Origin of the sequence: Streptomyces sp. QH1-20 (assembly GCF_041283565.1) — a bacterium.
In the GTDB taxonomy this organism is placed as follows: Bacteria; Actinomycetota; Actinomycetes; order Streptomycetales; family Streptomycetaceae; genus Streptomyces; species Streptomyces syringius.
This window is the reverse complement of record NZ_CP166299.1, coordinates 3,500,590-3,557,320: the sequence shown is the minus strand read 5'-3', so window position 1 is coordinate 3,557,320 and position 56,731 is coordinate 3,500,590. Positions and strand designations below refer to the sequence as shown.

The 56,731-nt window shown below is 71.6% G+C and carries 50 protein-coding genes (2 of these 50 running past the window's edge); 36 read left to right on the top strand and 14 right to left on the bottom strand.

From position 1 onward, the window contains the following. Positions 1-651 carry the 5' portion of a type I pantothenate kinase gene (gene coaA / locus AB8O64_RS15860; RefSeq protein WP_130879009.1) on the bottom strand. Its footprint begins 342 nt before the window's first position, so the window shows 651 of its 993 coding nt (coding positions 1-651); it begins with the start codon at positions 649-651; its stop codon lies beyond the left edge, outside the window. Positions 652-936: 285 nt separating this feature from the next. On the opposite strand from coaA, the gene AB8O64_RS15855 reads away from it, so the two are divergent. Genes AB8O64_RS15855 through AB8O64_RS15845 form a run of 3 tightly spaced genes read left to right on the top strand, consistent with a single transcriptional unit; the run spans position 937 to position 3,413 of the window. Next, positions 937-1,176 carry a hypothetical protein gene (locus AB8O64_RS15855; RefSeq protein WP_356449082.1) on the top strand — a complete coding sequence of 80 codons (240 nt, stop codon included), beginning with the start codon at positions 937-939 and terminating at the stop codon, positions 1,174-1,176. A 24-nt stretch (positions 1,177-1,200) separates the two neighbouring features. Beyond that, entirely contained in the window at positions 1,201-3,048 is a 1,848-nt protein-coding gene (glmS, locus tag AB8O64_RS15850) for a glutamine--fructose-6-phosphate transaminase (isomerizing) (RefSeq protein ID WP_356449084.1), read from the top strand. Continuing rightward, positions 3,045-3,413 carry a holo-ACP synthase gene (locus AB8O64_RS15845; RefSeq protein ID WP_370419754.1) on the top strand — a complete coding sequence of 123 codons (369 nt, stop codon included), beginning with the start codon at positions 3,045-3,047 and terminating at the stop codon, positions 3,411-3,413. The genes glmS and AB8O64_RS15845 overlap by 4 nt, the downstream gene beginning before the upstream one ends. A gap of 81 nt (positions 3,414-3,494) precedes the next feature. Here the strand turns inward: AB8O64_RS15845 and AB8O64_RS15840 are convergent, their stop codons facing one another. Then, complete coding sequence (locus AB8O64_RS15840; protein ID WP_370419753.1) at positions 3,495-3,668, bottom strand: hypothetical protein; 174 nt, start codon at positions 3,666-3,668, stop codon at positions 3,495-3,497. Positions 3,669-3,879: 211 nt separating this feature from the next. Here AB8O64_RS15840 and AB8O64_RS15835 point away from each other — a divergent pair, with 211 nt between their 5' ends. The 5 genes from AB8O64_RS15835 (at position 3,880) to AB8O64_RS15815 (ending at position 11,072) form a co-directional block, all read left to right on the top strand. Beyond that, positions 3,880-5,064, top strand: a complete 1,185-nt coding sequence (locus AB8O64_RS15835) for a helix-turn-helix domain-containing protein (protein WP_370419752.1) — start codon at positions 3,880-3,882, stop codon at positions 5,062-5,064. A 141-nt stretch (positions 5,065-5,205) separates the two neighbouring features. Then, positions 5,206-6,459: a helix-turn-helix domain-containing protein gene (locus tag AB8O64_RS15830; protein WP_370419751.1), complete on the top strand. Its 1,254-nt coding sequence runs from the start codon at positions 5,206-5,208 to the stop codon at positions 6,457-6,459. Between the two features lie 140 nt (positions 6,460-6,599). Next, positions 6,600-6,785 carry a hypothetical protein gene (locus tag AB8O64_RS15825; protein ID WP_370419750.1) on the top strand — a complete coding sequence of 62 codons (186 nt, stop codon included), beginning with the start codon at positions 6,600-6,602 and terminating at the stop codon, positions 6,783-6,785. Beyond that, positions 6,782-7,669: an ATP-binding protein gene (locus AB8O64_RS15820; protein ID WP_370419749.1), complete on the top strand. Its 888-nt coding sequence runs from the start codon at positions 6,782-6,784 to the stop codon at positions 7,667-7,669. The genes AB8O64_RS15825 and AB8O64_RS15820 overlap by 4 nt, the downstream gene beginning before the upstream one ends. An 82-nt stretch (positions 7,670-7,751) precedes the next feature. Further along, positions 7,752-11,072, top strand: coding sequence for an NACHT domain-containing protein (locus AB8O64_RS15815; protein WP_370419748.1), 3,321 nt, complete (start codon positions 7,752-7,754; stop codon positions 11,070-11,072). 4 nt (positions 11,073-11,076) lie between these two features. Here AB8O64_RS15815 and AB8O64_RS15810 read toward each other — a convergent pair whose 3' ends face one another. Beyond that, entirely contained in the window at positions 11,077-12,507 is a 1,431-nt protein-coding gene (locus tag AB8O64_RS15810; RefSeq protein ID WP_370419747.1) for an NAD(P)H-hydrate dehydratase, read from the bottom strand. An 87-nt stretch (positions 12,508-12,594) separates the two neighbouring features. Between AB8O64_RS15810 and alr the strand changes: the two genes are divergently transcribed. The 4 genes from alr to AB8O64_RS15790 all read left to right on the top strand — a co-directional run bounded on the left by alr (position 12,595) and on the right by AB8O64_RS15790 (position 16,002). Beyond that, a complete protein-coding gene (gene alr / locus AB8O64_RS15805; RefSeq protein ID WP_370419746.1) occupies positions 12,595-13,779 on the top strand; it encodes an alanine racemase in 1,185 nt (394 codons plus the stop codon). A 17-nt stretch (positions 13,780-13,796) separates the two neighbouring features. Beyond that, a complete protein-coding gene (locus AB8O64_RS15800; protein ID WP_370419745.1) occupies positions 13,797-15,023 on the top strand; it encodes an alpha/beta fold hydrolase in 1,227 nt (408 codons plus the stop codon). Between the two features lie 79 nt (positions 15,024-15,102). Then, the gene (tsaE, locus tag AB8O64_RS15795; RefSeq protein WP_365214500.1) at positions 15,103-15,678 is read left to right on the top strand and encodes a tRNA (adenosine(37)-N6)-threonylcarbamoyltransferase complex ATPase subunit type 1 TsaE; all 576 of its coding nucleotides are present in this window, start codon (positions 15,103-15,105) and stop codon (positions 15,676-15,678) included. Positions 15,679-15,816: 138 nt separating this feature from the next. Then, positions 15,817-16,002 carry a hypothetical protein gene (locus AB8O64_RS15790; protein WP_370419744.1) on the top strand — a complete coding sequence of 62 codons (186 nt, stop codon included), beginning with the start codon at positions 15,817-15,819 and terminating at the stop codon, positions 16,000-16,002. Positions 16,003-16,149: 147 nt separating this feature from the next. Here AB8O64_RS15790 and AB8O64_RS15785 read toward each other — a convergent pair whose 3' ends face one another. After that, positions 16,150-16,740, bottom strand: a complete 591-nt coding sequence (locus tag AB8O64_RS15785; protein WP_370419743.1) for a hypothetical protein — start codon at positions 16,738-16,740, stop codon at positions 16,150-16,152. A 127-nt stretch (positions 16,741-16,867) separates the two neighbouring features. Between AB8O64_RS15785 and tsaB the strand changes: the two genes are divergently transcribed. The 3 genes from tsaB to tsaD are packed head-to-tail and all read left to right on the top strand — an operon-like array spanning position 16,868 to position 19,366. Then, positions 16,868-17,536, top strand: a complete 669-nt coding sequence (gene tsaB / locus AB8O64_RS15780; RefSeq protein WP_130879027.1) for a tRNA (adenosine(37)-N6)-threonylcarbamoyltransferase complex dimerization subunit type 1 TsaB — start codon at positions 16,868-16,870, stop codon at positions 17,534-17,536. Beyond that, the gene (gene rimI / locus AB8O64_RS15775) at positions 17,533-18,219 is read left to right on the top strand and encodes a ribosomal protein S18-alanine N-acetyltransferase (RefSeq protein WP_356449110.1); all 687 of its coding nucleotides are present in this window, start codon (positions 17,533-17,535) and stop codon (positions 18,217-18,219) included. Before tsaB ends, rimI begins: the two co-directional genes overlap by 4 nt. Continuing rightward, positions 18,212-19,366, top strand: a complete 1,155-nt coding sequence (tsaD, locus tag AB8O64_RS15770) for a tRNA (adenosine(37)-N6)-threonylcarbamoyltransferase complex transferase subunit TsaD (protein ID WP_370419742.1) — start codon at positions 18,212-18,214, stop codon at positions 19,364-19,366. The genes rimI and tsaD overlap by 8 nt, the downstream gene beginning before the upstream one ends. A gap of 3 nt (positions 19,367-19,369) precedes the next feature. On the opposite strand, the gene AB8O64_RS15765 is transcribed toward tsaD, so the two are convergent. Continuing rightward, the gene (locus AB8O64_RS15765; protein WP_370419741.1) at positions 19,370-20,575 is read right to left on the bottom strand and encodes a methyltransferase domain-containing protein; all 1,206 of its coding nucleotides are present in this window, start codon (positions 20,573-20,575) and stop codon (positions 19,370-19,372) included. A gap of 93 nt (positions 20,576-20,668) precedes the next feature. On the opposite strand from AB8O64_RS15765, the gene AB8O64_RS15760 reads away from it, so the two are divergent. The 4 genes from AB8O64_RS15760 (at position 20,669) to groL (ending at position 24,575) form a co-directional block, all read left to right on the top strand. Continuing rightward, positions 20,669-21,229, top strand: coding sequence for a flavoprotein (locus AB8O64_RS15760; protein WP_370419740.1), 561 nt, complete (start codon positions 20,669-20,671; stop codon positions 21,227-21,229). Between the two features lie 56 nt (positions 21,230-21,285). Next, positions 21,286-22,173 carry a polysaccharide deacetylase family protein gene (locus AB8O64_RS15755; protein ID WP_370419739.1) on the top strand — a complete coding sequence of 296 codons (888 nt, stop codon included), beginning with the start codon at positions 21,286-21,288 and terminating at the stop codon, positions 22,171-22,173. Positions 22,174-22,514: 341 nt separating this feature from the next. After that, positions 22,515-22,823: a co-chaperone GroES gene (gene groES / locus AB8O64_RS15750; protein ID WP_010986397.1), complete on the top strand. Its 309-nt coding sequence runs from the start codon at positions 22,515-22,517 to the stop codon at positions 22,821-22,823. Between the two features lie 129 nt (positions 22,824-22,952). Further along, positions 22,953-24,575, top strand: a complete 1,623-nt coding sequence (gene groL, locus AB8O64_RS15745; protein ID WP_370419738.1) for a chaperonin GroEL — start codon at positions 22,953-22,955, stop codon at positions 24,573-24,575. A gap of 128 nt (positions 24,576-24,703) precedes the next feature. Here the strand turns inward: groL and AB8O64_RS15740 are convergent, their stop codons facing one another. Then, positions 24,704-25,465 carry an SDR family oxidoreductase gene (locus AB8O64_RS15740; RefSeq protein ID WP_130879033.1) on the bottom strand — a complete coding sequence of 254 codons (762 nt, stop codon included), beginning with the start codon at positions 25,463-25,465 and terminating at the stop codon, positions 24,704-24,706. Beyond that, a complete protein-coding gene (locus AB8O64_RS15735) occupies positions 25,462-26,214 on the bottom strand; it encodes an MOSC domain-containing protein (protein WP_370419737.1) in 753 nt (250 codons plus the stop codon). Before AB8O64_RS15735 ends, AB8O64_RS15740 begins: the two co-directional genes overlap by 4 nt. 82 nt (positions 26,215-26,296) lie before the next feature. Here AB8O64_RS15735 and AB8O64_RS15730 point away from each other — a divergent pair, with 82 nt between their 5' ends. Continuing rightward, complete coding sequence (locus AB8O64_RS15730; RefSeq protein ID WP_356449124.1) at positions 26,297-27,208, top strand: LysR family transcriptional regulator; 912 nt, start codon at positions 26,297-26,299, stop codon at positions 27,206-27,208. Between the two features lie 76 nt (positions 27,209-27,284). Here the strand turns inward: AB8O64_RS15730 and AB8O64_RS15725 are convergent, their stop codons facing one another. Next, positions 27,285-27,599: a WhiB family transcriptional regulator gene (locus AB8O64_RS15725; protein WP_130879036.1), complete on the bottom strand. Its 315-nt coding sequence runs from the start codon at positions 27,597-27,599 to the stop codon at positions 27,285-27,287. Positions 27,600-28,043: 444 nt separating this feature from the next. Here AB8O64_RS15725 and AB8O64_RS15720 point away from each other — a divergent pair, with 444 nt between their 5' ends. The 4 genes from AB8O64_RS15720 to AB8O64_RS15705 all read left to right on the top strand — a co-directional run bounded on the left by AB8O64_RS15720 (position 28,044) and on the right by AB8O64_RS15705 (position 32,537). After that, positions 28,044-28,655 carry a response regulator transcription factor gene (locus tag AB8O64_RS15720; RefSeq protein ID WP_003948568.1) on the top strand — a complete coding sequence of 204 codons (612 nt, stop codon included), beginning with the start codon at positions 28,044-28,046 and terminating at the stop codon, positions 28,653-28,655. A gap of 365 nt (positions 28,656-29,020) precedes the next feature. After that, a complete protein-coding gene (locus tag AB8O64_RS15715; RefSeq protein WP_130879037.1) occupies positions 29,021-29,620 on the top strand; it encodes a sigma-70 family RNA polymerase sigma factor in 600 nt (199 codons plus the stop codon). A gap of 166 nt (positions 29,621-29,786) precedes the next feature. After that, positions 29,787-31,289, top strand: coding sequence for an IMP dehydrogenase (gene guaB, locus AB8O64_RS15710; RefSeq protein WP_130879038.1), 1,503 nt, complete (start codon positions 29,787-29,789; stop codon positions 31,287-31,289). A 120-nt stretch (positions 31,290-31,409) separates the two neighbouring features. After that, positions 31,410-32,537 carry a GuaB3 family IMP dehydrogenase-related protein gene (locus tag AB8O64_RS15705; protein WP_365373573.1) on the top strand — a complete coding sequence of 376 codons (1,128 nt, stop codon included), beginning with the start codon at positions 31,410-31,412 and terminating at the stop codon, positions 32,535-32,537. 105 nt (positions 32,538-32,642) lie between these two features. Here AB8O64_RS15705 and AB8O64_RS15700 read toward each other — a convergent pair whose 3' ends face one another. After that, positions 32,643-33,248 carry a hypothetical protein gene (locus AB8O64_RS15700; protein ID WP_370419736.1) on the bottom strand — a complete coding sequence of 202 codons (606 nt, stop codon included), beginning with the start codon at positions 33,246-33,248 and terminating at the stop codon, positions 32,643-32,645. A 207-nt stretch (positions 33,249-33,455) separates the two neighbouring features. Between AB8O64_RS15700 and AB8O64_RS15695 the strand changes: the two genes are divergently transcribed. Then, positions 33,456-34,610, top strand: coding sequence for a rod shape-determining protein (locus tag AB8O64_RS15695; protein ID WP_130879041.1), 1,155 nt, complete (start codon positions 33,456-33,458; stop codon positions 34,608-34,610). Between the two features lie 145 nt (positions 34,611-34,755). Here the strand turns inward: AB8O64_RS15695 and AB8O64_RS15690 are convergent, their stop codons facing one another. Next, positions 34,756-36,027, bottom strand: a complete 1,272-nt coding sequence (locus AB8O64_RS15690; RefSeq protein ID WP_365205253.1) for a nucleotide sugar dehydrogenase — start codon at positions 36,025-36,027, stop codon at positions 34,756-34,758. 340 nt (positions 36,028-36,367) lie between these two features. Here AB8O64_RS15690 and AB8O64_RS15685 point away from each other — a divergent pair, with 340 nt between their 5' ends. After that, positions 36,368-38,074, top strand: a complete 1,707-nt coding sequence (locus tag AB8O64_RS15685) for a glycerol-3-phosphate dehydrogenase/oxidase (protein ID WP_370419735.1) — start codon at positions 36,368-36,370, stop codon at positions 38,072-38,074. A 101-nt stretch (positions 38,075-38,175) separates the two neighbouring features. Here the strand turns inward: AB8O64_RS15685 and AB8O64_RS15680 are convergent, their stop codons facing one another. Then, positions 38,176-39,351, bottom strand: coding sequence for a serine hydrolase domain-containing protein (locus AB8O64_RS15680; RefSeq protein ID WP_370419734.1), 1,176 nt, complete (start codon positions 39,349-39,351; stop codon positions 38,176-38,178). Positions 39,352-39,465: 114 nt separating this feature from the next. Between AB8O64_RS15680 and AB8O64_RS15675 the strand changes: the two genes are divergently transcribed. Beyond that, entirely contained in the window at positions 39,466-41,472 is a 2,007-nt protein-coding gene (locus AB8O64_RS15675) for a protein kinase (protein WP_370419733.1), read from the top strand. Between the two features lie 164 nt (positions 41,473-41,636). After that, complete coding sequence (locus AB8O64_RS15670) at positions 41,637-44,156, top strand: protein kinase (protein ID WP_370419732.1); 2,520 nt, start codon at positions 41,637-41,639, stop codon at positions 44,154-44,156. A gap of 33 nt (positions 44,157-44,189) precedes the next feature. Here AB8O64_RS15670 and AB8O64_RS15665 read toward each other — a convergent pair whose 3' ends face one another. Next, positions 44,190-45,767, bottom strand: a complete 1,578-nt coding sequence (locus tag AB8O64_RS15665; protein ID WP_370419731.1) for a class I adenylate-forming enzyme family protein — start codon at positions 45,765-45,767, stop codon at positions 44,190-44,192. A 156-nt stretch (positions 45,768-45,923) separates the two neighbouring features. Between AB8O64_RS15665 and AB8O64_RS15660 the strand changes: the two genes are divergently transcribed. From AB8O64_RS15660 to AB8O64_RS15645, 4 genes are all read left to right on the top strand, one after another. Beyond that, a complete protein-coding gene (locus AB8O64_RS15660; RefSeq protein WP_370419730.1) occupies positions 45,924-47,171 on the top strand; it encodes an amidohydrolase family protein in 1,248 nt (415 codons plus the stop codon). A gap of 7 nt (positions 47,172-47,178) precedes the next feature. Then, complete coding sequence (locus AB8O64_RS15655; RefSeq protein ID WP_370419729.1) at positions 47,179-48,348, top strand: acyl-CoA dehydrogenase family protein; 1,170 nt, start codon at positions 47,179-47,181, stop codon at positions 48,346-48,348. Between the two features lie 2 nt (positions 48,349-48,350). Further along, positions 48,351-49,484, top strand: a complete 1,134-nt coding sequence (locus AB8O64_RS15650) for an acyl-CoA dehydrogenase family protein (protein ID WP_370419728.1) — start codon at positions 48,351-48,353, stop codon at positions 49,482-49,484. 413 nt (positions 49,485-49,897) lie between these two features. Then, positions 49,898-50,377, top strand: a complete 480-nt coding sequence (locus AB8O64_RS15645) for an ATP-binding protein (RefSeq protein WP_370419727.1) — start codon at positions 49,898-49,900, stop codon at positions 50,375-50,377. A 339-nt stretch (positions 50,378-50,716) separates the two neighbouring features. On the opposite strand, the gene AB8O64_RS15640 is transcribed toward AB8O64_RS15645, so the two are convergent. Further along, positions 50,717-51,643, bottom strand: coding sequence for a cyclase family protein (locus tag AB8O64_RS15640; RefSeq protein WP_370419726.1), 927 nt, complete (start codon positions 51,641-51,643; stop codon positions 50,717-50,719). A gap of 141 nt (positions 51,644-51,784) precedes the next feature. Between AB8O64_RS15640 and AB8O64_RS15635 the strand changes: the two genes are divergently transcribed. From AB8O64_RS15635 to AB8O64_RS15620, 4 genes are all read left to right on the top strand, one after another. Then, on the top strand, positions 51,785-52,696 hold the full coding sequence (locus AB8O64_RS15635; protein WP_370419725.1) for an SDR family NAD(P)-dependent oxidoreductase: 912 nt from the start codon (positions 51,785-51,787) through the stop codon (positions 52,694-52,696). Between the two features lie 48 nt (positions 52,697-52,744). Further along, on the top strand, positions 52,745-53,908 hold the full coding sequence (locus AB8O64_RS15630; protein WP_370419724.1) for an acyl-CoA dehydrogenase family protein: 1,164 nt from the start codon (positions 52,745-52,747) through the stop codon (positions 53,906-53,908). Next, a complete protein-coding gene (locus tag AB8O64_RS15625; protein ID WP_370419723.1) occupies positions 53,905-55,368 on the top strand; it encodes an aldehyde dehydrogenase in 1,464 nt (487 codons plus the stop codon). Before AB8O64_RS15630 ends, AB8O64_RS15625 begins: the two co-directional genes overlap by 4 nt. 63 nt (positions 55,369-55,431) lie before the next feature. After that, the gene (locus AB8O64_RS15620) at positions 55,432-56,505 is read left to right on the top strand and encodes a Zn-dependent alcohol dehydrogenase (protein WP_370419722.1); all 1,074 of its coding nucleotides are present in this window, start codon (positions 55,432-55,434) and stop codon (positions 56,503-56,505) included. A gap of 48 nt (positions 56,506-56,553) precedes the next feature. Here the strand turns inward: AB8O64_RS15620 and AB8O64_RS15615 are convergent, their stop codons facing one another. After that, positions 56,554-56,731: the 3' end of a GlxA family transcriptional regulator gene (locus AB8O64_RS15615; protein WP_370419721.1), read on the bottom strand. 857 nt of this gene lie beyond the right edge of the window; 178 of the gene's 1,035 nt are visible here — the last part of the coding sequence; its start codon lies off the right edge, out of view — the gene reads right to left on this strand; the stop codon is at positions 56,554-56,556.

Sequence of the window (56,731 nt, the reverse complement as noted above, 5' to 3'; positions counted from 1 at the left end):
GAGGACGTTGAGGCCCTCGATGATCAGGATGTCCGGGCGGTGCACGGTCAGCCGCTCGTCGGGCACGATGTCGTAGATCAGGTGGGAGTAGACCGGGGCGGTCACCTCCGCCTTGCCTGCCTTCACGTCCGCCACGAAGCGGGTCAGGGCGCGCCGGTCGTACGACTCGGGGAAGCCCTTGCGGGACATCAGACCGCGCCGCTGCAGCTCGGCGTTGGGCAGCAGGAAGCCGTCCGTGGTGACCAGCTCGACGCGCGGGTGCTCGGGCCAGCGGGCCAGCAGCGCCTGGAGCAGTCGGGCGGTGGTCGACTTGCCGACCGCGACGCTGCCCGCGACGCCTATGACGAAGGGCGTGCCCGGCTGTGAGCCGTGGCCGCCGCCCACATCGCCCAGGAAGGTGTTCAGGGCGCCGCGCAGCTCGCTGGTCGCTCCGACGTAGAGGTTGAGCAGCCGGGAGAGCGGGAGGTAGACGTCCCGGACCTCGTCCAGGTCGATGACGTCGCCGAGCCCGCGCAGCCGCTCGACCTCCTCGGCGGTCAGCGGCAGCGGGGTGTTCTCGCGCAGGGCGCTCCACTCCGCACGGGTCAGATCCACGTACGGGGAGGAGTCGGCGCGGCGTCGTTGCTGCGGCTGCTCTGTGGTGGTCGGCACGGGCCCATTCTGCGCGGGTGGCGGGCGGGGCTCACTTCGGGGGCTCCTTGGAGCGCGTACTGGCGGTTACATCCGGGCATGCGCCGGGTGTGTATCCGGACGTGTGTCCGGGTGTGGGATTCGGGTGTTCTTCGTGGGGTTTATGGGGGTGTGAGAGCGGGATTGTGGGACACAAGCGGGTGACGTTCGGCCTCGTTCCCTGTACCTACCGGCGGGTCGGAGCTACGTTCCAGCCACTCCGGACGCCCCACTGCCCCCGGAGCCCCCCACCCTCAGAGGGACACCGTGTTCGCTCTCAGAGCCCTGCGCCGCCGGCACGGCCGCCACGGCTGCGCCGACCGGACCGCCGCCTTCGCCGACCAGGTGAAGAGCGAACTGACCGACGAGCTGCCGGACGAGGACCTCGGCCAGGACCTGGAGGACTGCCTGGCCGTCTACGAGCTGGGCAGCAAGCCGCGCTGCGAGGAGGTCGAGTACCTCGAACTCGTCCAGGAAGCCATCGACCGGATCGACCGCGGCCGTTGAGCCCTGGGCCTTACGCTGCACTCCATGTGCGGAATCGTTGGCTATGTGGGAGGGCAGTGCGCCCTCGACGTCGTATTGGCGGGCCTGAAGCGCCTGGAGTACCGCGGCTATGACTCGGCCGGGGTCGCGGTGCTGGCCGACGGCGGTCTGGCCGCCGCGAAGAAGGCGGGCAAGCTCGCCAATCTGGAGAAGGAGCTGGCCGAGCGGCCGCTGCCGTCCGGCCCGACCGGCATCGGCCACACCCGGTGGGCCACCCATGGCGGCCCCACCGACGCCAACGCCCACCCGCACCTGGACAACGCCGGGCGCGTCGCGGTGGTCCACAACGGCATCATCGAGAACTTCGCCGGACTCCGCGCCGAGCTGGCCGAGCGCGGCCACACCCTGGGCTCCGAGACCGACACCGAGGTCGTCGCCCACCTGCTCGCCGAGGCCTTCTCCTCCTGCGGCGACCTCGCCGAGTCCATGCGGCAGGTGTGCCGCCGCCTGGAGGGTGCCTTCACGCTCGTCGCGGTGCACGCGGACGACCCGGACGTGGTCGTCGGCGCCCGCCGCAACTCGCCCCTGGTCGTGGGCGTCGGCGACGGCGAGCACTTCCTCGCCTCCGACGTCGCGGCCTTCATCGCCCACACCCGCGAGGCGATCGAGCTCGGCCAGGACCAGGTCGTGGAGCTGCGCCGGGACGGCGTGACCGTCACGGACTTCGACGGCGCCCCCGCGGACGTCCGGACGTACCACGTGGACTGGGACGCCTCCGCCGCCGAGAAGGGCGGCTACGACTACTTCATGCTCAAGGAGATCGCCGAGCAGCCGAAGGCGGTCGCGGACACGCTGCTGGGCCGGATCGACGCGTCCGGCGCGCTGCTGCTGGACGAGGTCCGCATCCCCGCGTCCGTGCTGCGCGAGGTCGACAAGGTCGTCATCGTGGCGTGCGGCACGGCCTACCACGCGGGCATGATCGCCAAGTACGCCATCGAGCACTGGACGCGCGTCCCGTGCGAGACGGAGCTGGCGAGCGAGTTCCGCTACCGCGACCCGATCCTCGACCAGCGCACGCTGGTGATCGCCATCAGCCAGTCCGGCGAGACGATGGACACCCTGATGGCCCTGCGGCACGCGCGGGAACAGGGCGCGAAGGTCCTGGCGATCTGCAACACGAACGGCTCGACGATCCCCCGCGAGTCCGACGCCGTGCTCTACACCCACGCGGGCCCGGAAGTCGCCGTCGCGTCCACGAAGGCGTTCCTGACCCAGCTGGTGGCCTGCTACCTCGTCGCCCTCTACCTGGGCCAGGTGCGCGGCACCAAGTGGGGCGACGAGATCGTCTCCGTCGTCCACGAGCTGTCGGCCATCGCCACCCAGGTGGAGGAGGTCCTGGAGACCATGGAGCCGGTCCGTGAGCTGGCCCGCTCCCTGGCCGACAAGAACACGGTCCTCTTCCTCGGCCGGCACGTCGGCTACCCGGTCGCCCTGGAAGGCGCCCTGAAGCTCAAGGAGCTCGCCTACATGCACGCCGAGGGCTTCGCGGCGGGCGAGCTGAAGCACGGCCCGATCGCCCTGATCGAGGACGACCTGCCGGTGGTCGTGGTCGTTCCGTCCCCCCGCGGCCGGTCGGTCCTCCACGACAAGATCGTCTCGAACATCCAGGAGATCAGGGCCCGGGGCGCCCGGACGATCGTCATCGCCGAGCGCGGCGACGAGGCGGTACGCCCGTACGCCGACCACCTCATCGAGATCCCGGCCACGCCGGTGCTGCTGCAACCGCTGGTCGCGACGGTCCCTTTGCAGGTCTTCGCCTGCGAGCTGGCCACGGCCCGCGGCAACGAGGTCGACCAGCCGCGCAACCTGGCCAAGTCGGTGACGGTCGAATGATCATCGGCGTCGGTATCGACGTAGCCGAGATCGAACGCTTCGACGCGGCCCTCAGGCGCACGCCGAGCCTCGCCGGGCGCCTGTTCCTGGAGGCCGAGCTGTACCTCCCGACCGGCGAACGCCGCGGCATCGCCTCCCTGGCAGCCCGCTTCGCCGCGAAGGAAGCCCTCGCCAAGGCCCTCGGCGCCCCGGCGGGCCTGCTCTGGACGGACGCGGAAGTCACCACGGCGGACAGCGGCCGCCCGAGCCTGACGGTCACGGGCACGGTGGCCGCGTGCGCGGAGGCACTGGGCGTGCGCTCCTGGCACATCTCGCTGAGCCACGACGCGGGGGTGGCGTCGGCGGTGGTGATCGCGGAGGGGTAGGGGGTGGGGGCGGTTGCGGCCCCCACGGTGGCCCGCTGCCGCGAGGCGTGTAAGCCCGCCTCCGCCTCCTTGCGGGGGCGGCTACCGGCTCAGTTGCTCCAGCCGCGCAGCACTGCGGCAGTCGACGCAGCGGTCGATTCGGGTTTCTTCGGCCTCGACCGCGTCGATGAGGTCAACGTAGCCGTCCAGGACTTCCTGCGCGGCTGCGAGGAAGGAGGCGCGGAGCGCCTCGGGGTCCACTTGCACCTTGGCCAAGCGAGGCAAGCTATCGCCTTGCCGTGGGGCCTGGTGCGGCGACTATCCGAAAGGCGGGGCCGTGTCGGGAGCGGGACCGATGCCTGTTCGCGCCGGCCGCTGATGCCTGTGGCCTGAGGAGGCGAACGGCCCTGCGGGGCAGGGCCGTTCGTCGTTCCCACGCGACGGGACAGGGGTACCGTCCAGGTGCCGAGTCAGAACGGAGCTCCCCATGCCCCCGTACATTGACGAGCACACCGGTACGCGCATCGCGCAAGCACGCAAGGTGCGTCGGCTGACGCAGCGCGAACTCGCTGACCTCTCCCATGTTTCGTACAGCACCATCACCAAGGTTGAGCAGGGCGTACTGCCCGCCAGCCCTTCAGTGATCGGTTCTCTCGCCCGCGCCCTTTCCGTTCCCGTCACGGAATTGACCGGGCAGCCGTACCTTGAGGAATTGCGCAAGGATCAGCTGGACGGATTGATCCAGCCGATCCGTGAGGCGCTGAATGTGTACGACCTCGGCCCGGATCCGGATGTGTTCCCGCGGCCGATCCATGAGCTGGAGGCGCACGCCGAAAAGCTGTGCGCACTGGTTCGGGCCACGAACATCAAGCAGGTCGCAGCCGACCTTCCCGACCTGATCCGCGAGGCCACCACGACGGCCCACACCGCGCGGAGCGACCGAAGCTGGCAGCTGCTCGCCAGCACCTACCGCACCGCGTATGACGTGACCACCAAGCTCAGCTACCCCGACCTGGGGATGGTCGCACTGGACCGGATGGGCTGGGCCGTCGAGCGGGCCTCGGATCCGATTCTGGGCGGGATTCGCCAGTACCTCAGGGCGGTGGCCTATCTACGGGCGGGTGACTGCCGGACCGGGGAGCGGCTGGTCCGCCTGAGCCTGTCTGCCCTGGAGCAGGCGGAGGAGGGCAGGGTCCGCGACGTCGCGACAGGGCAACTGCACTTGGGGTCGGCCGTGCTGGCCGGCCGGGACGGGGACGAGAGCAAGGCAGGCGCACACCTCGACGAGGCGCAGCGCATCGCTGAGCGGACGGGGCATGCGGAAGAGGTCCACTGGCTTTCGTTCGGTCCGACCAATGTGGGTATTCACCGCGTGAGTGTGCTCGCCGAGCTCGGTAGGCATCCGGAGGCCGTGCGCACTGCCCAGGAGACGATGATTCCCGAGGGCTGGCCCCCGTCCCGGCTGGCACATCACTACACCGAGGTGGCGCAGGCCCTGTTGTGGATGGGGAGCACGGACGCGGCATTCAAGAACCTGCAGATGGCGCGCAAGCTGGCGCCCCAGCAGACGCGATACGAGCCGACGGTTCGGGAGACGTACGCAGGGCTGGAGTCGGCCAGGCGCAGGTTGCCGGTCGCCTTCAGCAGCTATGGAGCTTGGCTGGGAATGTGACCACGCGCAGCGTGGTCCATGGCTGCCATCGAGGTGGCTGGCTATCAAGGCGTACGGCCCCCGCTTCCGCGGGGGCCGTACGGCGTTCCCCCGCTACCGGGCGGGAGTACCGTTCTGGTGTCGAGTCAGAACGGAGCCAGTATGGCTGACGAGATTGACAAGTTCATCGGCGCACGGATCGCGGAACGGCGTGCGGACCGGGGACTCACTCAACAAGGGCTTGCAATGCGGGCCCATCTCTCCAAGTCCATCCTCTCGAAAGTCGAATGCGGCCAGCGGCCGGCCTCGCCCGAGCTTGTCGCCGCGTGCGCGCGGGCCCTGGGCGTGATGCCCGCAGACCTCCTGGGGCAGCCCTACATCGACAAGTTGCGCACGGACCAGCTCGACCTGTTGATACAGCCCATCCGTGAGGCTCTGAACCTGCACAACCTCGGGCTTGATCCGGACGCGCGGCCTCGCCCGCTGGACCAACTTGCCGATGAACGGGACCGCATCAGCCTTCTCGTTCACCGAACGGACCTCAAAGCAGCGGCGGTTGATCTCCCCGCAGTGATGGCAGAAGCCATAGCGGTCGCGCACGCGTCAGGCCATCCTGCGGCGTGGGCGCTGCTGGCGGGCCTTGACCGTGTGGCGTTCAACATCGCAGCGAAGTTCGGGTTCCACGATCTCTCCCTTGTCGCTGCGAGCCGCGCTGAATACGCGTGCGAGCGTGCGCAGGATCCAGCGCTCTCGGCCATGGCGAAATGGATGCACGCCATCGCCTGCCTGCGTTCGGGGGAGTTCGACACCGGCAAGCGGTTGCACGGGGTCAGCCTGCGCTATATGGAGGACGCCCCGGCCGGGGCGGAGCGGGATGCCGCGACGGGCCAGATGCATCTCGCCGCCGCGCTCCTTGAGGTGCGTCGAGGCAGCGCCGACGCGGCATCCGGGCATCTTGACGAGGCCGAACGGTACGCACGGCTGACAGGGGACGTCACGCCTCATCGCTGGCTTGGAGACGACCCGCCCGAGGAGCGGCCCACGGACAGAATCGGGTTCCGGGCGCGGGGCGTGCACTGGTATGTGTTCGGACCGACCAATGTGGCGGCGCACCGGATTGCCGCTCTGGCCGACCAGAACGAGCACGCAAAGGCGGTGCGCGTGGGTGACTCCCTGTGCATCCCCACGGGGTGGCCCCCGATGAGGGCCGGCCAGGTGCACATCGACCTGGCCCGGTCGCACCTGTGGACCGGGCGGGACGACGCGGCGTTCCGAAGTCTCCTGGACGCCCAGCGCGTGGCGCCGCAACAGACGCGGTACCACCCGCAGGTGCGGGAGACGGTCGTGCAACTCCGGAAGCGTGAGCGGCAGAGCCGGGGCACCTTGTCCCACTTCGCTGAGTGGGTGGGCATCTAGCAGATCCTGGGGAGCGGGAGTTGCACCGATCGGTGCAACTCCCCTTCGTCGCGCGTCGGCAGGCTTGTTGGGTCAGAAGGACCCCCGCGACCGGTGCGAACGGTCCGGGGGCATGGCCAACGCCACGTAGGAGCGTCGACATGACCGACCTTATCCACCGGATGGCCGCACGGGCGAGAGCCCTGTTCCCCCGCCGTACCACTGCCCGTGACACGCCACCGCCCCCGCTCACCCCTCCGGCGGCTAGCCCCTACGCCCTCTGGGCGACAGCCCACGGCTTCGATATCGTCCGCCGTCCCGCCCACCACGCCGAGGCGACCCGATGACCTACCGGCTCGTCGCCCCCGCCGTGCCGACCTCCGCCCGGCTGGCCAGGGAATTCGTCTCCGCCGCCCTTGTCGCCGTCGACCGGCGTCCGTTGATCGACAACGCCCGGGTCTGCGTCTCGGACGCCGTGACGAACGTCGTGCAGCACGCGCGCGTGCCCGTGCTCGCCGTGGAGGTGACCGTCGGGGCGGAACACGTCGTGGTGGCTGTCCGGGACGACGATCTCCGCAGGCTGCCCTGGCCGCGTCGGCCGCGCGCGGACGAGGAAGGAGGCAGGGGGCTGATGCTCGTACGGCGGCTGTCGCACGCATCCGGCGTCACGTGGGTGTGGGACGGGCTCGACCTGGTCGGCAAGCAGGTGGTTCGAGCTGCGGGAGGGCGTCGCGTTGAGCGCGTGAGGAAGGAGAGGGCCAGTAGGACGGAAAGTGTCCTACTGGCCCTTTACATTCACGCTATTGGTCAACGAAGGGAGCGCACCGTGTTGCGAGGTCTCACCACCCTCAACTTCTGGGCGGACGATCTGGAGGCGGCAAAGCGCTGGTACACCGAGTTGCTGGATACCGAGCCGTACTTCGAACGTCCGGGTTATGCCGAGTTCCGGATCGGCGACTACCAGCACGAGTTGGGCCTGATCGACAGCCGTTACGCACCCGAGGGTGCGACCGACCGCCCGGCCGGTGCGCTCATGTACTGGCACGTCGACGACTTGGAGGCGACGGTCGAGAAGCTGTTGTCCATGGGCGCCAAGGAGTACCAGCCGCCGATCGAACGCGGCGAGGGGTTCGTCACCGCCTCCGTCGTCGATCCCTTCGGGAACATCCTCGGCGTCATGTACAACCGGCACTACCTGGAGGTCCTGGCCGGCCCGGCCGCGACGGTCTGACGCCTTCCACCGCTCCCGGCCCCGCCGGCCCGCACCTGGCGTATCGTCAGGTCGGCGCGTGGGCGGGCGGAGGAGGGCGGCTGTGCACCCGGCAGAGGAACGTATCGCGGCGGTGTTGGGCCGAAGCCAGGGGAGTGGCTATCTGCTGACGCCCAGGCTGGTTCTGACCGCCGCACACGTGGTGGGCGATGCGCCCGCGCCCCAGGTCGTCGTGCCCGGAGGCGTCGGGCCCGTGCGGTGCAAAGTGGTGTGGGCGCGGGACGAGAAGCGACGGTGCGATGCCGCCCTGTTGCTCGCCGAGCGGGACCTCGTGACCGAGGACGTGGCGGGTGGCTTCGAGCCGTTGCTATGGGGGCGGGCCCGGGACCTGAGGGCCCTGCCGGGGGCCCAGGCCGTCGGGTTTCCGCAGGTGCAACGGGACGTGGACGGTGAGCTCGACACCGAGCAGGTCGTGGGGTCGCTCAAGCCGGGCAGCAATCTCCTCAGCGGTCGCCATGTGCTCGACAGTGATCACGGGGCTCCCGAGGCGCTCGCCGACGGGGGCTCGCCGTGGGCGGGCATGTCCGGGGCCGCCGTCTTCGTGGACGGGCTGCTCGCCGGGGTGGTGTGCGCGGACCCCAAGGGCTGGAACCACGGACGTCTGATGGTGACGTCCTCGGCGACGCTCTGGTCGCACTTCGACTTCCTCAGCGAGTGCCTTCGCGCGGGGCACAAGCCGGAGACGCGCCCCCTCACCTCCACCCGGCAACTCGAGATCGAGGCGTTCGAACGGAGGCTCCGCGACTACATCATCGGCAAGGTCGGCGAACTGACCATCGTGGGCCTCACCCTCTCCGACGGCGAGGGCGAGACATGGCCGCTCGACGCCGCCTACCTCAGCCTCGAACTGACCGGCGTGCCGCGCTCCACGAGCGCCGAGGGCTTCGGGGTTCCGGGCGGGGGTGGACGCGGGGACGCCACCGTACGGTCATCGCCGAGACGGGCCGAGGACGCGCTGGCCGGGCAGAAGCGGGTGCTGCTGCGGGGCGCCGCCGGCTCGGGCAAGACCACGCTGCTCCAGTGGCTCGCGACGATCAGCGCACGCGGCGACCTGCCCCCGGGGCTGAGCCATCTGAGCGACTGCGTACCGCTCACCCTGCCCCTGCGATCGCTGATCAGGATGGGCGAGCTGCCGCAGCCCGAGGAGTTCCTGGCCGCCGCCGCCCGTCCGCTGGCCGGGCTTCCCGCCGCCGCGGGGTGGGTGACCCGCAGGCTGACCGAGGGCAGTGTGCTGCTGCTGATCGACGGCGTGGACGAGGTCCCCGAAGCCGACCGCCGGCGCACACTGGCCTGGGTCAAGGACCTGCTGGCCGCCTACCCCGACGCGCGGTACGTCATCACGACCAGACCGTCCGCGGTGCGCGAGGGCTGGCTGTCGGACGCGGGCTTCACCGAGCTGGAGCTGCTCCCGATGAGCCGGGGCGACGTCGCGGCCTTCATCGACCGGTGGCACACGGCCGCCGGAGCGGGGCAGAACGCGCAGTTGCGGGTCTTCCGGGACGCCCTCACCACGGCCGTCGTCGCCAAACCCGATCTGGGGCGGCTGGCCACCAACCCGCTGATGTGCGCACTGATCTGCGCCCTCAACCGCTCCCGCCGCGGATATCTGCCGCACGGCCGGATGGAGCTGTACCGCGCCGCGCTGGAACTGCTGCTCGTACGGCGGGACCGCGAGCGCGAGATCGTCGCGGGCCGGGACGGGATGGAGCTCGAACACACCCATCAGGTGGCGCTGTTGCAGAAGATCGCCTACTGGCTGATCCGCAACGGCCGGTCCGAGATCGAATGGCACAAGGCCGTCGAGATCCTCGAACGGGCGCTCCCCGCCATGCCCTCCGCCGCCGCGCGCGGTAGCGCCGAGGAGATCCTGAGCCATCTCGTCGTGCGCAGCGGCCTGTTGCGGCGGCCCACCAGCGAGACCCTGGAGTTCATCCACCGCACGTTCCAGGACTACCTGGGGGCCCAGGCCGCCGTGGACGACTGGGACTTCGACGTCCTCGTCAACCACGCCCACGACGACCAGTGGGAGGACGTGCTGCGCATGGCCGTCGGCCACGCCCCGCCACGCGCGCGTGCCGAGCTGCTCGACATGCTCCTCAAGCGCGGGGACGGTGAGGAAACCCACCGCTACCGGCTGCACCTGCTGGCCGCGGCCTGTCTGGAACACGCCACCGAGCTGGAGTACGACGTACGGGCACGGGTCGAGAAGGCCGCCGCGGAGCTCGTGCCTCCGCGCGACCCGGAGTCGGCCAAGGTGCTGGCGACGGCGGGACGGGTCGTGCTGGACCTGCTGCCGGGGCCCGAGGGGCTGGACCACGAGGTGGCCCACGCCGTCGTCGTGGCGGCGACCCTGGTGGCGGACGACCGGGCCATCCCCCTGCTGTCCCGGTACGCCACCCACCCCTCCCTGGACGTCCGCTCCCAGCTCGCCTGGGCGTGGGACCGCTTCGACACCGAGCAGTACGCGGACGCGGTGATCGGCAAGCTCTCGTACGAGGCCGAGTCAACGGCCTCGCTCGCGTTCGTCGCGAAGTCCCAGAAGCACTTGGCCGTGCTCAAGAGGCTCGGCGGGCGGCCCGAGGTGCAGTGGCGGGGCCCCTCGGCCCCCGAAGACCTGGCGGATGTGGCCACGCCGGCACTCAGGGACCTCTCGCTGCGCGGATGTCAGGAGATCATCGACCTGCGCTCGCTGCGTGGCTGCCCGCCGCTGCGCTCGCTGCGCATCACCGAGTCCGAGGGCGTTTCCCACCTGGGGGCGTTGAACGGCGAAGCACTTCGGCTCCTCGAACTGTCCTTGTTCAGGTTTCCCCCGGACCTGGAGGCGGTGGCCGGGCTGGAACGGCTGGAGTCACTGGACTTCGAGTGCACCGATCCGGGTGCCCCCGACGGGCCGGACGGCGAGCTGCCGCTGCCGCCCCGGCTCAAATACCTGGAGCTGGGACGTGGCGCGGCCGGCCTGCGCCTGGTGGGGTTGAGCCGGCACCCCCGGCTCGCGGCGGTGGTCCTCAACAACCTCGAACTTCCCCTGTCGGCTTTGCCCCTGGCCACGCTGCCCCGGCTCAGCACGCTGGGCATCAGGAGGACGGACCTGACCACGCTGCGGCACGGGGAGCCGCTGCCCCGTGTGTCCGACCTCGCCCTCGCCGGCGTCATCGGTCTGGCCGGACTGGCGCATCTGCCGGAGGTCTTCCCGGGCACCCGGGCGCTGACCATCAGCACGCATGAGTTCGCCGCCAAGGAAACCCTCGACCTGTCCCTCCTGGAAGGCCTGAGCCTGGAGAGTCTGTACCTCTACCACACCGGTCCGGTCCGCAACGAGGATCAGCTCCCGAGCGGCTGCGCTCTCTACCGCCCCTCACCCTGAACCCTCACCCCGACACCCCCCGCCACACCCCCGGCAACGCCCCCGCCACCCCCATCGCCGTCAGCGGTGCCGCGCCCAGCGACCGGGCCGCCAAGCCGTGCAGATACGCGCCCACCGACGCCGCGTCCCGCCCCGACAGCCCCGCTGCCAGCAGGGACCCCGTCAGCCCCGACAGCACGTCCCCGCTCCCCGCTGTGGCCAGCCACGGTGTCCCCGTCGGGTTCACCCGTACCGCCGTGCCCGAGGCGCAGGCCACCACCGTCGTCGAGCCCTTGAGCAGGGCCGTCACACCGAAGCGTTCCGCCAGGGCCCGTGCCGACGACAGGCGGGACGACTCGACGTCCTCGCGGGAGCAGCCGAGCAGGGCCGCCGCCTCGCCGGCGTGCGGGGTGAGGACGGTCGCGGCGGACCGGGCCCGCAGGGCGTCGACGGAGACCAGGTGCAGGCCGTCCGCGTCGACGAGGACCGGGACGTCCGAGGCCAGGACGTCGTCGACGGCGCGGCGGGCGCGGGCGTCGTCGCCCAGGCCCGGGCCGACCACCCACGCCTGGACCCGGCCGGCCTTCGACGGGGGGCCCGCCGAGACCAGGGTCTCGGGGAAGCGGGCGATGACCGCGTCGGCCGCGGGGCCGACGTAGCGGACCGCGCCCGCGCCGCCGTGGAGGGCGCCCGCGACGGAGAGGACCGCCGCACCCGGGTAGCGGTCCGAGCCGGCCACCACGCCCACCACGCCCCGGCGGTATTTGTCGCTCTCGGCCGACGGGCTGGGCAGCAGCCCGGCGACGTCCGCGTGCTGGAGCGCCTCCACGTCGGGCTCGTCCGGCAGGCGGAGGCCGATGTCGACCAGGCGCAGGGCGCCCGCGTGCTCCCGGGCCGGGTCGATGAGCAGGCCCGGCTTGTACGTGCCGAAGGTGACGGTCGCGTCCGCCCGGACCGCCGTGCCGCGCACCTCGCCGGTGTCCGCGTCGACGCCGCTGGGCAGGTCCACGGCGACCACCAGGGCCCCGGCCGCCGCCGCGACCAGGGATTCGGCCGCCGGGCGCAGGCCGCCCTTGCCGCCGATGCCGACGATTCCGTCGACGACGAGGTCCGCGCGCCGGACCACGCGGTCGCCCTCCTCGGCGGAGGCGACCCGCCCGCCCGCCGCCCGCAGCGCCGCCAGGCCGCCCGGGTGCGCGCGGTCCGGGGCGAGCAGCACCGCGCTGACCCCGGCGCCGCGCCGGGCCAGCCGGGCGCCCGCGTAGAGGGCGTCGCCGCCGTTGTCCCCGCTGCCGACCAGCAGGGTCACCCGGGCCCCGTACACCTTCCCCAGCAGGTCGGCGCAGGCGGCGGCGAGCCCCGCCGCCGCGCGCTGCATCAGGGCGCCCTCGGGCAGTTCGGCCATGAGCGCGCGCTCGGCGGCCCGTACGGTCTCGACGCTGTAGCCAGTCCTCATGCCTTCAGTGTGGCGGCCGCCCCCTCGCCCCGCCCGGAACATGACACCCTCGACACCGCCCCGCCGGGGCCTGAGACACTGACGGGGATGAGTGAGACACCGATGCCGATGCGCGCCCGTGCCGTGATCGACCTGGCCGCCCTGCGGGCCAACGTGACGACGCTGCGGGCACGTGCGCCCCGGGCGCAGCTGATGGCCGTGGTCAAGGCGGACGCCTACGGCCACGGCGCGGTGCGCTGCGCGCGTGCGGCGCGGCAGGCCGGGGCCGAGTGGCTCGGTACGGCCACGCCGCAGGAGGCGCTGGCGCTGCGGGAGGCGGGGGACACCGAGCGGCTGATGTGCTGGCTGTGGACGCCGGGCGGGCCGTGGCGGGAGGCCGTCGAGGCCGACATCGACGTCACGGTCAGCGGCCTGTGGGCGCTGGAGGAAGTGTCGGCGGCCGTGCGCGGGAGCGACCTGCGGGCCCGGGTGCAGCTGAAGATCGACACCGGGCTCGGCCGCAACGGCTGCCAGCCCGACGACTGGCCGGAACTGGTGCTCGCGGCCCGCCGGGCCGAGGACGAGGGCCTGATCCGGATCACCGGCATCTGGTCGCACTTCGCCTGCGCGGACGAGCCCGGCCACCCCTCCATCCAGGCGCAGCTGCGGGTCTTCAAGGACGCCCTCGACTACGCCGAGCGCCAGGGGGTCACCCCCGAGGTGCGGCACATCGCCAATTCCCCGGCGCTGCTCACGCTCCCCGAGACCCACTTCGACCTCGTGCGGACCGGTGTCGCGGTCTACGGCGTCTCCCCGAGCCCCGAGGTCGGCACGCCGGAGGACTTCGGCCTCAAGCCCGTGATGACGCTGTCCGCCTCCCTCGCCTCGGTCAAGCGGGCGCCGGGCGGTCACGGTGTCTCGTACGGGCATCACTACACGACGCCCGGCCCCACTACCCTCGCTCTCGTCCCCGTCGGGTACGCCGACGGCATTCCGCGGGCCGCCTCCGGCACCGGGCCGGTGTTGGTGGGGGGCAAGTGGCGGACGGTCGCGGGCCGGGTGGCCATGGACCAGTTCGTCGTGGACCTGGGCGGCGACAGTGCCCAGGTGGGTGACGAGGCGGTGCTGTTCGGCCCGGGCGACCGGGGCGAGCCGACCGCCGAGGACTGGGCGCGTGCCACGGGCACGATCGCCTATGAGGTCGTCACACGCATCTCCCACCGGGTGCCCCGCGTCTATGTCGGTGAGAACGGGAACGCGCAGGAGATCGCCGAGGACGTGGACCACAGCTAGGACACGGGGGACCGGGAATGAGCGAAGGAGAAACCACGGGCGCGGACGCCGTCGGCCGGTGGCGGGGCGCCGGGGTCGCGGGCGCCGCGATCGGGATCATCGCCACCGGGGCCGCGGTCGGTGTGGCGGTGGAACGCCTGACGGTGGGCCGCGGCATGCGCCGCAAGGCGCGCCTCGCCCTGGACGCCTCGGCCCCGTACGGGACGCTGCGCGGCACCGCGGGCACGGCGATCGCCGAGGACGGCACCGAGCTGTACTACGAGATCGACGAGGTCGACGACAAGGCCGCAGCGGACGCCCAGCCGCCCCGCCGGAGGCTCTTCGGGGGCGCCGCGCGCCCCCAGGCCGAGCCGGTCACCGTCATTTTCAGCCACGGCTACTGCCTGGCGCAGGACTCCTGGCACTTCCAGCGGGCCGCGCTGCGCGGTGCCGTACGGACCGTCTTCTGGGACCAGCGCAGCCACGGCCGCTCCGGCCGCGGCGTCGCCCAGCGTGACAGGAAGGCGCCCGTCAGCATCGACCTGCTGGGCCGGGACCTCAAGGCGGTCATCGACGCCGCCGCCCCCGAGGGGCCCCTGGTGCTGGTGGGGCACTCGATGGGCGGCATGACGATGATGGCGCTGGCCGCGCAGTACCCCGAGCTGGTCGCCGAGCGTGTCGTGGGCGCGGCCTTCATCGGCACGTCCTCGGGGCTGATCGCCGAGCTCACCTACGGCCTTCCCCTCGTCGGCGGGCTGAACGTGGCGAGCCGCGTCCTGCCGGGCGTCTTCAAGCTGATGACCGCGCAGGCCGCGCTGGTCGAGCGGGGGCGGCGGGCCACCGCCGACCTGTTCGCGGGGCTCATCAAGCGTTATTCCTTCGGCTCCCGCGATGTGGACCCGGCACTGGCGCGGTTCGCCGAGCGGCTGATCGAGGCGACACCGGTCGAGATCGTCGCCGAGTTCTACCCGGCCCTCGCCGCGCACGACAAGGTGGAGGCGCTGTGCGCCTTCGACCACATGCCGGTGCTCGTCCTCGCCGGGGAGAGGGACCTGATGACGCCGAGCGAGCACAGCGAGGCCATCGCGGCTGCCCTGCCGGACGCCGAGCTGGTGCTCGTACCGGACGCCGGGCATCTGGTGATGCTGGAGAACCCCGGCGTGGTCGACGAGCATCTGGCCCAGGTGCTGGCTGCGGCGGGGGCGGGCGAGGCGGCGCGGGGGATCGAGCAGCGGCGGACGGCCGGAACGCGTCGGCACGGCTGAGGAAGGGCGGGCGGGGGCGCTCGCCCCCGCGGCGGCACGGCTGAGCCCTTACGGGCCCGAGCCCGTACCATCGGCGGGTATGAGCGCCCCGCACGACACGGCCCACCACGACACGGCCGCCGACGCCACCATCGCCGCCACCTCCACCCGGATCACCGTCAAGTCCGCCGAGGACATGCGCGGGCTCGGCCGCAGACTCGCCACGTTCCTGCGCCCCGGTGACCTGGTGCTGCTCACGGGCGAGCTGGGCGCCGGCAAGACGACGCTGACGCGCGGGCTGGGGGAGGGCCTCGGCGTACGCGGTGCCGTCACCTCGCCCACCTTCGTGATCGCCCGCGTCCACCCGCCGCTCGGCGGCGGCCCGGCCCTGGTCCACGTCGACGCCTACCGGCTGCACGGCGGGCTGGACGAGATGGAGGACCTGGACCTCGACGTCTCGCTGCCCGAGTCCGTGATCGTCGTGGAGTGGGGCGACGGCAAGGTCGAGGAGCTGTCCGACGACCGGCTGCACGTCGTCATCGAGCGGGCCGTGGGGGCCGACGCCCCGGGCCTCGAGGACCTCGACGGCGCCGAGGACGTCGACGACGAGCGCGGCGTCACGGTGACCGGAGTCGGCGCGCGCTGGGCGGGCGTGGATCTGACGCCGCTGGGGTAGAAGAGGGCTGTCTGTACGTTCCGACAAGCCGTCGGCAAGATGTTGCGTCGGCGGCGTCGGGCGTGGTCACATGGAGTCAGAGACTCGGTTAGGTGTACCTAAGTACCTGGCCTTGCCCAGCTGCCCCAGGAGGCTTACATGTCGGCCCAAGAGCCTGCTGCCGCCGTGGCGAAACGCTCCGAGGAGCGGCCCCCGTCGATGCGTGACCTCCTGGCGTCGTGTGCCGCGGCCGACGCGGTCTCCACTCCGCCGAAGGCCCCCGGTGGGGCCGTTGCGGGCGAGGGCGAGGATGCCGCCGGGGCTGCGGAGCGCGACGCGGCCTAGTTCTCGGTGCACCCCCGCTGCGCGGTGGTGTCCTCAAGCGGCCGGACGGGCTTGTTTTGGCTGAGTTGAGCCGAAAACCGGCCGCCCGCCGCTGCAGGCGGCAAAAACAGGTACCCGTATGAGTGAGCCGGGCCCGGGGCAACGGACCTACTGAACGACGACGACCTTCGTGCCTCGGACCGCGAACGCCCACATCGCGTCGCCGTCGGCCCGCGTCTCGCGGATGCCGCCCGTCTTCTTCGCGTTCGCCGCGGGAGTCGGCTTCGAGCCGTCGACCGCCGCGCTGAAGCCGAAGACGATCCCGGGCAGGCTGTGGAAGCGCACCACGTGCTCGACCGGAGTCCCGTCCGAGCCGACGACCTGGGGCGCGCGCGAGGTCACCACGTACGTCGCCGGCTTGAGCTCGGCCGTGCTGGGCGTGACCTCGAAGGTCCGGGTGGCCTTGCCGTCGGCGCCGACCAGCCAGACCCGCTTCTGCCCGAGCGCGTAGACGACCCGCTGCCCGGTGCCCGAACCGGCCGGGACGGGGGCCGCCGCCTTCTCCTGGCCCGTCTTGCCCTTGCCGGAGGTGTCCTTGCCGCCCCCGGCCTTCTCCCCGGTCTTGCCGGTGGAGGCGGAGGCGGTGGCCCGGGCGGGGCGGTCGGGTGCGGCCTGTGCCTGGAAGGCGAGGAAGCCGACCGCGGCCAGTGCCGCCGCCGTGAGTCCGGCCACCACGGCCCCCGCGCTGCTGCGTGCCACGCTGCGCACCCTTTCGTCCTGCGTACGACTTTGCGGCTGACCGTAGCACCGCATACGCCCCCGCCGTGCCCTCGGCGGAGGCGGGCGCGCGCACCGGGCGCCCCCGTGCGCGCCGTAGGCTGTCCATGTGCTGCTGCTCGCTCTTGATACCGCCACCCCCGCCGTGACCGTCGCCCTCCACGACGGGGACACCGTCGTAGCCGAGTCGAGCCAGGTGGACGCGCGCCGCCACGGCGAGCTCCTGCTGCCCGCCGTCGACCGGGTGCTCGCCGAGGCGGGCCGCACGCTGGACGCCGTGACCGGGATCGTCGTGGGCGTGGGCCCCGGCCCGTACACCGGCCTGCGGGTCGGCATCGTCACCGCCGCGACGTTCGCCTCCGCCCTGTCCGTTCCCGTGCACAGCCTGTGCTCGCTCGACGGGATCGCGTACGCCGCGGGCCAGGCGGGCCTGGAGGGCGAGTTCGTCGTCGCGACGGACGCGCGCCGCAAGGAGGTCTACTGGGCCCGCTACGCGGACGCGCGCACGCGCGTGACCGAGCCCGCCGTGGACCGCCCCGCCGACCTCACCGAGCCGCTCGCGGGCCTCACGGCCGTCGGTGCGGGCGCCGTGCTCTACCCCGACGCCTTCTCGGACGTCCGCGCCGACCTGCCCCAGCACCAGTCGGCGGGCGCGCTCGCGTCCCTCGCGGCGGAGAAGCTGCGGACGGGCGGGGAGTTCCTGCCGGACCAGCCCCTGTATCTGCGCCGCCCGGACGCGCAGGTGCCGGCCAACTACAAGGTGGTCACCCCCAAGTGAGCCAGGCCGTGCGGATCCGTGAGATGCGCTGGTGGGACATCGCACCGGTGCTGGAGCTGGAGCGCGCGCTCTTCCCCGACGATGCCTGGTCCAAGGGGCTCTTCTGGTCCGAGCTGGCCCACGCGCGCGGGGCGAACGCCAACCGCCGCTACGTCGTCGCGGAGCTGCCCGGCGGCGCGGACGGCGCCGAGGACGCCCCGGGCGCCGGTGACGCCGGTGTGGCCGGACGCCACGCGAGCGCGGCCGGCGGGCCGGGCACGGGCGCCGGCACCACGCCCACGGGCGGCCGCATTGTCGGCTACGCGGGCCTCGCGGCCATCGACGGCACCGGCGACGTCCAGACCATCGCCGTGGCCTACGACCACTGGAGCACGGGCCTGGGCGCCCGTCTCCTGACCGAGCTGCTCACCACCGCGACCGACTTCGAGTGCCGCGAGGTGCTCCTGGAGGTGCGGGTCGACAACACCCGCGCCCAGCGGCTGTACGAGCGCTTCGGCTTCGAGCCGGTCGGGGTGCGGCGCGGCTACTACCAGCCGGGCAACATCGACGCGCTGGTCATGCGTCTCGCGACCGACGCGCCCGCCACCGACCCTTCCGGCCCTGCCGGATCCGCGGAATCCTCCTCCGCCTCCGACAGCGGCTCCGCCGCACAGAACACCGACCAAGGAATGACCCATGGCTGACGAACCTCTCGTACTCGGCATCGAGACCTCGTGCGACGAGACCGGAGTCGGCATCGTCCGCGGCCACACCCTCCTCGCCGACGCGGTCGCCTCCAGCGTGGACGAGCACGCCCGCTTCGGCGGTGTCGTCCCCGAGGTCGCCAGCCGAGCCCACCTCGAAGCCATGGTCCCGACCATCCAGCGCGCCCTGAAGGAAGCGGGAGTGAGCGCGCGGGACCTCGACGGCATCGCGGTGACCGCCGGCCCCGGCCTCGCGGGCGCCCTGCTCGTCGGCGTCTCGGCGGCCAAGGCGTACGCGTACGCGCTCGGCAAGCCCCTCTACGGCGTCAACCACCTCGCCTCGCACATCTGCGTCGACCAGCTCGAACACGGCGCGCTGCCCGAGCCGACGATGGCACTGCTGGTCAGCGGCGGCCACTCGTCCCTGCTGCTGGCGCCCGACATCACCTCCGACGTCCGCCCGCTCGGCTCGACCATCGACGACGCGGCGGGCGAGGCCTTCGACAAGGTCGCCCGCGTCCTCAACCTCGGCTTCCCCGGCGGCCCGGTCATCGACCGCTACGCCCGGGAGGGCAACCCCGCGGCGATCAAGTTCCCGCGCGGTCTGACGGGCCCGCGCGACCCGATCTACGACTTCTCCTTCTCCGGTCTGAAGACCGCCGTCGCCCGCTGGATAGAGGCCAAGCGCGCGGCGGGCGAGGACGTGCCCGTCGCGGACGTGGCGGCGTCCTTCCAGGAGGCCGTCGTCGACGTCCTCACCCGCAAGGCCGTCCGCGCCTGCAAGGACAACGGCGTCGACCACCTCATGATCGGCGGCGGCGTCGCCGCCAACACCCGGCTGCGCGCCATGGCCCAGCGCCGCTGCGAGGACGCGGGCATCGTGCTGCGCGTACCCAACCCCAAGCTCTGCACGGACAACGGCGCGATGGTCGCGGCGCTCGGCGCGGAGATGGTGGCGCGGGGACGCTCGGCGTCGTCGTGGGACCTCTCGGCCGACTCGTCGCTCCCGGTGACGGAGACGCACGTGCCGGGCACGCACGACGAGGACCACGACCACGGAGACGGCGACGGTCACTCACACGGTCATGGCCACGCGCACGACCACGACCACTTCCATGAGCTGAGCAAGGACAACCTCTACTCCTGACCGTCAGCCGGCCGGGTGCCCCAGCAGCATCGTCGGGGCACCCGCCACCCGGGTGAGCAGAATCGTGCAGGAGTTCGGCCCTGCGAGCTTGAGCTTCCTGCGCAGCTCCTCCGGCTCGACCGCCGACCCGCGCTTCTTCACCGTCACGACGCCCACCGCGCGCTCGCGCAGCAGGGCCTTGAGCTTCTTCAGGTTGAAGGGCAGCACGTCCGTGATCTCGTAGGCCGCCGCGTACGGTGTCGGGCGCAGCTCGTCGCTCGTCACGTACGCGATCGTCTCGTCGATCAGCCCTCCGTCGAGCTCCTGGGCCGTCTCCGCGACCAGGTGCGCGCGGATGACCGCGCCGTCGGGCTCGTAGAGGTAGCGGCCCACGGGCCGTACGGCCGGGTCCGGCAGGCCTTCGCCGACCAGGGACGCGGCCCGGGGCAGCAGCGTCGCCCGCCGCGCACCCGGCCGGGTGCCGAACCACAGCACGGCCTCCTTCACATCACCGCCGTCCGAGATCCACTCCGCCTCCGCGTCGTCGGGGATCGCCTCGTGCGGCACCCCGGGCGCGATCTTGAGCGCGGCGCGCGGGGCCGTACGGGCGGCCCCGATCGCCCAGGACAGCGGCGGCGAATACGCCTCGGGGTCGAAGATCCGGCCCCGCCCGCCGCGCCGCGCCGGGTCGACGAACACCGCGTCGTAGCCGGTGGTGTCGATCTCGGCGACATCCGCGCACCGCACCTCGATGAGGTCGGACAGCCCCAGCGCGGCCGCGTTGGCGCGGGCGACGTCGCAGGTCAGCGGGTCGCGGTCGACGGCCAGCACGAAGACCCCGGCCCGCGCGAGCGCGATGGCGTCACCGCCGATGCCGCAGCACAGATCGGCGAGGCGGCGGACGCCGAGCGCGGCGAAGCGCCCGGCGCGGTACTCGGCCACCGACTTACGGGTGGACTGCTCGACACCGTTGGGGGTGAAGAACATGCGGTACGCGTCCTCGGCCCCGAACTTCGCCACCGCGCGCTGTCGCAGCCGCGCCTGGCCGAGCGCGGCCGACACCAGCTCGGCGGGGTACTCACGGCGCAGCCGGGTCGCGGTGGCGAGCTCCTGGGCGGGGTCGTAGTCGCGCAGGGTGTCGAGGAGCCGCCGCCCTTCGTCGGTGAGGAGCGCGGCGAAGGCGTCGGTGGGCGAGCCGGTGGAGGAGTTCGGTGCGGGCACGTGTCTCATTCTCGCCGACGTCCGGCGCCCCGGCCGTCGGTGCCCGCCCCGCGGGGAGCGCACCACTTGCGGGCCCCGGCCGCACGCCGTGGACTGGCCCGTATGACCGCGAACGGCACCGCGCGCCGCGTCCTGTATCTGATCGCCTGCGCCGCCCCGCCCACCCGCCGGATCACCGACGGCATCCGCGCCGCCCAGACGGCCGGCTGGGACGTCTGCCTGATCCTCACGCCCTCCGCGCACCGCTGGCTGGCCGACGAGGCGGACGCGCTGCGGGATCTGACCGGGCATCCGGTCCGGCACGCGTACAAGCTGCCCGACGAGCCCGACGTGCTGCCCGCCGCCGACGCCGTCCTCGTCGCGCCCGCCACCTTCAACACGCTGAACAAGTGGGCCGCCGGCATCGCCGACACCCTCGCGCTCGGGCTCGTCACGGAGGCGATCGGGCTGCGCCTGCCCATCGCCGCCCTGCCGCACCTCGGCGTCGCCCAGGCCGCGCATCCCGCGTTCGGGCGCAACGTCGCGTTCCTGCGCGAGGCGGGCGTGACCGTCCTCCTCGGCGGTGACGGCTACCACCCGGAGCGGGGCGACGAAGTCGACGCGTTCCCCTGGGCGGCCGCCGTCGCGGCACTGCCGGCACCGGCGCCGGCACCGGAGCTGTAGCGCCCCAAGTCCGGCCCCGGCCAGGGGCATCGAACACATGAACAACAATCGTGCCGGTGAGCACGACTGTTTCCGGCCTCCGAGCCGCCCTCGCCACCGCCCTCCCCGTCTGCGCCGCGACGCTTCTGCTGACCGGCCTGCTCTCGGGCTGCTCGTCCGGATCCACCGCCGGACCCTCGTCCGGAGCGGACAAGGCAGGCAAGGGCAGGCCGGTGGGCGCGGCCGGCCAGGCCGCCTCCCCGACCCCCGCCGCCTCCGACGCGTACCGCCGCTGGGGCCTCGACAAGCCCCTCGCCGCGCCCCCGGCCCCGCCCGCCCGCAAGCTGACGGAGAGCGTGAAGACGGGCGGCGCGCCCCTGCTCGTACGGCGGGTGCCCACCCGGGACAAGGTCGTCTTCGTGACCGTCGACGACGGGGCCGAGAAGGACCCGGAGTTCGTGAAGATGGCCGAGGACCTCAAGCTGCCGCTCACGATGTTCCTCACCGACGACATCGCCCGCGCGGGCCGCGGCTACCCCTACTTCGACCGGCTCCACGCCCTCGGCAACGGCGTCCACAACCACACCCTCGGCCACCCCGATCTGCGCACCCTCACCCCCGACGCCCAGCGCCGCCAGATATGCGGACAGCAGGACGTCCTGGCGAAGCGGTACGGCGCCCGCCCGACGCTCTTCCGCCCGCCCTACGGCAACTACAACGGCGCCACCCTCGCCGCCGCGGGCGGCTGCGGGGTGAAGGCGGTCGTGCTGTGGGAGACCACCATGCAGATCAACGACATGCGCTACGCGCAGGGCGGCAGGCTGCGGCCCGGCGACATCGTCCTCGCGCACTTCCGCGGGCCGAAGGAGCTGAAGGGCACGTCCATGACCCGGATGACGACGAACATGCTGCGCAGCATCCAGAAGCAGGGCTACACCGTGGCCCGCCTGGAGGACTATCTCTGAGGGCCCGGCGGAGGATTACCCCCGGCGACGCGCGGGAAGATCCACCCCTGCGGCCGCCGGGTGCGCCGACAGGCGCCCTGTGCACGTCCTGTGCGAGACGCCGTACGAGGCGCTGTACGAGGGGGTCACCCCAGGGGTGGAACGGGACGCGCAGCGCACGCTGAATTGGCACTCCGCTTGACCGAGTGCTAACCGCGTCATAGTCTCGGCTCCGTTGGCACTCTCCACCGGGGAGTGCCAGACACGGCGACGGGCAGCTCCGGCACCCGCGACGACGGATCCACCTGGTCGCCACCTCAGACAGTTAACCCCGTGAGATCTCCGAAGGGGGAGGTCGGATCGTGACGACCGCCAGCTCCAAGGTTGCCATCAAGCCGCTCGAGGACCGCATTGTGGTCCAGCCGCTCGACGCCGAGCAGACCACGGCCTCTGGCCTGGTCATCCCGGACACCGCGAAGGAGAAGCCCCAGGAGGGCGTCGTCCTGGCCGTGGGCCCGGGCCGCTTCGAGGACGGCAACCGTCTTCCGCTCGACGTCACCGTCGGCGACGTCGTGCTCTACAGCAAGTACGGCGGCACCGAGGTGAAGTACAACGGCGAGGAGTACCTCGTCCTCTCGGCTCGCGACGTTCTCGCGATCGTCGAGAAGTAGCCGGGGTCCGGGGGCAGGTCCCCCGGAAAGTACCGAACCCCAGTTTGCATTGATCTACGCCCCGGCCACCCGAGTCTGAACAACCGGGCGACCGGGGCGTAGTTCTTTCGAGAGGACACAACAGCTCCCATGGCGAAGATTCTGAAGTTCGACGAGGACGCCCGTCGCGCCCTTGAGCGCGGCGTCAACAAGCTTGCCGACACCGTGAAGGTGACGATCGGTCCCAAGGGCCGCAACGTCGTCATCGACAAGAAGTTCGGTGCCCCCACCATCACCAACGACGGTGTCACCATCGCGCGCGAGGTCGAGCTCGACGACCCGTACGAGAACCTGGGCGCCCAGCTCGTGAAGGAGGTGGCGACCAAGACCAACGACATCGCGGGTGACGGCACCACCACCGCCACCGTGCTGGCCCAGGCGCTGGTCCGCGAGGGTCTGCGCAACGTCGCCGCCGGCGCCTCCCCGGCCTCGCTGAAGAAGGGCATCGACGCCGCGGTCAAGGCCGTGTCCGATGAGCTTCTCGCGACCGCCCGTCCGATCGAGGACAAGACCGACATCGCCGCCGTGGCCGCGCTCTCCGCGCAGGACAAGCAGGTCGGCGAGCTCATCGCCGAGGCGATGGACAAGGTCGGCAAGGACGGTGTCATCACCGTCGAGGAGTCCAACACCTTCGGCCTGGAGCTGGACTTCACCGAGGGCATGGCCTTCGACAAGGGCTACCTCTCGCCCTACATGGTCACCGACCAGGAGCGTATGGAGGCCGTCCTCGACGACCCGTACATCCTGATCCACCAGGGCAAGATCTCCTCGATCCAGGACCTGCTCCCGCTGCTCGAGAAGATCATCCAGGGTGGCGCCTCCAAGCCGCTCCTGATCATCGCCGAGGATGTCGAGGGCGAGGCGCTCTCCACCCTCGTCGTCAACAAGATCCGCGGCACGTTCAACGCCGTGGCCGTCAAGGCCCCCGGCTTCGGCGACCGCCGCAAGGCGATGCTCGGCGACATGGCCACCCTCACCGGTGCCACCGTCATCGCCGAGGAGGTCGGCCTCAAGCTCGACCAGGCCGGTCTGGACGTGCTGGGCACCGCCCGCCGCGTGACCATCACCAAGGACGACACCACCATCGTCGACGGTGGCGGCAACTCCGAGGACGTCGTCGGTCGCGTCAACCAGATCAAGGCCGAGATCGAGTCCACGGACTCCGACTGGGACCGCGAGAAGCTCCAGGAGCGCCTCGCCAAGCTCGCCGGCGGCGTCTGCGTCATCCGCGTGGGTGCGGCCACCGAGGTCGAGCTCAAGGAGAAGAAGCACCGTCTGGAGGACGCCATCTCCGCGACCCGCGCCGCGGTCGAGGAGGGCATCGTCTCCGGTGGTGGCTCCGCGCTCGTCCACGCCGTCAAGGTTCTCGAGGGCAACCTCGGCAAGACCGGCGACGAGGCCACCGGTGTCGCCGTGGTCCGCCGCGCCGCCGTCGAGCCGCTGCGCTGGATCGCCGAGAACGCCGGCCTCGAGGGCTACGTCATCACCGCGAAGGTGGCGGAGCTCGACAAGGGCCAGGGCTTCAACGCCTCGACCGGTGAGTACGGCGACCTGGTGAAGGCCGGCGTCATCGACCCGGTCAAGGTCACCCGCTCCGCCCTGGAGAACGCCGCGTCCATCGCGTCGCTGCTGCTCACGACCGAGACCCTGGTCGTCGAGAAGCCGGCCGACGAGGAGCCCGAGGCCGGCCACGGCCACGGTCACTCCCACTAGTCGCGACCACCGCCCGGTGGCGGCCGCTTCGCGCGGTGGCCACTCGGCACGGCCGAGGCCCGGCACCCCTGCGGGGGCGCCGGGCCTCGGCCGTTTTCCCGCGGGCCCCGGAGCCCGGGGCGGGAAACCTATCGGCGGCCCGTCCCCGACGACGCCCGCCCGAGCGCCCCGCGTGGCGCCAGCTTCGCCAGACCGCTGAACGCCTTGTACCGGGGGTCGGGCACGGAGATGGTCTTGCCGCGCGCCAGGTCCTTCAGCGCCGAGGTCACGAGCTTGTCCGCGTCCAGCCACAGCCAGTTCGGGATGTTCTCGGCGGGCATGCCCGCCCGCTCGTGGAACTCCGTCCGGACGAAGCCGGGGCACAGCGCCATCAGCCGCAGCCCGCTGCCCTCCAGATCCTTCGCCGCGCCCTGGGTGAACTGCACGACCCACGCCTTGCTCGCCCCGTACGTGCCGCGCGGCACGAACGCGGCCACCGACGCGACGTTGACCACGCCGCCGCGCCTGCGCTCCCGCATCCCGGGGACGGCCGCCGACGTCAGCCGCAGCACCGCCTCGCAGTGCACCTTGAGCATCCTCAGCTCATCGGCCATCGTGACCTCGAGGAAGACGCCCTTGTTCCCGAACCCGGCGTTGTTGACCAGCAGATCCACCGGCTGGGTACGGTCCGAGAGCCGGGCCTCGACCGCCCCGATGCCCTCGTCGTCCGCCAGGTCCGCGCGGAGCACCTCCGCTTCCACGCCGTGCCGGTCGTGGAGCTCGGTCGCCTGTTCGTTGAGCCGCTTCTCGTCGCGCGCCACGAGCACCAGATTGTGCCCGTCGGCCGCCAGCCGCCGAGCGAAGGCCGCGCCGATGCCGGCCGTCGCTCCCGTGATCAGTGCAGTCGTCATACGGGAACGTTAGTGCTCGCCGCCGTCCCGCGGGGGGCCTCCGGCGCCCCCACTGACCCTTCCGGCTGATTCCGCTGCCGCGCCAGGTGCTTGTGGACGGTCTCCACCGTCTCCGGCGCCAGGGCATCACCGGCCGCCAACACCCGGGGCAACAGGGCCCGTTCGGTGGTGAGCGCACGGAAGAGGAAGGAGATGCTCACCTCGTGGTCCGGCCGGTGCACGATCGTCACCGGATCACCCGCACGGACCTCGCCGGACTCCACGACCCGCAGATACGCGCCGGGCGCGGCCTCCTGGGTGAAGCGCTTCATCCAGCCCGACTCGCCCAGCCAGTCGGCGAAGGTCCGGCAGGGGATGCGCGGCGCGGAGACCTCCAGCACCAGCTCCGCGCCGATCCGCCAACGCTCGCCGATGAGGGCGCCATTGACGTCGACTCCGGAGGTGGTGAGGTTCTCGCCGAAGGAGCCGTGGGGCAGCTCGCGGCCCAACTGCCGCTCCCAGCCGTCCAGGTCCTCGCGGGCGAACGCGTACACCGCCTGGTGGTCCCCGCCGTGATGGCGCAGATTGACCACCTCGTCGCCGGCGAGGCCGCTCCCCGCGACGCCCTTCGGCCCGGGCGGGGCCACGGCGACCGGCCCGGCGACGGGGCGCTTGTCGATGCCGGTGTCCAGGCCGGCCGTGAAACCGGGGGCGTCGCCGGGGGCCGCCGCGGTCGTCCCGCGGCCCACGTTCACAGAGATCACGTACATGAAGGGCAAGGTTAGGTGCGCAGGCCTCAAAGGGGCGAATGCATATTTTTGGCCGTCTCCAAGAAGGCCTTATGCTCGAAGCATGATCGAGGCTCGTCATCTGAGGGTGCTGCGCGCGGTCGCCGCCACCGGTTCGTTCTCGGCCGCGGCGCGCGAGCTGGGCTGCACCCAGCCCGCCGTCAGCCAGCAGATGAAGGCCCTGGAGCAGTCCACGGGCACCCCGCTGCTGATCCGCACGGGCCGCGAGATGCGCCTGACGCAGGCGGGCGAGGCCCTCGTCCGGCACGCCTCGGGAATCCTGGCCGGGCTGACCGCGGCCGAGGAGGAGATCGCGGCGATCGCCGGGCTGCGCGCCGGGCGGGTGCGGCTGGTCTCCTTCCCCAGCGGCAGCTCGACGCTGGTGCCGGGCGCGCTCGCGGCGATGCGGGCCGCCCACCCGGGCACGCGGGTCTCCCTCGTCGAGGCCGAACCGCCGCGCTCGGTGGAGATGCTGCGCGACGGCGACTGCGAGATCGCGCTGGCCTTCCGGTACCCCGAGGTGCGCGGCGCCGACCCGGCGGCGAGCGCGGAGTGGGACGACCTGGTCGTAAGGCCGCTGCTGACCGACCGGCTCATCGGCGTGGTCCCGGAGGGGCACCGGCTCGCCGGGGCCGACCGGGTGGGGATCGAGGAGCTGGCCGGGGAGTCGTGGATCGCGGGCTGCCCGCGGTGCCGCCGGCACCTGGTCGAGGTGTGCGAGAGCGCGGGCTTCACGCCGCGGATCGACTTCGCCACCGATGACTATCCGGCGGTGTTCGGGCTGGTCGGGGCCGGGCTCGGGGTCGCGGTGATGCCGGAGCTGGCCCTGGAGTCGGTACGCCCCAAGGGCGCCCGGATCGTACCGGTCGAGCCCGTCGTGCAGCGCGAGATCGTCGCCCTCACCCTGCCGGACCTGGCCCGGGTTCCGGCCGTCGGGGCGATGCTCGAACAGCTGGCGGCGGCCGCCCGTCGCTGAGCGGATCCGATGAGACGTTTCTTCAGCGGGGACGTCGAGCGGTGGAACGTTTCTTCACACGACGGGGCATGTGGTCTCACGCACTGAGAGCGCCGGTCACGGCGATGCTCCGGTGTCGCGCGCGTCCCATCAGCTCCTCGCGCTCGTCCTCGGTGAGGCCGCCCCACACGCCATAGGGCTCGCGCACGGCCAGCGCGTGCGCCGCGCACTCCGCGCGCACGGGGCAGCGCATGCACACCTCTTTCGCCGATGCCTCGCGGGCGCTGCGGGCGGCGCCGCGTTCGCCCTCGGGGTGGAAGAAGAGCGAGCTGTCGACCCCTCGGCACGCCGCCAGGAGCTGCCAGTCCCACAGGTCGGCGTTGGGACCGGGAAGACGGGAGAAATCTGCCATTGCTTATCCCCTCGAAGCGATCTGTGACGCGATGTGTGCGATGTGTGAGTGGTTCCTGAGTGGTGTGCGGGTCGATCCTCTGAGGAGTTCCCCGTCATCTGCTGTGTAAGCAGATGTAAATATGACTCATTGCGAATCTAGCCATAGACAGCAGCAAATGGGAAGAAAAACGGCGCCGGATGGGCAAATGGGGCATAGCTTGAGTCGTGAGCAGGGCGCCCCCAATGCGCCCTGCTCCGTGTCCGCGCCCTCACGTAGAGTGCCGAACGTGGCCGACCGAGCCCGTAACTCTTTCGGGTGACCGTCGTTGAGAGTGCGGAGGCGGTTGACGGATGAAGCAGTCGGGCAGGTGTCCGACCCAGCGGGAAATCGTCGATCGCACAGGTGACGATCAGTACCAGCCTGGAGGCTCAAGGTGACGCGCATCAGCTGCGGAGGGCGGCCATGACATCCGTCCTCGTCTGCGACGACTCCCCGCTTGCCCGAGAAGCGCTCCGTCGTGCGGTGGCGACCGTGCCCGGCGTCGAGCGTGTGACGACGGCGGCCAACGGCGAGGAAGTCCTCCGCCGCTGGGGCGCCGATCGTTCGGACCTCATTCTGATGGACGTTCGGATGCCGGGGCTCGGCGGTGTGGAGACCGTGCGCCGGCTGCTCTCCGCCGATCCCGGGGCCCGGATCATCATGCTCACGGTGGCCGAGGATCTCGACGGGGTCGCGCTCGCGGTCGCCGCCGGGGCGCGCGGCTATCTGCACAAGGACGCCTCGCGCGCCGAGCTGCGGGCGACCGTGACCCAGGCGCTCGCCGACCCGACCTGGCGCCTCGCCCCCCGGCGGCTGCGCTCGGCGGAGATGGGCGCGGCGCCCACGCTCACCGCGCGGGAGATCCAAGTGCTCGAAGGTATGAGCCACGGTCGGTCCAACGCGGAGATCGGCCGTGAGCTGTTCCTCTCCGAGGACACGGTCAAGACCCACGCGCGGCGTCTGTTCAAGAAATTGGGCGCCTCGGACCGGGCGCACGCGGTGGCGCTCGGCTTCCGCTGGGGCCTGGTCCGCTAGGCGCGGTGTGGCGCGCAGTGTCGTGAGGCCGCGGTGCGCGCCACCCGGGTGGTGCCTGCCGCGGCCTCACCGCGTCGGCGTCCGACGCCGAAACTCCGAGGGATGCCGCATCCTTGGAGTGTGACTCCTCCCCGGCAGGAGCCGAGGCTTCTCACTCGGCCCCGAAAGATCTCATGACGGACAAGCCCTGCCCGGCGCCGTACGGCACGGGCACAAGCTACCGGTGGAGTCGTGAGTGCAGGGGCGGGCATACCCGAAAGGGGGAGGCGCTAGACGTGAGTGCGAGGACACCGACGCGTAACGGTTCGATGCACAACCACGAGGGCGATGCCACGGAAGCTTCCACAGCGAGGCACCATGGACCGATGCGCGACGACGACAAGGCGGGGTCTCCCATGCCCACAGCCCCAGGGGAGATCGGCGCCCTCGTCGCGCGCGCCGTCGAGGGTGACCGGCGGGCCACCCACGATCTGCTGGCCCTGGTGCACCCGCTCGCCCTGCGCTACTGCCGCACCCGGCTGTCGCGGCTGCCGGGCGACGCCAGGCACTTCGTGGACGATCTGGCCCAGGAGGTCTGCCTGGCGGTGCTGTGCGCCCTGCCGCGCTACCGCGACACCGGGCGGCCCTTCGAGGCCTTCGTCGTGGCCATCGCCGCGCACAAGGTCGCCGATCTGCAGCGGGCCGCGATGCGGCACGGCAGTACCGCGGTGCCGTCCGACGAGATGCCGGAGCAGCCCGACGACTCCCTCGGTCCCGAGGAGCGGGCGCTGCTCAGCAGTGACGCGGAGTGGGCGAAGAAGCTCCTCGCCAACCTCCCGGAGAACCAGCGCGAGCTGGTGCTGCTGCGGGTCGCCATCGGGATGACGGCGGAGGAGACCGGGCAGATGCTCGGCATGTCGCCGGGTGCGGTGCGGGTCGCGCAGCACCGGGCGCTCAGCCGGCTCCGGGCGCTCGCCGAGCAGTGAGCGCATCCCGGGGCGTGGTGCGGAGAAGCCCGTGCACAGCCTGTGCACACCATCGATTTGTCGGAACGTACAAGTGATGCGGGACTCAGCCGTCGTGGAATGGGACACCTGTGACGGCCGTTAGCATGGGAGTCCGCGCTGGGGCAAGACCATTTGGGAAGGTGTCATGACTGACAACGTCGACGGAATGCCCGGAAAATTCGCGATGCTCGGTCTGACATACGACGACGTCCTGCTGCTGCCGGGCGCCTCGGAGGTACTGCCGAACGGGGTCGACACCTCGTCCCGCGTCTCGCGCAACGTCCGGGTCAACATCCCGCTGCTGTCCGCCGCGATGGACAAGGTCACCGAGGCGCGGATGGCGATCGCCATGGCCCGTCAGGGTGGCGCGGGCGTGCTGCACCGCAACCTCTCCATCGAGGACCAGGCCAACCAGGTCGACCTGGTCAAGCGCTCCGAGTCGGGCATGGTCACCGACCCGATCACGGTCCGCCCGGACGCCACGCTGGCCGAGGCCGACGCGCTGTGCGCGAAGTTCCGGATCAGCGGCGTGCCGGTCACCGACCCGGCGGGCAAGCTGCTCGGCATCGTCACCAACCGTGACATGGCCTTCGAGCTGGACCGCCGCCGTCAGGTGCGCGAGGTCATGACCCCGATGCCGCTGGTGACGGGCAACGTCGGGATCTCCGGCGAGGACGCGATCGAGCTGCTCCGCCGCCACAAGATCGAGAAGCTGCCGCTGGTCGACGAGAGCGGCGTGCTCAAGGGCCTCATCACGGTCAAGGACTTCGTCAAGGCCGAGAAGTACCCGAACGCGGCGAAGGACTCCGAGGGCCGCCTGGTCGTCGGTGCCGCCGTGGGCGTGGGCGAGGAGGCCTACGAGCGCGCCCAGGCGCTCGTCGCGGCCGGTGCCGACTTCCTGGTCATCGACAGCGCCCACGGCCACAGCCGGGGCATCCTCGACATGATCGCCAAGGTCAAGTCCAACATCAACGTCGATGTCGTCGGCGGCAACGTCGCCACGCGCGACGGCGCCCAGGCGCTCATCGACGCCGGTGTCGACGGCGTCAAGGTCGGTGTCGGCCCGGGCTCGATCTGCACGACCCGCGTCGTCGCCGGCATCGGCGTCCCGCAGGTCACCGCCATCTACGAGGCCGCGCAGGCGTGCCACGCGGCCGGTGTGCCGCTGATCGGCGACGGCGGTCTGCAGTACTCCGGCGACATCGCCAAGGCGATCGCGGCCGGCGCGGACACGGTGATGCTCGGCTCGCTGCTCGCGGGCTGCGAGGAGTCGCCGGGCGAGATGGTCTTCATCAACGGCAAGCAGTTCAAGTCCTACCGGGGCATGGGTTCGCTGGGCGCGATGCAGTCGCGCGGCCAGGCCCGCTCGTACTCCAAGGACCGCTACTTCCAGGACAACGTCCTCTCCGAGGACAAGCTCGTGCCCGAGGGCATCGAGGGCCAGGTGCCCTACCGCGGCCCCCTCGCCTCGGTCGCGCACCAGCTCATCGGCGGTCTGCGGGCCTCCATGGGCTACGTCGGCTCGGCCGATGTGCAGGAGCTGAAGGACAAGGGCCGCTTCGTGCGCATCACGTCGGCGGGGCTCAAGGAGAGCCACCCGCACGACATCCAGATGACGACCGAGGCACCGAACTACTCCCGTCGGTAGTAGTCGGTAGCAGTACGCGCTGTGCAGGAGCCCGCGACCGAAAGGCCGCGGGCTTCGCCGCGTCGGGGATACTGGTATGCGCAGACGGAGCGCCAAGGAAAGTATTGAAAGGCCACACACGTGACTGAGATCGAGATCGGGCGCGGCAAGCGCGGCCGCCGGGCGTACGCATTCGACGACATCGCCGTCGTCCCGAGCCGCCGTACGCGCGACCCGAAGGAGGTCTCGATCGCCTGGCAGATCGACGCCTACCGCTTCGAGCTGCCGTTCCTGGCCGCTCCCATGGACTCGGTCGTCTCGCCCGAGACCGCCATCCGCATCGGTGAGCTCGGCGGCCTCGGCGTGCTGAACCTCGAGGGTCTGTGGACCCGGTACGAGGACCCGGAGCCGCTGCTCGCGGAGATCGCGGAGCTGGACGAGACCGCGGCCACCAAGCGCCTCCAGGAGATCTACGAGGCGCCGATCAAGGAAGAGCTGATCGGGCAGCGCATCAAGGAGGTCCGCGACTCCGGTGTCGTGACCGCCGCCGCGCTCTCCCCGCAGCGCACCGCGCAGTTCTCCAAGGCCGTCGTCGACGCGGGCGTGGACATCTTCGTGATCCGCGGGACGACCGTCTCCGCCGAGCACGTCTCCGGTGCCGCCGAGCCGCTGAACCTCAAGCAGTTCATCTACGAGCTCGACGTCCCGGTCATCGTCGGCGGCTGCGCGACCTACACCGCGGCGCTGCACCTGATGCGCACGGGCGCGGCGGGTGTCCTCGTCGGCTTCGGCGGTGGCGCGGCGCACACCACGCGCAACGTGCTGGGCATCCAGGTCCCGATGGCGACCGCGGTCGCCGATGTGGCCGCCGCCCGCCGTGACTACATGGACGAGTCCGGCGGCCGTTACGTCCACGTCATCGCGGACGGTGGCGTGGGCTGGTCGGGCGACCTGCCGAAGGCCATCGCCTGTGGCGCGGACGCCGTGATGATGGGCTCCCCGCTCGCGCGCGCCACGGACGCGCCGGGCCGCGGCTACCACTGGGGCATGGAGGCCGTCCACGAGGACGTGCCGCGCGGCAAGCGCATGAACCTGGGCACGGTCGGCACGACCGAGGAGATCCTCGCCGGTCCCTCGCACACCCCGGACGGCTCGATGAACATGTTCGGCGCGCTGCGCCGTGCGATGGCCACCACGGGCTACAGCGAGCTGAAGGAGTTCCAGCGGGTCGAGGTGACGGTCGCGCCGTCGCAGCACGACAACCGCTGATTTCGCGCCTCGACCGCTGATTTCACGCCTGCGAGGGCCCGGACCGCTTCGGCGGTCCGGGCCCTTCGGCGTGTGCGGGGCCCGTCGGGCGCCCGGGGCCTGCTGTCAGCCGCCGAGCTTGCGGGCGGCGCTGAAGGCGCCGACGCCGCCGAGGGCGTAGAAGAGGATGTCCATGCCGCCCATGTCTTCCTTCCACGCCTGGTTGACGATGTCGAAGTGGTCGATGAGCACCTCGGTGACCGGCACGTTCGCCACGTCGGAGAACGCCAGGGAGTAGCCGAATATCTGGCCGAGGTAGACGCCGAGGAGCCCGAGGAGGACGCCGACGACCGGGAGGACGGCGTTGCGTCCGCCGATCTTGCCGAGGGCCGCGCCGACGAGGGCGCCCACACCGATGGCGAGGTAGCCGATCTGGCGGCCGTCGGTGGCCTTGAGGATGTAGCCGTAGATGCCGGCTCCGACGAGCATGGCCACGATGCCGAGGAGCACCGCGAGGCCCACATTGCCCTGGCGGACCGGCGCGGGCGGCGGCGGGAAGCCGCCGGGGGCGCCGTACTGCGGGGCGCCGTGCGGGGGCATGCCGTACGGCTGCTGGGGCTGCTGCGGGCCGTAGCCGGGCGGCGGGGGTTGCTGCCCGTACGGGCCGGGCTGCTGCGGCTGCTGGCCGTAGGGGTTCGGCTGCTGCGGCGGCTGCTGCCAGGGCTGATTCATGGTGGTGTCCCCCGTGGGTGAAGAAGATGAGCGCGAGAAAGTTGCAGAGTGTGAAGCGTGGGCCACAAGCTAGCAGCCGGGCCTGACAGCGCGACAAGAAAACCCGGTGGTCCCCGACATGACCCGGGCCGACGCACTGTCACCGACAGCGAGCGGGCCGCTGTGAACTCCGCATAAACGTTCGACCATAGGGAATAATGGCAACTTATGGCACAAAGCAAGTCGTTCAGCGGCAGGGACATGGGCATCGACCTCGGCACGGCGAACACGCTCGTGTACGTGCGGGGGAAAGGAGTGGTGCTCAACGAGCCATCGGTGGTCGCGGTCAACGCCGCTGACGGCGGAGTGCTCTCGGTCGGATCCGAGGCCAAGGAGACCATCGGCCGTACCCCTTCGAACATCGTGGCCATCCGGCCGCTGCGCGACGGCGTCATAGCCGACTTCGAGATAGCCGAGCGGATGCTCCGGCACTTCATCAAGAAGGTCACGGGCAACCGCCGCTTCTCCCGCCCCCGCGTCGTGGTGTGCGTGCCGTCGGGCATCACCGGCGTCGAGCGCCGCGCGGTCATCGAGGCTGCGACGCAGGCCGGGGCCCGTCAGGTGCATCTGATCGAGGAGCCGATGGCCGCGGCGATCGGCGCGGGCCTGCCGGTCAGCGAGCCGACCGGCTGCATGGTCGTCGACATCGGCGGCGGCACCACCGAGGTCGCCGTGATCTCGCTGGGCGGCATCGTCACGGCTCGCTCGGTGCGGACCGCGGGCGACGCCATGGACACGGCCATCACCTCGTACGTGAAGAAGCACTACGCCCTCGCGATCGGTGAACGGACCGCGGAGGAGATCAAGATGAGCATCGGCTCGGCTTCTCCCACGGCCTCCTGGACCGCGGCCGGGCTCAGCGCGCTCGCCAAGCAGCTGGAGAAGAACGACGGCCTGGAGGACGTCGGCGGCGACCCGGAGGAGACCCAGGGCCTGCTGCCCCCGGACCGCTTCACCATTCGCGGCCGCGACCAGGTCAGTGGTCTGCCCAAGACGCTGGAGCTGACGGCCGACGAGGTCCGGCACGCGCTGACGGAGCCCGTGGACGCGATCGTCATGGCCGTGCGGCAGACCCTGGACGAGACCCCGCCGGAGCTCGCGGGCGACATCATGGACCGCGGCATCGTCCTGACCGGCGGCGGCGCGCTGCTGCGCGGCCTGGACGTACGGCTGAGCAAGGAACTCGACATCCCGGTGCTCGTCGCCGACGAGCCGCTGGACTGCGTGGCCGTCGGCACGGGCCGCTGCGTCGAGGACTTCGCCTCGCTCAGGACGGTCCTGGACGCGCAGCCGGGCCGGCTGCTCGGGACGGGCCGGCTGTAGGGACGCGGGGCGGGCCGGTCCGGCGTTCTTCCCCCGGTGTTCGCCAGGGAGACGCCGGGCCGGCCCTTTTCGTCGTCGGCCCGGAGCGTTTCGCCGTCAGCCGGTGAACGATCAACCTTTTGCGTGGTCCGCGTGACTGGTCCCCCTACAACCGGTGTGCCGCTCCCGCGGGGCTCGCGCCGCGGGTGTCCAGCAGCAGCTGCGCCTTGACCGCCAGTCCTTGCAGGTCGTAGGTGCGGTGGGGCTGGAGAAGGACCGTCAGGTCGGCGATGGCCGCCGCCTCGTAGAGGCAGTCGGCGCGGGGCACCGGGCGGCCGAGGACCCGCCACTGCGGGACGTACGGGTCGTGGTAGCTGATCTGGGCGCCCAGCTCCATCAGCCGGGAGGCGATCTCACGGGCGGGCGAGCCCTCCTGGTCGCCGGTGTCGGCCTTGTAACCGACGCCGAGCAGGAGCACGCGTGCGCCGCGCGCCGACTTGCCGTGCTCGTTGAGGAGCGTGGCGCAGCGCTGGATGACGTAGCGCGGCATCCGGCCGTTGACCTCCTGCGCGAGCTCCACCATCCGCAAGGGGTGGCCGAGGCTGCGGCCCTTGTAGGAGAGGTAGTTCGGGTCGATGGGCACGCCGTGGCCGCCCACCCCGGGCCCGGGGCGGAAGGCCTGGAAGCCGAACGGCTTGGTCTCGGCGCAGCGCACGACGTCCCACAGGTCGACGCCGATGTCGTGGCAGAAGACCGCCATCTCGTTCGCGAGCGCGATATTGACGTGCCGGTAGTTGGTCTCCAGGACCTTGACCGCCTCCGCCTCGCGGGGTCCGCGGGCGCGGACGACCTTCTCGCAGATCCGCCCGTAGAAGGCGGCGGCGGCCTCGGTGCAGGCGGGGGTGAGGCCGCCGATGACCTTGGGGGTGTTGGTGTAGCCGTGCCGCCGGTTGCCGGGGTCGAAGCGGCTGGGCGAGTAGGCGAGGTGGAAGTCCCGGCCCGCGCGCAGGCCGGAGCCGGATTCGAGCAGCGGACGGAGGTAGTCCTCCGTGGTTCCGGGGTAGGCGGTGGACTCCAGGAGCACAGTGGTGTGCGGGCGCAGCCGGGCGGCGAGCGCGCGGGCGGCGTCGCCGATGGCGCCGAGGTCCAGCGCCCGGTCCTCGCCGAGCGGGGTGGGGGCGCAGATCACCGCCGTACGGACCCTGCCCAGCTCGGTGTCCTCGGTCGTGGCGCGGAAGCCGGCGGAGAGCATGCGGCGGACGCCGGCGGCGGTGAGCGAGCCGTCGGCGCCCTCGGTGGGCAGCCGGCCGGCGCGGAGTTCGGCGACGGTGTGCGGATCGGGGTCGTAGCCGACGGTGGCGATGCCGGCGGCCGTGGCGGCCTGGGCGAGCGGGAGGCCGAGGTGGCCGAGTCCGAGGACGGCGAGATCTGCGGGCATGGCGGGCGGTCCTTCCCGGAGGGGTCCTGCTGGCCGGTCCTTCCCGGCGGGCGTCGGTCGGAGGGCACTCCGGAGGCCCGGAGGGCTCTTCCGAGGGGTGGGCCCGGAGGGGAGGCGGACGGCCCCACGGGCGGATGGGGCCGATCCCCGGACGAGTTACATCAGGTTAAGCGGATATATGACTGTTATCCGGGATTACCGCGGCGCGGCTCGTCTCCGACACGGCCAAAGCGGCCGATCTGGTGCAGCATCGGAGGGGAACGGGTGCCCGGCAGTCCTGGTGCCCCCGGTGGCCGCGGCCGCCGGGGCGGCAGTGAGAGCGGTCAATCGGGAGGCAGCAGTGAGGACAGCGACACTCGGGCCGGCCGAGCGCGGCGAGGCGCTCGCCCGGATGGCGGAGCGGGAACTGGACATCCTGGTGGTCGGCGCCGGCGTCGTCGGCGCGGGCACCGCGCTCGACGCGGCCACCCGCGGGCTCACGACCGGGCTCGTCGAGGCGCGCGACTGGGCGGCGGGGACCTCCAGCCGGTCCAGCAAATTGATCCACGGCGGGCTGCGCTATCTGGAGATGCTCGACTTCGCCCTCGTGCGCGAGGCGCTCAAGGAGCGCGGACTGCTGCTGGAGCGGCTGGCGCCCCACCTGGTGAAGCCGGTGCCCTTCCTCTACCCCTTGCAGCACCGGGGCTGGGAGCGCTTCTACGCCGGCTCGGGCGTGGCGCTCTACGACGCGATGTCGGTCTCCTCGGGCCACGGGCGGGGGCTGCCCACCCACCGGCACCTCACGCGCAAGCGCGCGCTGCAGGTCGCACCCGCCCTGAAGAAGGACGCGCTGGTGGGCGCCCTGCAGTACTACGACGCCCAGATGGACGACGCGCGCTACGTCACCACCCTGGTGCGCACCGCCGCCGCCTACGGCGCGGACGTCGCCAACCGGGCGCGCGTCGTCGGCTTCCTGCGCGAGGGGGAGCGGGTGGTCGGGGCCCGGGTGAAGGATCTGGAGCAGGGCGGCGAGTTCGAGGTCCGCGCCCGGCAGATCGTCAACGCCACGGGGGTGTGGACCGACGACACCCAGCAGCTCATCGCGGAGCGCGGACAGTTCCACGTACGGGCGTCCAAGGGCATCCACCTCGTCGTGCCCAAGGACCGCATCCACTCCACCACCGGGCTGATCCTGCGCACCGAGAAGAGCGTGCTGTTCGTGATCCCGTGGGGCAGGCACTGGATCATCGGCACCACCGACACCGACTGGGACCTCGACAAGGCGCACCCGGCTGCCTCCAGCGCCGACATCGACTACCTGCTGGAGCACGTCAACGAGGTGCTCGCCGTGCCGCTGACCCGCGACGACGTCCAGGGCGTGTACGCCGGGCTGCGCCCGCTGCTGGCGGGGGAGTCGGACGCGACCAGCAAGCTCTCGCGCGAGCACACCGTCGCCCACCCGGTACCGGGGCTCGTGGTCGTGGCGGGCGGGAAGTACACCACCTACCGGGTGATGGCGAAGGACGCCGTGGACGAGGCGGTGCACGGTCTGGCCCAGCGGGTCGCGGAGTGCGTCACCGAGGACGTGCCGCTGGTGGGCGCCGAGGGCTACCGGGCCCTGTGGAACGGCCGGGCGCAGATGGCACAGCGCACGGGCCTCCATGTGGCGCGCGTCGAGCACCTCCTGAACCGCTACGGCTCGATGGTCGACGAGGTGCTGAACCTCGTCACCGCCGATCCGAAGCTGGGCGAGCCGCTCGGCGGTGCCGAGGACTATCTGCGGGCGGAGGTCGTCTACGCCGCCTCCCACGAGGGGGCCCGCCATCTCGACGACGTGCTCACCCGCAGGACACGGATCTCCATCGAGACCTTCGACCGGGGCACGCGCAGCGCGCGGGAGGCCGCCGAGCTGATGGCCGGGGTGCTGGGCTGGGACCGGGCGCAGACCGACAAGGAGGTCGAGCACTACGAGAAGCGCGTGGAGGCGGAGCGCGAGTCGCAGCGGCAGCCCGACGACCAGACGGCGGACGCGGCGCGGCTGGGCGCCCCCGAGGTGCAGCCGCTGTAGGGCGGTGCGATGCGGTCGATGCGGTGTGGTGCCGGATGTCCGGTCCGCCTGTCCGGTCCTGCCTGTCCGGTCCCGCCTGTCCCGTCCGGGCGTCCGGTTCGTCAGGCTTTCGGGCAGAACTCGGCGGTCAGGAGGGCCCTTTCGGCCGCCGGGTCGACGGGGGCGTCGCTGTTGACGCGGTAGCTGACGAGGTGGCGCCCGTCCGTCGTCCCGAGCGTCTGTACGTACGAGCCGCTGATCTCGCCGTTGTGGCCCCACAGGGTGCGGTGGCAGGGCAGCCGCACGGGGAACAGCCCCATGCCGTAGCGGCCGTAGGCGTCCGTCGTGTCCCGCATCTGCCGCAGCGCCGGTGCGGGCAGAAGGGTGCCGCGCAGCAGGGCGCCGAAGAGACGGTTGAGGTCGGGGAGGGTGGAGACCAGCTCGCCGGCCGCGCCCGCCGAGGACGGATTGAGGTCGGTGGCGTCGGCGGTGCGGTCGCTGCTCGTCGGTGTGCCCGTAGTCGTGCCCGTCGTCGTGTAGGCGCGGCCGTGCGGGGAGGGCAGCCTCGTGCGCGTGCCGGGGAAGCTGGTGCCGGTGAGGTGCAAGGGGGCGATGACACGCCGGTAGGCCTCGGTGGCGTAGGAGTGGCCGGTGACCTGACGGATGACCATACCGAGGAGCAGGTAGTCGGTGTTGGAGTAGCGGTACCGCTCACCGGGGGCCGCGTAGGGCGGATGCGCGAGGGCGGTCCGTACCAGTGCGTCGGGTTTGTGGGTCTCGAAACGGTGCGCGGTGAAGCCCGGACCGAAGAACCGACGGAAGAAAGCACGGTCGTCGGTGTAGGAGAACAGCCCGCTGGTGTGCGTGAGGAGTTGGCGGACCGTGACCCGGCAGCCGGGGGTACGGCTGTCGCTGTCGCCGGGGCAGGGCAGCAGGGCGGCGGTTCGGGCGGGCAGGTGCGCGGTGACCGGGTCGTCGAGGTCCAGCTTGCGCTCGGCGGCGAGCTGGAGGGTGACGGTGGCGATGACGGTCTTGGTGATGCTGCCGACCCGAAAGCGGTCCGTGGGGCGGATGGGGCGACCGGTGCGTACGTCCGCGACGCCCGCCGTGTGGAACCGGACCCCATGAGCGTCTTGTGACAGCTGTGCCGCACCGGGAACCGTTCGCGGGGAAACGAGGTCTTGGACAGGAGGCCGGGCGGCGGTGCCACTGCCCGCCGACCCCACGGATACCGTCACGGCGCAGGTCAGGGCGGTCATGGTGGAGGCGAGGCGCACGAGGGCGGTGTGCGTCGACATGTGCTCATCATCCATGGGCACTCGGACCCTGGCCTTCCACCGGTCCGTGGATGAGAGACAATGGTCGCTCTGCCAGGGTCGGTTGGTCGCAGAGCTGATTGCCAGAGGGGACGCATGTCGGAGGCGGAGCAGACGCAGGGCACGGCAGGGCGCCTCCTGGCCGGGCGGTACCGCCTCGGGGGCATCCTCGGTCGTGGCGGCATGGGTACGGTCTGGCGGGCGACCGACGAGACGCTCGGGCGCACCGTCGCGGTCAAGGAGTTGCGCTTCCCGGCCAACATCGACGAGGACGAGAAGCGCCGTCTGATCACGCGCACGCTGCGTGAGGCGAAGGCCATCGCCCGGATCCGCAGTGCGGGTGCGGTCACCGTCTACGACGTGGTCCACGAGGACGACCGCCCGTGGATCGTCATGGAGCTCATCGAGGGCCGTTCGCTCGCCGATGTCATCCGTGAGGACGGACCGCTCAAGTGGCGACGGGCCGCGGAGGTCGGACTGGCCGTCCTCGACGTGCTGAGCGCGGCCCACCGCCAGGGCATCCTGCACCGCGACGTGAAGCCGTCCAACGTCCTCATCGCGGACGACAACCGTGTCGTCCTCACCGACTTCGGCATCGCCCAGGTCGAGGGCGACCCGTCGGTCACCTCGACGGGCATGCTGGTCGGCGCCCCCTCGTACATATCCCCGGAGCGGGCGCGCGGCCAGAAGCCCGGCCCGCCGGCGGACCTGTGGTCGCTGGGCGGCCTGCTGTACGCGGCGGTCGAGGGCGTCCCCCCGTACGACAAGGGGTCGGCCATAGCGACCCTCACCGCCGTGATGACCGAGCCGCTGGGCCCCCCGCGGAACGCGGGTCCGCTCGAAGGCGTCATGTACGGACTGCTCGCCAAGGACCCGGCCAAGCGCCTGGACGAGGCCGGTGCCCGGGCCCTGTTGACCGATGCGGTCAACGCCCCCGACGAACGGCTGCCGAAGGCCCCCGAGGCCTCCCCGGCCCTGGACGCCACACAGGCGATCGCCCTGCCGTCCCCCGCCGAGATGCGCTCCGGCACCCGTCCGTCCTCCGGGGCGGGTACGGGAGCGGCGGCGGGTGCGGGCTCGGCGTCCGCTTCGGCGTCGGGCTCACGCAAGGGCGACACCCGTGCCTCCGCCGCCCCGGCTGCCGGCTCGCGCGCGACGGACGGGGCGGGCGACCGGATGCGGGGCGCGTTCAAGTCCGTCCGGGATGCGGCCTCGGGCACCGGCGCGAAGCCGGCCCGACCGGCGAAGCCCGCGCCCTCCATACCGTCCGCCCAGCGGCAGACGGGCCTCGGCCGGTCCGGAAGCGGCGGCGGCGCCCACCCCGCCCGTCCCGGGCGGGCGTCCATCACGGACGTCGTGTCCCGTCGCACGCTGCTGGCCGTGGCGGTCATCGTCGTGCTGGCCATCATCGGCACCGTGCTCGCCATCACGCTGAACAGTGACGGCGACGACAAGGGCGCCACGGGCGGCACCAAGGGCGGCACGTCCAAATCCGTCGGTGACAAGGCCACTTCCTCCCTCACCGAACAGGGTGCCAAGGGCGCGGACGCCGCGTCACCCGGGACGGGCAAGGACAAGAAGGACAACGGCGACACCTCGAAGGACGAGGACGACGCGTCCTCGGACGGCGACGACCTGCCCGACGGATACACGGCGGTCAAGAACGCCGAGTACCACTTCAGCATCGCCATGCCCAAGGGGTGGCGGAAGACGGGCACCGCCGGGGCCCACTCCGGGGCGATCTACAGCCAGTCGGGTGGCTTCCCGCGCCTCCAGGTCGACTTCGGTTCCCACCCGGGCTCGGACGCCGCCGCGGCCTGGCGCGATTCCGACTCCGCCGCCAAGAGCGGCGGCATGCCCAACTACCGCGGCCTCGGCGTCGAAGAGGTCGAGGACTGGGACGGTCACGACTACCCGACCATCGCCGACTGGACCTTCGAGCGCGACCAGAAGGACAAGCGCGTCCAGGTCGTCAACCGGGGCTTCAAGGTGGACGACAAGCGTGGCTACGCCATCATGGTGACGTGCGAGAAGGGCAAGTGGTCCGACTCGGAGTGCGAGAAGCTGCGGGAGACGGCGTTCAAGACGTTCCAGCCCGCGTGAGCGACCGGAGCCCCGTCACATACTGAGCCGTACGCGCCCGAAGAGACGGGTTCGGCACGTATCGTGAGTCCCCGTGAACCATACGCAGCCGCAATAAGCAGCTAAATGACCGACTTTGATGGTCATTCGAGCGATGGTGTGGATCGCGCGCTTGGGGAGGCGTCGTGGACGACTATGCGGGTCGGGTGCTCGCCGACCGCTATCGCCTGCCGCTGCCGCCGTCCGACGCCTTCGAACTGGTGGAGACGCGGGCCTACGACACGTACAGCGGCCAGGAAGTCCTCATCCGGCAGATCCCCCTGCCGGAGGTCGTCGACGCGGAAGTCCTGGGCAACGACGGCCCGTACGAGGGTGAACGCGCCGTCAGGACCGGGGACGGTCACGGGGCCGAAGGTGGCCGCTCCGAGGTTCTTGGTACGGGCGGGCTGACGGGCCAGGGGCCCGGTGATCCGGCGGTGCGCCGGGCTCTGGTCGCCGCCACCGCTGCCGCGCAACTCCCCGACCATCCCCGTCTCGACCAGGTCTTCCACGTCTTCGTCGAGGCGGGCAGCCTATGGATCATCAGCGAGCTGGTATCGGCCCGCCCTCTGGCCGCCCTGCTCGCCGAGCGCACACTCTCACCGCACCGGGCCGCCGAAGTGGCCGCCGACGTCCTCACCGCGCTGCGTGCCCTCCACGCCCAGGGCTGGACCCACCGCAACATCACGCCCCGCACCGTCCTCATCTGTGACGACGGCCGTGCCATGCTCACCGGCCTCGCCGCGGGCGCGGCGGAGGAGGCCCTCTGCGGCCACGACCCCGTCCCGGTCGGCCCGGGCGGCGCGGTCGGACCGCTCGGCGCCGGGCAGGGGGCCGGTGGTGACTCCGCGGGGCAGGCCGGACCGCAGCCAGGTGCCGCGACGGGCGGACGTGCGGCGATCGCGACGCCCCGCGCCGGGGTGGTCCCGCCGCGACAGGCGGGGACCGCCCCGACAGGCTCCCCGTACCCACGGCTCCCGGACCAGCCGGCCCCGGGGCAGGGGTCGGTGGCCGGAGGCCGGGCGGGCGGCCACGAGCAGGACGCCGCCCCGGACGACCGGGCGCCCCGCGCCGGGGCGATCGCCGCGTACCGCGCGGGCGCCCGGGCCGCTGCCGCCCGCGCGGCAGCGGAGACCACCCGCCGGCCGTCGACCACCTCGTCCACCTGGGGCGAGGGCGACACCGCCGGTGGGGCCGCCGCGCCCGTCCCCGCGCAGAACGGCCGCGAGCGCGGCACGGGCGGCTGGTCGCGCACCGCCGGGCCGGGCAGCGCGCTCGCCGCCGAGCGGGCGCGGCAGGCGCGCATGGTGGTGGTCGGTGCCGTCACCGAACGCTGGGCACCCGAGCAGGCCCATCCGGTGCAGGAGAGCTGGCAGCTCGCCCCTCCCGTGGGCCCCGCCGCCGATCTGTGGGCCCTGGGCGTGCTGCTCTTCCGCGCGGTGCAGGGCCATGCCCCGTACCCGGAGGAGAGCGCGGCCGAGCTGGTGCAGCTCGTCTGCGCCGAACCGCCCGCCTACGCCGAGGAATGCGGAGCGCTCCGCCCCGTGGTCGAGTCGCTCATGCGCAAGGATCCGACCGAGCGTCCCGAGTGCGAGGAACTGCGCGGCTGGCTGCGCTCACTGATCCGCTCGGCGCCGGAGCCGGACCTCGGCAGCCGGACGGTCACCGTGCCGTCGATCGGCGCGAGCCTCCCCACCGACCCGCGTCGGCTGCCGCTCATCCGGCGGCGCGGCGAGCTCGTACGCCGCCGTCGAGGCCGCGGCTTTGGTGCCGTGGACCCGGCGCCCGTGCACGGGCGGCACAAGAAGACGGCCGGGGAGCTGCCGGCGGAGGAGCTCGGCGAGTGGGACGAGGAGGCCCCCGGAGGGCGGCCGGTTCCCGACCGTGGTGACGACCGGGCCGCGTCGCAGGGCAAGGCTCGCTCCATGGGCTCCACGGGGCGGACCCGGGAGCGGCGAGGGGGTGCGCAGCGCTCACCCCGGCACCTCGGGCGACTGCTGCTCGGCCTGATCCTGCTCCTCCTGGCCGGCGCGGTGCTGTACGCGCTGCTGTTCATGCCGCGCGCCGACGAAAGCGCGGACCGGGGGCAGACGGACCGTACGGGCACGGCGGGGCTGCGGAGCGCCGTCCCCAACCAGCCGGGGACGAACGGCAGGACGGCCCAGTCCGACCGCTCCGGCACACAGGAGGCGCGCACCACCGAACCCCATGGCGTCGCCAAGGGCTACACCCTGCGCCAGGACCCCAGGGGCTTCTCCGTGGCCGTCGCCGAGGACTGGCAGCGCCGTGGCGAGAACGACCGGGGCCAGGTCGTCTACGTCGGCGGCGACTACGAGCTGATCGTGGTGCCCGGCCGGGACAAGGTGTCGGAGTTCGGCGGCGATCCGCTGGCCTACCAGGGCAAGGAGCCCGAGCTGGAGCCCTACCGCTCCTCCTCCTGGTCGGGCGCCTCCGGACTGCGCCGTATCGACGTCGGCAAGAGGGCGATGGCGGAGGGCACGTTCAACTGGAACGACAGCAGCGGCCGCCAGGTCTACGTGCGCAACGCCGCGATGATCCTGGCGGGCCGCTATCACGTGGTGCAGGTGATCGGCCCGATGGACGGGCAGCGCTCGGTGGACGGCTTCTTCGACCAGGCCAGGTCCACCTACCGGTTCACGGGCTGAGCGCTGCTGCCGAGCAGTCCTGCAAGCGGCCCGTCAGTCGGAGAAGCGTTCGCGCAGCTTGTACTTGAGGACCTTGCGGAGCGTGTCGTTGCGCGGCAGCTCGTCGACGAGCTCCAGCTGCTCGGGCATCTTGTGCACGGACAGTCCCGCGCTCCGCAGGTGGGCCGTGATGTCGTCGAGCCTCAGTGGTTCGGCGCCGGGTGGCTGCTGGACCACGGCGCAGACCCGCTCGCCGCGTGCATCGTCGGGAAGGCCGATGACGGCCACGTCCTCGACTGCGGGGTGTTCGTGGAGCAGCCGCTCGACCTCCTGGGCGGAGATGTTCTCGCCCTTGCGGATGATGATGTCCTTGGTGCGGCCGGTGAGCACGAGGTGGCCCTCGATGGTGAGCCGGCCGAGGTCCCCGGTGATGAGGAAGCCGTCCGGGTCGAAGGCCTCGGCGGTGTGGGCGGGGTCGAGGTAGCCCTGGCAGACGGCCTCTCCGCGCAGCCGTATCTCTCCTTCCGTGCCGGGCGGGAGCGGCTTGCCGTCGGTGTCGACGACGCGGATCCGCATGTCGGCCGGAGGGCGTCCCTCTGTGGTGGCCAGTTGCTCCGGCGTGTCGTCCGGCGACCCCATGGTGATCATCGGCGCTTCGGTCATGCCGTAGCCGTGGGTGAGCGCGCACCCGAGCTCGTCGACCACCTCGTGGTAGAGCGCGGGCGGCTTCGGCGCGCCACCGCCTGCCATGAGGCGGAGGGTGGGGATGAGCTTGCGGGTGGGGTCCTTGCGCTGTTCGGCGAGGAACAGGGCGTAGAAGGCGGTGGATCCCCCGGCGACGGTGACGCCGTTGCGGCGGTAGGCGTCGAGCGAGCCCGGCAGGGCGAAGTGCTCCAGGAGGATGCTCGGGAAGCCCCGGAGCAGCAGCATCACGGTGTAGTCGGGGCCGGCCACATGCGCGTAGGGGAAGGCCATGGACCCGACGTCGTCGGAGGTCAGGCGCAGCGCGTCGGCGAGACAGGCGCCGGCGGCGATGAGGGACCGGTCCGTGTGGAGCACGCCCTTGGGCTCGGAGGTCGTGCCGGAGGTCCAGTAGATCCAGCGGACGGTGGTGCCCTCGGTGGGAGGGGGCGGGAGTGCCCGGGGGTCCGCCTCCGGGAGGTCGTCGTAGGCCGTGAGGACGAGGGGCGGTGACGGCAGCGTGAGGGCGAGGCGGTAGGCCATCGCGGAGTGGTCGAAGCCCCGCCAGACACCCGGCACCGCGAAGAACTCCGCCTGGGTCGCCCGTAGCGCGTGGCGGACCTCGCGGTCGCGGTAGAAGGGGATGAGCGGGGTCTGTACGGCCCCGAGCCGGGCCAGCGCGAAGGCCAGGACCACGGTCTCGATACGGGTGGGCAGCTGCCAGGCGACCCGGCTGCCCGGCCGTACGCCCAGCCCGTGCAACCAGGCGGCGACGCGCTCCGCGCGGCCGCGCAGCTCCCCGAAGGTCAGCCGCCGGTCGGCAGCCGTGCCCTCGGCCGCCGGCTCGTCGGCCTGGATGAGGGCGATGGCATCCGGGGTGAGCGCGGCCCGGCGGTCGAGGAGCTGCCACAGGGTGCGGGAGGTGACCAGATCGGGGGCGGTGCCGGCCATGAGGTGCCTCCCGTAGGGCTGACGATCTGTCAGGTGTGGCGGGAAGCGTAGGGGCGACCCGGCTTGTCGGTCCAGGGGGCGCGGACTAACCTCGAATCTGATGGAGCGTCAGGAACGCTGGAACCGCGTCGTCGGGTAAGCGAGAGGGAGCCCCTCATGGATCTGCCGCGCATCGTCAGCGTGGACGACCACGTGATCGAACCCGCCCATCTCTTCGAGACCTGGCTGCCCGCCGCATACCGATCCCGCGGCCCCCGCGCCCTGACCGCAGGCATCGGTGAACTCGCCTACGTGGCCGGTAAGTACGTCATCACCATGGACCCCGAAGGGCCGCCCACCGACTGGTGGGTCTACGAGGACCTCCAATTCCCGTACAAGCGCAACATCGCCGCCGTCGGCTTCGACCGTGACGACATGACCCTGGAGGGCATCACCCGGGAGGAGATGCGCCCCGGGTGCTGGGACCCGGCGGAACGCCTGAAGGACATGGACCTCAATCACGTCGAGGCGTCCCTCTGCTTCCCCACCTTCCCGCGCTTCTGCGGGCAGACCTTCGCGGAGGCGCACGACAAGGAGGTCGCGCTCGCCTGCGTGCGTGCCTACAACGACTGGATGGTCGAGGAGTGGTGCGGCGACAGCCGAGGGCGGCTGATCCCGCTGTGCCTCATCCCCCTCTGGGACGTCGGCCTCGCCGTCGCCGAGATCCGGCGGAACGCCGCCCGCGGCGTACGGGCCGTGACCTTCAGCGAGATCCCCACCCACCTCGGACTGCCCAGCATCCACTCCGGGTACTGGGATCCCTTCTTCGCCGTCTGCCAGGACACCGGCACCGTCGTCAACATGCACATCGGCTCGTCCTCGCAGATGCCCGCCGCCTCCCCGGACGCGCCGCCCGCCGTGCAGGCGTCCCTGTCGTTCAACAACGCCATGGCGTCGATGATGGACTTCCTCTTCAGCGGCGTCCTCGTCAGATTCCCGAGCCTCAAACTCGCCTACAGCGAGGGGCAAATGGGCTGGATCCCCTACGCCCTGGAGCGCGCCGACGACGTATGGCAGGAGCACCGGGCCTGGGGCGGGGTGCGCGATCTGATCCCCGAACCGCCCTCCACCTACTACTACCGGCAGATCTTCTGCTGTTTCTTCCGCGATAAACACGGGGTCGCCTCACTCGATGTGGTGGGCCGCGACAACGCGACCTTCGAGACCGACTACCCCCACGTCGACTCGACCTTCCCGCACACCAAGGAAGTCGCACTCGACCACATGAAGGGCCTGGACGACGAAACCGTCCACAAGGTGATGCGGGGAAACGCGATCCGGATGCTCGGCCTGGATCTGGATGACCGCGCCCCGGATACGCGCGTGGGGCCGCCGGCGCCCGGGCCCGATCGACCGGCCGGGTGAGAGCCCCATGGATCTCACCTTCGCCGAGGAAGAGGAAGAGTTCCGGCGACGGCTGCGCACATGGCTGGGCGAGACACTGCCGAAGCTGCCCGCGAAGCCGCCGCCCGATCACTGGCCGGCGCGGCGCGCCTATGACTGCGCCTGGCAACGCGCGCTGTACGACGCCGGATACGCCGGACTGCACTGGCCCACCGACGCCGGGGGACAAGGCGCCACCCCCACCCAGCACCTGATCTTCCTGGAGGAGACGGAGCTGGCGGGCGCGCCCTACGTCGGTGCCAACTTCGTGGGCCTCCTGCACGCCGGGCCCACCATCGCCGCGGAGGGAACGGCCGAGCAGCGGGCGCGCTGGCTGCCGCCGATCCTGCGCGGCGAGGAAGTGTGGTGCCAGGGTTTCTCCGAGCCGGACGCCGGCTCCGACCTGGCCTCACTGCGCACCCGAGCGGTCCGGGACGGCGACGCGTACGTCGTCACCGGCAGCAAGATCTGGACCTCGCACGCCGAGGTCGCCGACTGGTGCGAACTGCTCGTCCGTACGGACACCTCGGCCCCCAAGCACCGGGGGATCTCCTGGCTCGCCCTGCCCATGGACACCCCCGGGGTGACCGTCCGCCCGCTGCGCACCCTCGCGGGCTCCACCGAGTTCGCCGAGTTGTTCCTCGACGAGGTGCGGATACCGCTCTCGTACCGCGTCGGCGCCGAGAACGACGGCTGGCGCGTCACCATGGTCACCCTCTCGTACGAGCGCGGCACGGCCTTCGTCGGCGAGGTCGTCGCCTGCCGCCGCACCCTGGCCCGGCTGGCCCGGACGGCGAAGGAGAACGGCCGGTGGGACGACGCGGTCCTGCGCCGCCGCCTGGGGCGGCTGAACGCCGAATTCGGTGCACTGTGGCGACTCACGCAGTGGAATGTGAGCGAGGCCGAGCGGGCGTCGCCCGAGGGCGGGAGCGCGGTGCCGGGCGTCGGCGGGTCCGTCTTCAAGCTCCGCTACTCCGAGGCGCGACAGGAACTGTACGACGCGGCCGCCGACGTCATCGGCCCGGAAGCGCTGGACGCCGGGCACCCGTGGACGGCGGACCGCCTCTCCGCCCTCTCCTACACGATCGCCGCCGGGACGTCCCAGATCCAGCAGAACATCATCGCCGAGCGCATCCTCGGCCTGCCCAAAGGTCGTTGATCATGGACTTCCGGCTGAGCGACGACCAACGGGCCCTACGGACAGGGACACGGCAGCTCCTGGCGGCGCTGTTCCCCCGGGAGCGGCTTCGGGCGATGGTGGACGCGGGTGGGCCGGGTGGGCCGGGTGGGCCGGGTGAGCCGGGTGAGCCGGTCGGTCCGGTCGGTGCCGGGAGTCCGGGAGGCTCGACGGTGCACGGTGCCTCGGTCCGGGAGCTGTGGCGGGAACTGGGCGACGCCGGCTTCTTCTCCCTGAGGCTGCCCGAGGAGCACGGTGGGACCGGCCTCGGCCTGCCGGAGACCGTGCTCGTCTTCGAAGAGGCGGGGCGCGCTCTGCTGCCCGGCCCGCTGGTCGCCACGCATCTCGCGGCGGGCCTGGTGGAGGGCGCGGCCGAAGGACGGGCGCTGGTGACGGCGCTGGACCGGCCGGGTCCGGTCGAGCACCTCGCCTCGGCGGATGCCGTCCTCCTGCTGGACCGCGCCACCCTCCGGATCCTGCGAACGGATCCGGCCCCGGGCGCAGACACGGTGGCGCTCCCACGCGCGCTGGGGGCCCGGCCTGTGCGGGCGGTCGACCCGACGACACCGCTGCACCTCGTGAGCCAACTGCCGGACGACGTGGGAGCGATCCCTGCCGGCCCCCCCGACGTCGTCCGACTGCGGGGGGAAGCCACCCTGTTGACGGCGGCCCTGCAACTGGGCAGCGCCCTGCGCACGATGGAGATGGCGGTCGCGCACGTCAAGGCCCGATCGCAGTTCGGCCGCCCGGTCGGCGCCTTCCAAGCGGTGCAGCACCTTTGCGCCCGTATGTTCGTCCGTGCGGAAATCGCCCGCTGCAGCGTCTATGCCGCATCACTGACAGTGACATTCGGTGATGTTTCCCAGGCGAAATTGCTCGCCGATACGGCTGCTGTCCGTAATGCCCGTGACTGCCTGCAACTACACGGCGGATTCGGGTTTACCTGGGACGCGGACGTTCATCTGCACCTCAAGCGCGCTTGGGTGAGGGCGGCACAGTGGCAGTCGGCGGCCGAGGCCGAAGAAGGGCTCGCGGAGGAACTCCTGACCGAATTCCCCGGAGGCCTGTCGACCGGCCAGGGCGAGGTGGCCGCGAACGTCGAAATTAGCTCTGAGTGAGCATTGTGACCGAAATGCCCGGTATGTCACTAATAAGCGATCACGCAGCGTCGATATCGGGTTGTGTCCTGCGTGTGACTCGTCACGAGGAGGAGTTCGCCCCGACCTCGGGTACGCTCCCTTGGATGCGAGTGGTTCAGAAGCGCAATTATCCCGGTGCCGCCGATATGGCGGCGCCGAACGCGGGATTGTCTGCCGCTCGCGTCGGCTCGGGGGCCGCGATTCCCCGATGTTCGAGTCCCCGCAGCGTGCGTCGCACAGTATGCAGTACGCATACTCCTTTGCGCCGGAATATGCCTGAAGCGCTTGTTGGGGTGACTCTACGTCAACCATGCTGTCTCGGAAGGAGATCACGTTCCGTGACCTCTCGGAGACGCGAGGCGTTGTGTCCGCCGGTTCGGATGGTGTGAGCGGTGCAGGTGCTTCAGATGCAGATGGAGGTTCGGGCCGACCCCGCGGAGGTGGGGCGGGCTCGCAGATGGGCGCGGTCGCGCCTTGCAGGTACCGGCATAGGGATGGACGAGCCCCTGGCCGAAACGCTGATCCTGCTCATCTCGGAGCTGGTCACCAACGCCGTGGTGCACACCGGCTGTCCGGCCGTCCTGCGCATGCTCTTCCCGGGTGCGGGTGGCTCCACCGAGGCCGCGGCCGGGATGTGTCCGGGCACGGTTCGTGTCGAGGTCGCCGACATCAGCGCCCGTCCGCCGCGTCGCCGCTGCGCGGAGGGTGACGACACCGGTGGCCGGGGGCTGGAGTTGGTGGACGGCCTGGCCGACCGCTGGGGCTGGCAGCCCGAGGGCGCGGGCAAGCGCATCTGGTGCGAGGTCGACCGCGGGGAGCCGCTCTGGGTCGGCGCTTTTGAGCCGCCGCGCGCCGTCACAAATCGGGCGTAGTCGACAAAGTCCAGACCAGGTGTTGACGTGAAGTGTTCGCGTGATCACCCTTGGACGCAGCGATTCGTTGCGAGGGGACGTCGAGAGGTCCGTGTTGTGGGGCCGGCTTGGCGAGTGCGGGTCGCGGCCCGGCGCGGCATCAGGGCAGAGGCGCCGGAGCTGGGTGGCGGCGTGTGGTGCCGTGCTCGGGGTGCGCATCAGCGCGCCGCCGCCCGCCCCGCCCTTATGTCCTGTGTGTGACGGCCTGTGTGGCGGCTTGCTCCGCGGTGGGGAGGTCAACGGCCGGAGGCCCGAGGTCATGCGGCCCGGGGCGAGAGGGTCCGGGTGAGAGGGCTCGGGCTAGAGGATCGCCACCGGCGCCACCGGCGCTCCCGTCCCACCCATGAAGGGCTCGGGTGTCGCCGACAGGAGGAACGCATAGCGATTCTCCTCCGCGCACGCCTCCGACAGTTCCTCCAGGTTCCAGTTCTGCCCCTGCAGCATGCCCATCTCGACCAGGTCGAGCGCGTGTACGGGCAGCCATAGATTCTCGAACTCCGGTGGGAATGCCTCGAACGTCAGGGTGTCATTGGCGACGGCGGCGACATCGCGGGCGTGGAACCACTCCGGCGTACGAATCGACAGTCCGGGCGAAGGAAAGGCGTACGCCTCCCTGTCACCTGCCAGATATCGCTGGATCTGGCCTGTTCGCACCAGGACGATATCGCCCGCCCGCACCGTGACACCGGCCAGTTCTTGCGCCGCGTCGAGATCCTCGGGGGTCACGATGTGCCCGTCGTCGAGCCGCTCGGTCCCCCTGGCCCGCGCGACATCGAGCAGAACGCCTCGCGAGACGACGGGACCTGCTTTCTCCATGCCACTGAAAGCGGCACGGCCGTGCGCGGTGATCGAAGTCGCCGGGCGGCCGTTGTAGATCTTTCCGCTGTGGGATACGTGGGGGAGAGCGTCCCAGTGCGTGCCCGCCTGAAGGCCCATGGTCACGGTGTCATCGCTGGTGGCGATGGTGTCGGGCCCGAACATCTCCCAATTGACGGCGACCATCGTGTGGAGCGGATTGACCCTGCCGGGAATCATTCCGGTCTGCACCCCGTCCTGCCGGAGCGGCAGGGCCAGCGGAACGCGGCGACCCGTCGTCACGGTCGCGGCGGCGGCGCGCACGACCGCACCGGTGATGAGGTTGAGGGTGCCGATCTCATCGGCCGCCCCCCAACGTCCCCAGTTGTTGACGCGCTTGGCGATCTCGTGGAACTCGGACGGCAGTGGCATGAGAACCCTTCCCGGGATCGGACATCGTCGGCCGTGCCGCGCCAGGACTTCGCGCGACCACTTCGGCGGCGGGTCTTGCGCTCGTGCTCACTCTGCCCAAAAATCTAACGGGCCGTCAGAAACTCCGGGAAGGGGCAGGCCGTGGGGAACTTCTTGGCGGGCAAGGTGGTCGCCGTCACCGGAGCCGGACGGGGAATCGGCCGGGCGGTCGCCCTGGCCTGTGCCGCCGAAGGGGCGAAGGTCGTCGTCAACGACTACGGCGTCTCCGTCGACGGCGGTGAGCCGACCAGCACCGTCGCGGCCGCCGTGGCCGAGGAGATCGAGAAGGCGGGGGGCGAGGCGACCGCCCTCGCGGACGACGTGTCGACCATGGCCGGAGGGCAGCGGATCGTCGACACCGCGCTGGCGCGGTACGGCCGGCTCGACGGCGTGGTCTGCGTGGCGGGGATCCTGCGGGAGCGGATGCTCTTCAATATGACCGAGGAGGAGTGGGACCCGGTCATCGCCACGCACCTGAAGGGCACCTTCACCGTCTTCCGGGCCGCCTCCGCGCTGATGCGCAAGCAGGGCAGTGGCACCCTCATCGGATTCACCAGCGGCAACCACCAGGGCAGCGTCTCCCAGGCCAACTACTCCGCCGCCAAGGGCGGCGTCATCTCGCTCGTCCGCAGCGCCGCCCTGGGCCTGAACAAATACGGGGTCACGGCCAACTGCGTGGCTCCCGTGGCCCGTACGCGGATGTCCGCCAACGTCCCGATGGAGCTGACGGAGATCGGCGAACCCGAGGACGTGGCACCGCTGGTCATCTATCTGCTCAGCGAGCGGGCCCGCGAGGAGGGGATCACCGGCCAGGTCTACACGGTGGCCGGCCCCAAGATCGCGGTCTGGGCACAGCCGCGCGAACTGCGCGCGGCTCACGCGGAGGGAGGCTGGACCCCTCAGCGGATCGCCGACGTCCTGCCGGGAACGGTCGGCACGGACCCGATGCCCATGCTGGCCCGGCTGGAGTCCATGGCGAAGGCAGCCGCGGCCAAGGCCCGTCCGAACGCGTGACCTCCCAGGGATCTCGGATCAAGGCGTCGGTGAGGGGAGAGGGCAGGCGTGGACTTCGCATTCGGTCCGGAGGACGAGTCGTTCCGGGAGACCGCCCGGGCCTGGCTCGCCGCACACCTCGCCGGGGAACCGGCCCGGGCCTCCGGCCGGGCCTGGGAGCGCGAGCTGGGTGCGGACGGCTGGATCGGTCTCGGCTGGGACCGTAACCGTGGTCGCTTCGGCAACCGGGCCGCGACGTTGACCGAACAGGTCGTGTGGGCGGAGGAGTACGCCCGCGCCCAGGCCCCCGCGCGGGTCGGCCATATCGGTGAGAACCTCCTGGCCCCCACCCTTCTCGCCCACGGCGACGACGCCCAGCGGGCCCGGTTCCTCCCCGCCATCGCCCGCGGCGAGGAGCTCTGGTGCCAGGGCTACAGCGAGCCCGGTGCGGGATCGGACCTCGCCTCGGTACGCACCGCCGCCGTGCGCGAGAACGGCAGCGGAACGTACCGGATCACCGGGCAGAAGATCTGGACCTCGCTCGCCCATGAGGCGGACTGGTGCTTCGTCCTGGCCCGCACCACCGAAGGGTCGCAGCGCCACCACGGGCTCTCGTTTCTGCTGGTGCCGATGGACCAGCCCGGCCGGATCGACGTCCGGCCGATCCGGCAGATGTCGGGGACATCCGACTTCAACGAAGTGTTCTTCGAAGGCGCGGTGGCCGCGGCCGACCACCTCGTCGGCGGCGAGGGGAACGGCTGGCGGGTCGCCATGGGCCTCCTTGCGAGGGAGCGCGGCGTCTCCACACTCGTCCAGCAGATCGGCTTCGCCGCCGAGCTGACACGCGTGGTCCAGCTCGCCCTGGAGACCGGTGCCGCAGAGGAGCCGGTCGAGCGGGATCGGCTCGTGGGGCAGTGGGCCGCGTTGCAGACCATGAGATGGAACGCCCTGCGGACGCTGGGCAGGGCGTCGGACGCCGGGGCGCCAAGCGTCGCGAAACTGCTGTGGGGAGGCTGGCACCGGTCCCTCGGCGAACTGGCCATGCGGGTGCGGGGCGCAGTCGCCGCGGTCGCCCCGGCTGACTGGAGGCCCGACCGCCCTTATGAACTGGACGCTGTCCAGCGTCAGTTCCTCTTCTCGCGCGCCGACACCATTTACGGCGGCTCGGACGAGATCCAGCGCACCATCATCGCCGAGCGCGTCCTCGGCCTGCCGAAGGAGTTCCGTCCATGACGGCATACGGGCACTGGATCAACGGCGCCTGGCGTACGCCGGGAAAGGGGCACTATCCAGTTGTCAATCCGGCGACCGAACAGGTCGTCGGGGAGGCCCCGGAGGCGACTCCCGCCGAAGTCGCCGATGCCGTGACCGCCGCGCGGGCCGCCCAGGACGGCTGGTCCCGTACGGATCCGCGCGAGCGCGCGGCCGTGCTGGACCGGATAGCGGATCTGCTCATCGAACGCGGAGGGGAGCTGGCGACTCTCCTCCAGGCGGAGACGGGCGCGACGCGACGCATCGCCTCGACCCTGCAGGTGACCCCGGCCGTCGACCGCTTCCGCCGCTACGCGCGGGGCGCGGCGGAACCGGATGTCGTCCCCCTCGGGCCGCGGGCCACCCGGGCCAGCGCACTCGCCCCCGGCGGCCTGATCGGCGCCGCCGCGATCCGACGCCCGGTGGGCGTCGTCGGCTGCATCACCTCCTACAACTTCCCGATCGTCAATCTCGCGGGTAAAGCCGCCCCGGCCCTGGCCATGGGCAATACGGTCGTCTCCAAGCCGGCCCCGCAGGACCCGCTCGGCTGTCTCGAGCTGGGCCCGCTGTTCCAGGAGGCCGGACTTCCGGACGGCGTCTTCAACGTCGTCACCGGCTCGGGTCCTGCCGCGGGGGAAGCGCTGGTGGCCCACCCCGAGGTCGACATGGTGAGCTTCACCGGCTCCACCGAGGTGGGAAAGAAGATCGCCGAGTCCGCGGGGAGGTCGATGAAGCGCACCCTGATGGAGCTGGGTGGCAAAGGCGCTGCCATCGTCCTGGCTGACGCCGACGACAAGGCGGTCTCGTCGGCGATCGGGGCGGTCGGTTCGGTCTGGTCCTTCCACAGCGGGCAGGTCTGCACGGCGCCGACCCGCGTGCTCGTCCATCGGTCGATGTACGAGAAGGTCGTCACCGGCCTCACACATTACGCCCGATCGCTGACGGTCGGTAACCCTGTGGATAACTCCACGGTCGTCGGCCCGCTGATCTCCGCCGCGCAGCGCGACCGTGTCGAGGCGTACATCGCCGGCGCCCGTGACCAGGGCGCCCGCATCGTCACCGGCGGCTCCCGGCCCGACCTCGCACCCGGCTTCTACGTCGCGCCCACCCTCATCGCCGACGTCACACCCGACATGACCGTCGCCCAAGAGGAACTGTTCGGCCCGGTCGTGGCCGTCATCCCCTTCGACGACGAGGACGAGGCGGTCCGCATCGCCAACGGCACCTCCTACGGCCTGTACGACTACGTCTTCAGCGCCGATACCGGTCGGGCCTGGGCCCTCGCCGGCCGTCTGCGCAGCGGGAACGTCGGCATCAACACGGCCCAGCGCCATCCCGAAACCCCCTTCGGCGGCTTCAAGGACAGCGGTATCGGCCGCGACGGCGGTTCCTTCGGGCTGCACGCGTACAGCGAACTCCAGTCCGTCGTCTGGTCCTCCTGACGAGACCCCGGGAAGGCCGCACAGCCGATTCACCCCGTACCGCTTTCTGAGAGGAGACCAGCCATGCGAGGCGTCATCTTCGACGGCAAGCGGCCCCACGTCGTCGACGACCTGGAGGTGCGCGCCCCCGGGCCCGGTGAGGTCCTGGTCGCCGTCACCGCCGCCGGGCTCTGCCACAGCGACCTGTCGGTCATCGACGGGACCATTCCCTTCCCCGTCCCGGTCGTCCTCGGGCACGAAGGGGCGGGCGTGGTCGAGGCGGTCGGGGCGGGCGTCGCACACGTCGCGCCCGGTGACCACGTCGCGTTGTCCACGCTGGCCAACTGCGGCACCTGCGCCGACTGCGACCGGGGGCGGCCGACCATGTGCCGCACATCCATCGGCATGCCCGGCAGACCGTTCTCGCGCGGCCGCGAGAGACTCTTCCAGTTCGCCTCCAACTCGGCCTTCGCGGAGTACACGGTCGTCAAAGCGGTCCAGGCGGTCAGGATTCCGCCCGATGTGCCGCTGACGTCCGCGGCCCTCATCGGCTGCGGTGTGCTGACCGGGGTCGGAGCGGTCCTCAACCGCGCGAAGGTGGCCCAAGGCGACTCGGTGCTCGTCATCGGCACGGGCGGCATCGGGCTCAACGTCCTGCAAGGGGCTCGGCTCGCCGGGGCGTCGACCGTTGTCGCCGTCGACGCGAACCCGGCCAAGGAACCGGTCGCCCGGCAGTTCGGCGCGACCCACTTCATCGACGCGGCCGCCGTCCCCGACACCTCCGACGCCGTCCGGGAGATCCTCCCGAGAGGAGCCGACCACGCCTTCGAGTGCGTCGGCGACACCCGGCTCGTCCGGCAGGCGATCGACCTGCTCGACCGGCACGGTCAAGCGATCCTGCTCGGGGTGCCGCCCGCCGACGCCGAAGCGGCCTTCCTCGTCTCGTCGTTGTATCTCGACAAGGCGATTCTCGGCTGCCGCTACGGCTCCTCACGGCCTCAGCGGGACATCGCCCTCTACGCCCGCCTGTATCGCGAAGGCCGACTGCTGTTGGACGAGCTGGTCACCAGGACCTACCCGGTGGAGGATTTCGCCGACGCGGCGGACGACGCGCGACACGGCCGTATCGCACGCGGTGTCCTGACCTTCCCCGGCTGACCGGGGCGGATGCCCCCTCGCCCGGGTCCCCACGTCCGCCGGGTGACGTCAGCGCCGGGCACTCGCGGGTGCCGTCCGGAACGTGCGGCGGTAGACGGTCGGTGACACACCGAGCGCCGCTTGCAGATGCTGCCGCATGGACGAGGCCGTTCCGAAGCCCGCGTCCCGCGCCACCTGGTCCACGGAGAGGTCGCTGTCCTCCAGCAGATGCCGTGCGCGTTCCACC

Bases quoted from the DNA above. Each gene is read 5' to 3' on its own strand.
- glmS (WP_356449084.1), top strand. From the start codon at position 1,201: ATGTGCGGAATCGTTGGCTATGTGGGAGGGCAGTGCGCCCTCGACGTC.
- AB8O64_RS15845 (WP_370419754.1), top strand. From the start codon at position 3,045: ATGATCATCGGCGTCGGTATCGACGTAGCCGAGATCGAACGCTTCGAC.
- AB8O64_RS15835 (WP_370419752.1), top strand. From the start codon at position 3,880: ATGCCCCCGTACATTGACGAGCACACCGGTACGCGCATCGCGCAAGCA.
- AB8O64_RS15830 (WP_370419751.1), top strand. From the start codon at position 5,206: ATGGCTGACGAGATTGACAAGTTCATCGGCGCACGGATCGCGGAACGG.
- AB8O64_RS15825 (WP_370419750.1), top strand. From the start codon at position 6,600: ATGACCGACCTTATCCACCGGATGGCCGCACGGGCGAGAGCCCTGTTC.
- AB8O64_RS15820 (WP_370419749.1), top strand. From the start codon at position 6,782: ATGACCTACCGGCTCGTCGCCCCCGCCGTGCCGACCTCCGCCCGGCTG.
- AB8O64_RS15810 (WP_370419747.1), bottom strand. From the start codon at position 12,507: ATGAGGACTGGCTACAGCGTCGAGACCGTACGGGCCGCCGAGCGCGCG.
- alr (WP_370419746.1), top strand. From the start codon at position 12,595: ATGAGTGAGACACCGATGCCGATGCGCGCCCGTGCCGTGATCGACCTG.
- AB8O64_RS15800 (WP_370419745.1), top strand. From the start codon at position 13,797: ATGAGCGAAGGAGAAACCACGGGCGCGGACGCCGTCGGCCGGTGGCGG.
- tsaE (WP_365214500.1), top strand. From the start codon at position 15,103: ATGAGCGCCCCGCACGACACGGCCCACCACGACACGGCCGCCGACGCC.
- AB8O64_RS15790 (WP_370419744.1), top strand. From the start codon at position 15,817: ATGTCGGCCCAAGAGCCTGCTGCCGCCGTGGCGAAACGCTCCGAGGAG.
- tsaD (WP_370419742.1), top strand. From the start codon at position 18,212: ATGGCTGACGAACCTCTCGTACTCGGCATCGAGACCTCGTGCGACGAG.
- AB8O64_RS15765 (WP_370419741.1), bottom strand. From the start codon at position 20,575: ATGAGACACGTGCCCGCACCGAACTCCTCCACCGGCTCGCCCACCGAC.
- AB8O64_RS15760 (WP_370419740.1), top strand. From the start codon at position 20,669: ATGACCGCGAACGGCACCGCGCGCCGCGTCCTGTATCTGATCGCCTGC.
- groL (WP_370419738.1), top strand. From the start codon at position 22,953: ATGGCGAAGATTCTGAAGTTCGACGAGGACGCCCGTCGCGCCCTTGAG.
- AB8O64_RS15740 (WP_130879033.1), bottom strand. From the start codon at position 25,465: ATGACGACTGCACTGATCACGGGAGCGACGGCCGGCATCGGCGCGGCC.
- AB8O64_RS15735 (WP_370419737.1), bottom strand. From the start codon at position 26,214: ATGTACGTGATCTCTGTGAACGTGGGCCGCGGGACGACCGCGGCGGCC.
- AB8O64_RS15730 (WP_356449124.1), top strand. From the start codon at position 26,297: ATGATCGAGGCTCGTCATCTGAGGGTGCTGCGCGCGGTCGCCGCCACC.
- AB8O64_RS15725 (WP_130879036.1), bottom strand. From the start codon at position 27,599: ATGGCAGATTTCTCCCGTCTTCCCGGTCCCAACGCCGACCTGTGGGAC.
- AB8O64_RS15720 (WP_003948568.1), top strand. From the start codon at position 28,044: ATGACATCCGTCCTCGTCTGCGACGACTCCCCGCTTGCCCGAGAAGCG.
- AB8O64_RS15715 (WP_130879037.1), top strand. From the start codon at position 29,021: ATGCGCGACGACGACAAGGCGGGGTCTCCCATGCCCACAGCCCCAGGG.
- guaB (WP_130879038.1), top strand. From the start codon at position 29,787: ATGACTGACAACGTCGACGGAATGCCCGGAAAATTCGCGATGCTCGGT.
- AB8O64_RS15700 (WP_370419736.1), bottom strand. From the start codon at position 33,248: ATGAATCAGCCCTGGCAGCAGCCGCCGCAGCAGCCGAACCCCTACGGC.
- AB8O64_RS15695 (WP_130879041.1), top strand. From the start codon at position 33,456: ATGGCACAAAGCAAGTCGTTCAGCGGCAGGGACATGGGCATCGACCTC.
- AB8O64_RS15690 (WP_365205253.1), bottom strand. From the start codon at position 36,027: ATGCCCGCAGATCTCGCCGTCCTCGGACTCGGCCACCTCGGCCTCCCG.
- AB8O64_RS15680 (WP_370419734.1), bottom strand. From the start codon at position 39,351: ATGTCGACGCACACCGCCCTCGTGCGCCTCGCCTCCACCATGACCGCC.
- AB8O64_RS15675 (WP_370419733.1), top strand. From the start codon at position 39,466: ATGTCGGAGGCGGAGCAGACGCAGGGCACGGCAGGGCGCCTCCTGGCC.
- AB8O64_RS15665 (WP_370419731.1), bottom strand. From the start codon at position 45,767: ATGGCCGGCACCGCCCCCGATCTGGTCACCTCCCGCACCCTGTGGCAG.
- AB8O64_RS15660 (WP_370419730.1), top strand. From the start codon at position 45,924: ATGGATCTGCCGCGCATCGTCAGCGTGGACGACCACGTGATCGAACCC.
- AB8O64_RS15655 (WP_370419729.1), top strand. From the start codon at position 47,179: ATGGATCTCACCTTCGCCGAGGAAGAGGAAGAGTTCCGGCGACGGCTG.
- AB8O64_RS15650 (WP_370419728.1), top strand. From the start codon at position 48,351: ATGGACTTCCGGCTGAGCGACGACCAACGGGCCCTACGGACAGGGACA.
- AB8O64_RS15640 (WP_370419726.1), bottom strand. From the start codon at position 51,643: ATGCCACTGCCGTCCGAGTTCCACGAGATCGCCAAGCGCGTCAACAAC.
- AB8O64_RS15625 (WP_370419723.1), top strand. From the start codon at position 53,905: ATGACGGCATACGGGCACTGGATCAACGGCGCCTGGCGTACGCCGGGA.
- AB8O64_RS15620 (WP_370419722.1), top strand. From the start codon at position 55,432: ATGCGAGGCGTCATCTTCGACGGCAAGCGGCCCCACGTCGTCGACGAC.